Annotated in this window: 51 protein-coding genes (1 of these 51 running past the window's edge); 25 read left to right on the top strand and 26 right to left on the bottom strand. The window is 43.0% G+C overall.

The features are described from left to right. The 5 genes from AC1W6K_RS06275 to AC1W6K_RS06255 all read left to right on the top strand — a co-directional run. On the top strand, positions 1-836 hold the final stretch of the coding sequence (locus tag AC1W6K_RS06275; protein ID WP_481720125.1) for a ribonucleoside-diphosphate reductase subunit alpha. It extends 1,612 nt beyond the left edge of the window; only the last 836 of its 2,448 coding nucleotides appear in the window; its start codon lies off the left edge, out of view; its stop codon occupies positions 834-836. A gap of 81 nt (positions 837-917) precedes the next feature. Then, a complete protein-coding gene (locus AC1W6K_RS06270; RefSeq protein WP_481946839.1) occupies positions 918-2,507 on the top strand; it encodes a glycosyltransferase family 39 protein in 1,590 nt (529 codons plus the stop codon). A gap of 3 nt (positions 2,508-2,510) precedes the next feature. Further along, complete coding sequence (locus AC1W6K_RS06265; RefSeq protein WP_481946838.1) at positions 2,511-3,467, top strand: glycosyltransferase family 2 protein; 957 nt, start codon at positions 2,511-2,513, stop codon at positions 3,465-3,467. Then, positions 3,460-4,086, top strand: coding sequence for a lysoplasmalogenase (locus AC1W6K_RS06260; protein ID WP_481946837.1), 627 nt, complete (start codon positions 3,460-3,462; stop codon positions 4,084-4,086). Before AC1W6K_RS06265 ends, AC1W6K_RS06260 begins: the two co-directional genes overlap by 8 nt. 12 nt (positions 4,087-4,098) lie before the next feature. Continuing rightward, positions 4,099-7,020 (top strand): FAD-binding and (Fe-S)-binding domain-containing protein, encoded by a 2,922-nt coding sequence (locus AC1W6K_RS06255; RefSeq protein ID WP_481946836.1) that lies wholly within the window; start codon positions 4,099-4,101, stop codon positions 7,018-7,020. Here the strand turns inward: AC1W6K_RS06255 and nagB are convergent. Then, on the bottom strand, positions 7,017-8,918 hold the full coding sequence (gene nagB, locus AC1W6K_RS06250) for a glucosamine-6-phosphate deaminase (protein ID WP_481946835.1): 1,902 nt from the start codon (positions 8,916-8,918) through the stop codon (positions 7,017-7,019). The genes AC1W6K_RS06255 and nagB overlap by 4 nt on opposite strands. A 3-nt stretch (positions 8,919-8,921) precedes the next feature. Next, a complete protein-coding gene (locus tag AC1W6K_RS06245; protein WP_481720137.1) occupies positions 8,922-9,140 on the bottom strand; it encodes a helix-turn-helix domain-containing protein in 219 nt (72 codons plus the stop codon). Positions 9,141-9,288: 148 nt separating this feature from the next. On the opposite strand from AC1W6K_RS06245, the gene AC1W6K_RS06240 reads away from it, so the two are divergent. Beyond that, complete coding sequence (locus tag AC1W6K_RS06240) at positions 9,289-11,664, top strand: TonB-dependent receptor (protein WP_481946834.1); 2,376 nt, start codon at positions 9,289-9,291, stop codon at positions 11,662-11,664. Between the two features lies 1 nt (position 11,665). After that, positions 11,666-12,571, top strand: coding sequence for a DUF4249 domain-containing protein (locus AC1W6K_RS06235; protein ID WP_481946833.1), 906 nt, complete (start codon positions 11,666-11,668; stop codon positions 12,569-12,571). Here the strand turns inward: AC1W6K_RS06235 and porT are convergent, their stop codons facing one another. From porT to AC1W6K_RS06215, 4 genes are all read right to left on the bottom strand, one after another. Beyond that, complete coding sequence (gene porT / locus AC1W6K_RS06230) at positions 12,572-13,324, bottom strand: type IX secretion/gliding motility protein PorT/SprT (protein WP_481946832.1); 753 nt, start codon at positions 13,322-13,324, stop codon at positions 12,572-12,574. It lies immediately after the preceding gene. Next, a complete protein-coding gene (ubiE, locus tag AC1W6K_RS06225; protein ID WP_481946831.1) occupies positions 13,245-14,009 on the bottom strand; it encodes a bifunctional demethylmenaquinone methyltransferase/2-methoxy-6-polyprenyl-1,4-benzoquinol methylase UbiE in 765 nt (254 codons plus the stop codon). Before ubiE ends, porT begins: the two co-directional genes overlap by 80 nt. Positions 14,010-14,084: 75 nt before the next feature. Further along, a complete protein-coding gene (locus AC1W6K_RS06220; RefSeq protein WP_481946830.1) occupies positions 14,085-15,011 on the bottom strand; it encodes an AEC family transporter in 927 nt (308 codons plus the stop codon). After that, the gene (locus AC1W6K_RS06215; protein ID WP_481720149.1) at positions 15,008-16,216 is read right to left on the bottom strand and encodes a sensor histidine kinase; all 1,209 of its coding nucleotides are present in this window, start codon (positions 16,214-16,216) and stop codon (positions 15,008-15,010) included. The genes AC1W6K_RS06220 and AC1W6K_RS06215 overlap by 4 nt, the downstream gene beginning before the upstream one ends. Before the next feature lie 144 nt (positions 16,217-16,360). Here AC1W6K_RS06215 and AC1W6K_RS06210 point away from each other — a divergent pair, with 144 nt between their 5' ends. The 3 genes from AC1W6K_RS06210 to AC1W6K_RS06200 are packed head-to-tail and all read left to right on the top strand — an operon-like array spanning position 16,361 to position 19,911. Then, the gene (locus AC1W6K_RS06210) at positions 16,361-16,702 is read left to right on the top strand and encodes a PadR family transcriptional regulator (RefSeq protein WP_481720151.1); all 342 of its coding nucleotides are present in this window, start codon (positions 16,361-16,363) and stop codon (positions 16,700-16,702) included. 11 nt (positions 16,703-16,713) lie between these two features. Then, positions 16,714-19,143, top strand: a complete 2,430-nt coding sequence (locus AC1W6K_RS06205) for a PspC domain-containing protein (protein ID WP_481946829.1) — start codon at positions 16,714-16,716, stop codon at positions 19,141-19,143. A gap of 51 nt (positions 19,144-19,194) precedes the next feature. Further along, a complete protein-coding gene (locus AC1W6K_RS06200) occupies positions 19,195-19,911 on the top strand; it encodes a head GIN domain-containing protein (protein ID WP_481946828.1) in 717 nt (238 codons plus the stop codon). On the opposite strand, the gene AC1W6K_RS06195 is transcribed toward AC1W6K_RS06200, so the two are convergent. Next, positions 19,908-20,516 (bottom strand): DUF1684 domain-containing protein, encoded by a 609-nt coding sequence (locus AC1W6K_RS06195; protein WP_481720157.1) that lies wholly within the window; start codon positions 20,514-20,516, stop codon positions 19,908-19,910. The two genes, AC1W6K_RS06200 and AC1W6K_RS06195, sit on opposite strands and share 4 nt — an antisense overlap. Positions 20,517-20,562: 46 nt before the next feature. Between AC1W6K_RS06195 and AC1W6K_RS06190 the strand changes: the two genes are divergently transcribed. Next, complete coding sequence (locus tag AC1W6K_RS06190; protein WP_481946827.1) at positions 20,563-21,153, top strand: riboflavin synthase; 591 nt, start codon at positions 20,563-20,565, stop codon at positions 21,151-21,153. On the opposite strand, the gene argH is transcribed toward AC1W6K_RS06190, so the two are convergent. From argH to AC1W6K_RS06165, 5 genes are all read right to left on the bottom strand, one after another. Then, on the bottom strand, positions 21,142-22,482 hold the full coding sequence (gene argH / locus AC1W6K_RS06185; RefSeq protein ID WP_481946826.1) for an argininosuccinate lyase: 1,341 nt from the start codon (positions 22,480-22,482) through the stop codon (positions 21,142-21,144). The genes AC1W6K_RS06190 and argH overlap by 12 nt on opposite strands. 7 nt (positions 22,483-22,489) lie before the next feature. Further along, on the bottom strand, positions 22,490-23,554 hold the full coding sequence (locus tag AC1W6K_RS06180; RefSeq protein ID WP_481946825.1) for a M20/M25/M40 family metallo-hydrolase: 1,065 nt from the start codon (positions 23,552-23,554) through the stop codon (positions 22,490-22,492). After that, positions 23,555-24,334 carry an acetylglutamate kinase gene (argB, locus tag AC1W6K_RS06175; protein WP_481946824.1) on the bottom strand — a complete coding sequence of 260 codons (780 nt, stop codon included), beginning with the start codon at positions 24,332-24,334 and terminating at the stop codon, positions 23,555-23,557. Next, complete coding sequence (locus tag AC1W6K_RS06170; protein ID WP_481946823.1) at positions 24,334-25,308, bottom strand: N-acetylornithine carbamoyltransferase; 975 nt, start codon at positions 25,306-25,308, stop codon at positions 24,334-24,336. The genes argB and AC1W6K_RS06170 overlap by 1 nt, the downstream gene beginning before the upstream one ends. Before the next feature lie 73 nt (positions 25,309-25,381). Beyond that, positions 25,382-25,927 carry a GNAT family N-acetyltransferase gene (locus tag AC1W6K_RS06165; RefSeq protein WP_481946822.1) on the bottom strand — a complete coding sequence of 182 codons (546 nt, stop codon included), beginning with the start codon at positions 25,925-25,927 and terminating at the stop codon, positions 25,382-25,384. 127 nt (positions 25,928-26,054) lie between these two features. Between AC1W6K_RS06165 and AC1W6K_RS06160 the strand changes: the two genes are divergently transcribed. Beyond that, positions 26,055-28,661, top strand: a complete 2,607-nt coding sequence (locus tag AC1W6K_RS06160) for a TonB-dependent receptor (RefSeq protein ID WP_481946821.1) — start codon at positions 26,055-26,057, stop codon at positions 28,659-28,661. A 49-nt stretch (positions 28,662-28,710) separates the two neighbouring features. Here AC1W6K_RS06160 and AC1W6K_RS06155 read toward each other — a convergent pair whose 3' ends face one another. After that, complete coding sequence (locus AC1W6K_RS06155; protein ID WP_481721908.1) at positions 28,711-29,685, bottom strand: polyprenyl synthetase family protein; 975 nt, start codon at positions 29,683-29,685, stop codon at positions 28,711-28,713. 99 nt (positions 29,686-29,784) lie between these two features. Here AC1W6K_RS06155 and AC1W6K_RS06150 point away from each other — a divergent pair, with 99 nt between their 5' ends. After that, positions 29,785-30,711 carry a patatin-like phospholipase family protein gene (locus tag AC1W6K_RS06150; protein WP_481946820.1) on the top strand — a complete coding sequence of 309 codons (927 nt, stop codon included), beginning with the start codon at positions 29,785-29,787 and terminating at the stop codon, positions 30,709-30,711. Positions 30,712-30,747: 36 nt separating this feature from the next. Here AC1W6K_RS06150 and frr read toward each other — a convergent pair whose 3' ends face one another. The 6 genes from frr to dusB all read right to left on the bottom strand — a co-directional run bounded on the left by frr (position 30,748) and on the right by dusB (position 36,164). Further along, on the bottom strand, positions 30,748-31,308 hold the full coding sequence (gene frr / locus AC1W6K_RS06145; RefSeq protein ID WP_481946819.1) for a ribosome recycling factor: 561 nt from the start codon (positions 31,306-31,308) through the stop codon (positions 30,748-30,750). Between the two features lie 6 nt (positions 31,309-31,314). Beyond that, positions 31,315-32,025 (bottom strand): UMP kinase, encoded by a 711-nt coding sequence (gene pyrH / locus AC1W6K_RS06140; protein WP_481946818.1) that lies wholly within the window; start codon positions 32,023-32,025, stop codon positions 31,315-31,317. Between the two features lie 54 nt (positions 32,026-32,079). Further along, on the bottom strand, positions 32,080-32,784 hold the full coding sequence (locus AC1W6K_RS06135; protein ID WP_481946817.1) for a fatty acid desaturase: 705 nt from the start codon (positions 32,782-32,784) through the stop codon (positions 32,080-32,082). A 186-nt stretch (positions 32,785-32,970) separates the two neighbouring features. Next, a complete protein-coding gene (locus AC1W6K_RS06130) occupies positions 32,971-34,236 on the bottom strand; it encodes a DUF2851 family protein (RefSeq protein WP_481946816.1) in 1,266 nt (421 codons plus the stop codon). Between the two features lie 76 nt (positions 34,237-34,312). After that, positions 34,313-35,194: a DMT family transporter gene (locus tag AC1W6K_RS06125; protein WP_481946815.1), complete on the bottom strand. Its 882-nt coding sequence runs from the start codon at positions 35,192-35,194 to the stop codon at positions 34,313-34,315. Beyond that, positions 35,181-36,164 carry a tRNA dihydrouridine synthase DusB gene (dusB, locus tag AC1W6K_RS06120; RefSeq protein WP_481721895.1) on the bottom strand — a complete coding sequence of 328 codons (984 nt, stop codon included), beginning with the start codon at positions 36,162-36,164 and terminating at the stop codon, positions 35,181-35,183. Before dusB ends, AC1W6K_RS06125 begins: the two co-directional genes overlap by 14 nt. 33 nt (positions 36,165-36,197) lie before the next feature. Between dusB and AC1W6K_RS06115 the strand changes: the two genes are divergently transcribed. From AC1W6K_RS06115 to AC1W6K_RS06100, 4 genes are all read left to right on the top strand, one after another. Next, positions 36,198-37,151 (top strand): CPBP family intramembrane glutamic endopeptidase, encoded by a 954-nt coding sequence (locus tag AC1W6K_RS06115; protein ID WP_481946814.1) that lies wholly within the window; start codon positions 36,198-36,200, stop codon positions 37,149-37,151. Beyond that, on the top strand, positions 37,148-37,342 hold the full coding sequence (locus AC1W6K_RS06110; RefSeq protein WP_481721891.1) for a putative signal transducing protein: 195 nt from the start codon (positions 37,148-37,150) through the stop codon (positions 37,340-37,342). The genes AC1W6K_RS06115 and AC1W6K_RS06110 overlap by 4 nt, the downstream gene beginning before the upstream one ends. A 16-nt stretch (positions 37,343-37,358) precedes the next feature. Then, on the top strand, positions 37,359-38,177 hold the full coding sequence (locus AC1W6K_RS06105) for a phosphatidate cytidylyltransferase (RefSeq protein ID WP_481721889.1): 819 nt from the start codon (positions 37,359-37,361) through the stop codon (positions 38,175-38,177). 170 nt (positions 38,178-38,347) lie between these two features. Continuing rightward, positions 38,348-38,935: a carboxypeptidase-like regulatory domain-containing protein gene (locus tag AC1W6K_RS06100; protein ID WP_481721887.1), complete on the top strand. Its 588-nt coding sequence runs from the start codon at positions 38,348-38,350 to the stop codon at positions 38,933-38,935. 160 nt (positions 38,936-39,095) lie between these two features. Here AC1W6K_RS06100 and pgeF read toward each other — a convergent pair whose 3' ends face one another. From pgeF to AC1W6K_RS06085, 3 genes are read right to left on the bottom strand one after another with little or no spacing between them, the layout of a single operon-like run. Then, complete coding sequence (gene pgeF / locus AC1W6K_RS06095) at positions 39,096-39,833, bottom strand: peptidoglycan editing factor PgeF (protein WP_481946813.1); 738 nt, start codon at positions 39,831-39,833, stop codon at positions 39,096-39,098. Further along, a complete protein-coding gene (locus AC1W6K_RS06090; RefSeq protein ID WP_377981863.1) occupies positions 39,823-40,446 on the bottom strand; it encodes a gluconate 2-dehydrogenase subunit 3 family protein in 624 nt (207 codons plus the stop codon). The genes pgeF and AC1W6K_RS06090 overlap by 11 nt, the downstream gene beginning before the upstream one ends. Further along, positions 40,446-42,203, bottom strand: a complete 1,758-nt coding sequence (locus AC1W6K_RS06085; RefSeq protein WP_481720989.1) for a GMC family oxidoreductase — start codon at positions 42,201-42,203, stop codon at positions 40,446-40,448. Before AC1W6K_RS06085 ends, AC1W6K_RS06090 begins: the two co-directional genes overlap by 1 nt. A 76-nt stretch (positions 42,204-42,279) precedes the next feature. Between AC1W6K_RS06085 and mutS the strand changes: the two genes are divergently transcribed. Beyond that, the gene (gene mutS / locus AC1W6K_RS06080) at positions 42,280-44,910 is read left to right on the top strand and encodes a DNA mismatch repair protein MutS (RefSeq protein WP_481946841.1); all 2,631 of its coding nucleotides are present in this window, start codon (positions 42,280-42,282) and stop codon (positions 44,908-44,910) included. Between the two features lie 221 nt (positions 44,911-45,131). Here the strand turns inward: mutS and AC1W6K_RS06075 are convergent, their stop codons facing one another. From AC1W6K_RS06075 to AC1W6K_RS06065, 3 genes are read right to left on the bottom strand one after another with little or no spacing between them, the layout of a single operon-like run. After that, complete coding sequence (locus tag AC1W6K_RS06075) at positions 45,132-46,016, bottom strand: NAD kinase (RefSeq protein WP_481946812.1); 885 nt, start codon at positions 46,014-46,016, stop codon at positions 45,132-45,134. Between the two features lie 3 nt (positions 46,017-46,019). Then, positions 46,020-46,688 carry a CBS domain-containing protein gene (locus AC1W6K_RS06070; protein ID WP_481946811.1) on the bottom strand — a complete coding sequence of 223 codons (669 nt, stop codon included), beginning with the start codon at positions 46,686-46,688 and terminating at the stop codon, positions 46,020-46,022. Between the two features lies 1 nt (position 46,689). Next, positions 46,690-47,451, bottom strand: coding sequence for an alpha/beta fold hydrolase (locus AC1W6K_RS06065; protein WP_481720983.1), 762 nt, complete (start codon positions 47,449-47,451; stop codon positions 46,690-46,692). Positions 47,452-47,536: 85 nt separating this feature from the next. On the opposite strand from AC1W6K_RS06065, the gene AC1W6K_RS06060 reads away from it, so the two are divergent. From AC1W6K_RS06060 to AC1W6K_RS06050, 3 genes are read left to right on the top strand one after another with little or no spacing between them, the layout of a single operon-like run. Then, positions 47,537-48,736 (top strand): FAD-dependent oxidoreductase, encoded by a 1,200-nt coding sequence (locus tag AC1W6K_RS06060; protein ID WP_481946810.1) that lies wholly within the window; start codon positions 47,537-47,539, stop codon positions 48,734-48,736. Between the two features lie 60 nt (positions 48,737-48,796). Then, positions 48,797-50,116: a vanadium-dependent haloperoxidase gene (locus tag AC1W6K_RS06055; protein ID WP_481946809.1), complete on the top strand. Its 1,320-nt coding sequence runs from the start codon at positions 48,797-48,799 to the stop codon at positions 50,114-50,116. Continuing rightward, on the top strand, positions 50,116-50,496 hold the full coding sequence (locus tag AC1W6K_RS06050) for a group III truncated hemoglobin (protein WP_377981870.1): 381 nt from the start codon (positions 50,116-50,118) through the stop codon (positions 50,494-50,496). The genes AC1W6K_RS06055 and AC1W6K_RS06050 overlap by 1 nt, the downstream gene beginning before the upstream one ends. Positions 50,497-50,665: 169 nt before the next feature. Here the strand turns inward: AC1W6K_RS06050 and AC1W6K_RS06045 are convergent, their stop codons facing one another. After that, the gene (locus tag AC1W6K_RS06045; RefSeq protein WP_481946808.1) at positions 50,666-51,751 is read right to left on the bottom strand and encodes an acyltransferase family protein; all 1,086 of its coding nucleotides are present in this window, start codon (positions 51,749-51,751) and stop codon (positions 50,666-50,668) included. Between the two features lie 75 nt (positions 51,752-51,826). Between AC1W6K_RS06045 and AC1W6K_RS06040 the strand changes: the two genes are divergently transcribed. From AC1W6K_RS06040 to AC1W6K_RS06025, 4 genes are all read left to right on the top strand, one after another. Then, positions 51,827-52,903, top strand: coding sequence for a mevalonate kinase family protein (locus AC1W6K_RS06040; protein WP_481720977.1), 1,077 nt, complete (start codon positions 51,827-51,829; stop codon positions 52,901-52,903). Between the two features lie 3 nt (positions 52,904-52,906). Next, the gene (locus tag AC1W6K_RS06035) at positions 52,907-53,776 is read left to right on the top strand and encodes a sugar phosphate nucleotidyltransferase (RefSeq protein ID WP_481946807.1); all 870 of its coding nucleotides are present in this window, start codon (positions 52,907-52,909) and stop codon (positions 53,774-53,776) included. A gap of 307 nt (positions 53,777-54,083) precedes the next feature. Beyond that, the gene (locus AC1W6K_RS06030) at positions 54,084-55,397 is read left to right on the top strand and encodes a gluconate:H+ symporter (protein WP_481946806.1); all 1,314 of its coding nucleotides are present in this window, start codon (positions 54,084-54,086) and stop codon (positions 55,395-55,397) included. 218 nt (positions 55,398-55,615) lie between these two features. Then, a partial coding sequence (locus AC1W6K_RS06025; protein ID WP_481946805.1) for a SusC/RagA family TonB-linked outer membrane protein occupies positions 55,616-57,671 on the top strand: 2,056 nt, incomplete at its 3' end.

Below are 57,671 nucleotides of genomic sequence, written 5' to 3'. Positions count from 1 at the left end.
CAATCTATTACGCTGCGATGGAAACATCCATGGAATTGGCGAAAGTAGAAGGTCCATACTCAACTTGGGAGGGTTCTCCAATTTCAAAAGGTGTTTTCCAGTTTGATATGTGGAACGTAACACCAAGTTCAGGAAACTGGGATTGGGAAACATTGCGTCGTGATGTTGTGGAGCATGGGGTGCGTAACTCGTTGTTAGTAGCTCCGATGCCAACGGCCTCTACAAGTCAGATCCTGGGAAATAATGAGTGTTTCGAACCATATACATCTAACATCTATGCACGTCGTGTATTGTCTGGTGAATTTGCGATTGTTAATAAGCACTTGTTAAAAGATTTGATTAAGTTAAATCTTTGGAATGATTCAATGAAAAACAAATTGATTTCAGCAAACGGATCAGTTCAAAGTATCCCAGAAATTCCTCAAAATTTAAAAGAGCTTTATAAGACTGTTTGGGAGATTAAGCAAAAAACAATCTTGGAGATGGCTGCAGACCGCGGCGCTTATATCTGTCAATCGCAAAGTTTGAATATTCACATTCAGGATGTCAATTTTGGAAAATTAACTTCGATGCACTTCCACGCGTGGAAACTTGGCTTAAAGACTGGTATGTATTACTTACGTACCAAAGCAGCTGCGGATGCAATCAAGTTTACAATTGAAAAACAAGCTGAAGTTTCCATTGAGCAAACAAATGAAGTGAACGAAACCGAGTTGCAGTACGCGGCTCACGCGGCACAGGCTGCGGCTTCGTTCTCAACAGATGATGATCAAAATAAAGCTGATATGACCTGTTCATTAGATAATCCAGACGCTTGTGAAGCATGTGGATCATAAAAAAATCAAATGAATAAAATAGCAAAAATCACTTAGCGGCCTAGTTAAGTGATTTTTGTGTTTAACCACCTAACCATAATCATGGGGAATAAAACGATTCTTGTTTCAGCTTTTTTTGGCCTGATGATTCTCGGATTCGTTTTGAGGGTTTACCAAATTGGTTCCTACAGCCTTTTCGGCGACGAGAAACAAAGCATGATGATTGCCGTGGGGAATATAAATATCGGCGGGATGAGTGACTTGATGCAACCCGGAAAGACATTTACTCCAGCAGATTTTTGGGCACCTCGCGGGATAAAGGCATGGTTGGATGCAGATGCCCGTGGAGATGTCAGTGGAAATAGTCTCGTTCATGACCTGTTGCTTAAAATAGTGACATTTTTCTTCGGAAAAGGGGATGGAACCGTTCGAGGTATATCCGTCTTTTTTAACATGCTGACCGTCTGGCTCATGTTTTTTTGGTCAAGAAAAATCTATCCCAAAATCACTTGGCAGATTGCGCTGCTTGCTTTTGCGGTGATTGAGCCGTTTTTTGTGGTGTATAGCCAACAAGCCCGTAATTATGCAACTTCGATGTTTTTCGCGACGGCATCCAATTTCTTTTACTGGAAACTTATCCACCCGAAAAGTGAGCAAGGGATCAAATCTAAAGATTTAACGGGTTGGATATTGACGAGTATATTAGCACTCTTTTCTACCTATCTAACCGCGCTGGTTCTTGTTGGGCAAGGGATTTATGCGCTCCTGAATTTGCGTTCGAAGGAAATATGGACGCGCCTAAGTATAGGCGCAGTCGTAATTATCATTCCTTTTCTTGGCTGGATGACCTTAGGACCCGGGCGTTATTTTTTAGCTTATCAAGCGGATGCTGGAGCTCAGTATTTAGCTTACTTGAATGCCAACGGCCCGATTCCTGGTTGGATCGAAGCCGCTAATTTTAGTAATCTACTCAAGCGCACCGTAATGATATTGTCCGATCTGTTTTTTTGGACGAATGATTTATATGCCAAACAAGGTTACCGTTTCGGTGGAGTAGCTTTAGTTTTATTCGGTTATGGAATATATACCTGGCTAAAAGATTTCAATCCTGAGAAACGTCGCTTTTATATTTTTGGCTTGATTCAAATTTTGCTGCCTATTTGTGTATTGATTGCGACGGCCCTAAACGCGGGTACCACTACTGGGTACTTTATCCGGTATGCAGGGTTTGGTTTGCCCTTTGGTATTTTCATCTCGGTGGGTTTTATGGAATTTGTATTTCAAAAACCCATTTGGATTCGATTTATAGCAGGCTTGTTTGTTTTTATTCAAGCCTATTTTTTAATTTTTGCATTTCTACCACTTTATGAGGACAAACCTCAGAAATACACATCGTCCGTGGGGCGAATTGGGAATCCTTATATACGTATTGCTGATAAATTACATGCCCAATATGCGGAAGGAGATACGATACTTTATCCATCGAAAGTCACTAATTTTTTGAATTCGAAGCATTTGGCAGGAGGAGCTTACAATGTCGCAGATGCGCAATTAGTAAATTTGTATTTATCGCCTTCAGATAAATTTATCCAACGAATTGATACGCTGCGAAAAGATTCCGTAATTTTAAAGCGCAAAAATGGGACAGAAGTTCTGATTTTTGATTTTAAACAAGGTAAATACCGCTATTAATTTATGCCTAATTCGACACCCCAAGTTTCATTTGTTATTCCTGTCTACAACGAAGAAAGTAATCTTCCTATGTTGGCCGACCGGCTTGTGAAGATCATGGATCAATCAGCCATAAACTTGGAGGCGGTGTTAATCGATGATGGCAGTCGGGATAACTCCCGCACCATGTTACAGCAATTAGCCTTGAGTGATCCACGTTTCCATGTTGTTTTGTTGTCGCGTAATCATGGTCACCAACTGGCCCTTACGGCAGGTCTTTCGGTTGCACGGGGGTCTGAAGGTGTATTTGTATTGGATGGGGATTTGCAAGATCCACCTGAATTATTAGATACGTTTTATGCCAAATTTCAAGAGGGATATGATGTTGTTTATGCTGTGCGTGAGAAACGGAAAGAGGTGTTTTATAAGCGTTTTGCTTATTTTATTTTTTATCGAATTTTGAAGAAAATTGCCAACATAGATATTCCGTTGGACAGCGGTGATTTCTCATTTATGAGTCGGCGTGTGGTTAATGTGCTTAATAAAATGCCTGAGGAGAGCCGTTTCATCCGTGGGATGCGTACCTGGATTGGCTTTAAGCAAATTGGTATAGCTTACGACCGGCAAGAGCGGGCTTCTGGAGATTCCAAATATTCATTCAGTAAATTAGTACAGCTCGCTTTAAATGGCATCTATAATTTCAGTGAATTTCCAATCAAGTTTGTCACCTCTTTAGGAGGGTTCGCAATTGTTTCTTCGGTGATTTATTTGATTTTTGTTGTGGTGAAAAAAATGTTTTTTGATCAAGTTATTGAAGGTTTTACTGCTTTGCTTTTTGTAATTATCTTGTTTGGCGGAATTCAATTAATGGCAATTGGTGTACTTGGGGAGTATATTTTACGTATTTTCTTCCAGTCAAAGAGTCGGCCTAACTTCATTATCGAAAAAGAAATTTGTGCTGGAAAATACCTAGATGAATAAGATGGGGCTATCGGAATGGTGCTTACGCTTATTTTATGTGGATGCTGTCCTAGAGCTTTTGGCACCTTGGGTATTTCCTGAAGCTCGCTATGTGACCAAACCCTTATTGATGCTACTCTTAGCTGGGTTTGCGGGTTTAGAATCGAAAACTTTATTAGTTGTTCTATTGTTTGCTTGGTTGGGAGATGTTTTTTTACTTCTCCCGGGTGATAATCCCTTGTTTTTTCAGTTAGGTTTGGGAAGTTTTTTGATTATGCAATTTGCCTATATTCGCTTGTTTCATGTGCACACAAGTCAGTTTTGGCATTGGTCACTGGGTGCTATTATGGTCTACGTGGTAAGTTTGCTTTCTTTTTTATGGCCCCATTTGTCTGAGGCATTACGTTTTCCGGTACTAGTCTATGCGGTTGCACTTGGGGCGATGCTATATTTTGGAATTAAAATGGGGGATAAGGTAATCTTTTTTGGGGCCTTGTTTTTTGTAATTTCTGATAGTTTATTGGCTTTAGGCAAGTTTTATTATGCGATTCCGGGGAATTCATTCTGGGTGATGAGTACGTATATATTGGCGCAATTGTTACTTATTACTCGTTTACGTAAATTACAATCTGTTTTTTAATTTTAGATTTTTATGATCAAGGAGGAAGTAGCATCTGTATTAGCAGATTTATCTGAAAAATTACAAGGAAGCCTTTTTACGGATACCGTGATGCGGACCTTGTATGCTACGGATGCATCAGCCTATCGTGAAATGCCACTCGGTGTTGCGATACCTGAAACGCAGGCGGATCTTCAAACCTTGATTTCATTTGCTGATGCACATCAAATCTCCTTGATTCCCCGTACGGCCGGTACCTCATTAGCTGGCCAGGTTGTTGGTTCCGGTCTGGTAGTGGACGTTTCTAAATTTTTCAATCGCATTCTTGAAGTAAATAAGGAGGAATCCTATGTGTGGGTTGAGCCCGGTGTCGTACGTGATGTGTTGAATGTTGAGTTGAAAAAGCATGGTTTATTTTTCGGTCCAGAAACATCTACGGCTAATCGTGCGATGATCGGAGGGATGCTAGGAAATAATGCCTGTGGCTCAAATTCTGTGGTTTATGGGTCAACGCGCGACCATGTTTTGGCTGTTGAAGGTTATTTATCCGATGGAACTTTTGTGACATTTGAATCAGAAGATCCGTTTGAGACTTTAAAGCAGTTGCCAGCTGGGAGTCGCTTGCATACTATTTACACCCAAACATTAGCCGCTTTATCTGACCCAGAAAATCAAAAAAATATTCAGTCTGAATTCCCTAAGCCAAGTATTAAGCGTCGGAACACAGGATATGCAGTTGACATGTTGTTGAATTCCAATGCATTTATTGCTGGTAAACCAACGTTTAATTTTTGTAATTTATTAGCTGGCTCAGAGGGTACGCTCTGTTTTGCTACGCGTATTAAATTACACGTAGATCCGTTGCCTCCTGCACATTTGGGATTGGTTTGTGCGCATTTTAATACCATAGATGAAGCGCTTCGGGCAAATCTGATCGCATTGCAATTTAATCCATCAGCCTCTGAATTGATGGATCATTATATTTTAGAATGCACCAAAGCAAATGCTGCACAAAGTCAAAATCGCTTCTTTGTTGAAGGCGATCCAGGCGCGATTTTGGTGGTGGAGTTACGTGCAGAAGATGCGGAAAGTTTAGCCAAACAAGCGCAGGAAGTTGAGAAAGCGATGCGCGCAGCAGGCTTTGGGTATCATTTTCCTTATATAACGGGAGGTGATGTAAAGAAGGTTTGGGATTTGCGTAAGGCAGGTTTAGGCTTGCTTTCTAATCTTCCAGGTGACGAAAAAGCAGTTGCAGTGATTGAAGATACCGCGGTCGATGTAAATGATTTACCTGCATTTATCGCCGAATTTAATGAGATTTTAACGGCCAATAATTTATACTGTGTGCACTATGCACATGCAGGTTCAGGCGAATTACACTTGCGCCCGATTATTAATTTAAAGACAGAAGAAGGCCACAAACAGTTTCGCCATATTGCTGAAGAGATTGCGCGTTTGGTTAAAAAATATCAAGGTTCGCTTTCAGGTGAACATGGAGATGGCCGTTTACGTGGAGAATTTATTCCGTGGATGGTGGGTGAGGCCAACTACCAATTAATGCGGGATTTAAAATCTTGGTGGGATCCCAAGGGTATTTTCAATCCCAATAAGATCGTGGATACCCCGCCGATGGATACATTTTTGCGGTATGAGGCGGGCCAACAAACTCCCGAGTTTAACACTGCTTTCCGCTATGAAGGGCAAGATATCTTGCAGCACGCTGAACAATGTAATGGTTCGGGGGATTGCCGGAAAACGCCTATCTCAGGGGGAACCATGTGCCCTTCATTCATGGCTACCCGCAATGAAAAAGAAACGACGCGCGCACGTGCCAATATCTTGCGTGAGTTTTTGACTCGCTCTACGCAGCCAAATCGCTTTAATCATAAAGAGATTAAAGAAGTAATGGATTTATGTTTGGCTTGTAAGGGATGTAAGTCCGAATGTCCTTCCAATGTCGATGTGGCCAAGCTGAAAATGGAGTTTTTATATCAATACCAAAAAGAAAATGGTACGCCTTTGCGCAGCTGGCTAGTTGGCCATTTCGCAACCATTTCTTCCCTAGCTTCGTATGTTCCTGCACTATATAACGCGGTTATGGGTACGCCGTTTTTGCGTCGTATATCGAACCAACTAGTCGGCTTCCATCCTGACCGCACGATGCCTTGGCTTGCGAAGCAATCACTTCGCTCTTGGTTGAAAGGGCGAAAATCGATTGATTCTATGAAGGCCGTTTATTTGTTTGTGGATGAGTTCACCAACTATAACGATGCTGAGGTAGGGCGGAAAGCCGTTTTATTGCTAGAAGCTTTAGGATACGAAGTTCGCACGATGGCGCATCCGATTTCGGGTCGATCGTTCTTGTCGAAAGGCATGCTAGATGAGGCACGTAAATTAGCTCAGGCGAATGTGGAATTATGGGCAGAGCTTGTAACAGAAGACATTCCGTTAGTAGGAATTGAGCCATCAGCCATTTTAACCTTCCGAGATGAATATCCGGATTTAGTTTCCGATGCTTGGCTAACAAAAGCCCAAGATTTAAGTAAAAATGTACTTTTATTAGAGGAGTTTATTGCACGTGAAGCAGATGCAAAGCGGATTGATAAATCGTTATTTAAAGCAGATAAACGCTTGTTGAAGTTGCATGGACATTGCCAACAAAAATCCATGAGCTCCTTAGTGTCCGCTAAAAAAGCCTTGTCATTACCGGTAAATTTTGAGGTTCAATTAATCCCTTCGGGATGTTGTGGAATGGCAGGTTCGTTTGGATATGAGAAAGAGCATTATGATTTGTCGATGCAAATTGGGGAATTAGTATTGTTCCCAACGGTGCGTGCGCAAGGGCCAGAGGTTGAAATTGTGGCGTCTGGGACAAGTTGCCGTCATCAAATTCACGACGGTACGCAACGCCACGCGAAGCATACCGCCGAGATATTATTTGAGGCACTGGCTTAAAAACGCCAGCGAACAAAAGCCTCCATGGCCTCGTATTCGGCGAGGCCTAATTTATTATACAGTTCTGCGGTGCCCCGGTTACGTTCTTCGGCACGTTGCCAAAATTCGCGTGAATCTTCCCCTTGGAAAACCACTCCATCTTTTTGGGATTGATGTTTGAAAATGCCCATACGTTTTTTGAACACCTGATCTGGCGACATAGGTACGGCCATTTCAATTTGGTCGATATCCCATTCTGCCCAGGCTCCTTTGTATAACCAAACCCAACAATTTTTCATGTATTCCCTGTGTTTCAAGCGCGTAATCGCCTCGAAAATAGCGTCTAGGCACACTTTGTGCGTTCCATGTGGGTCTGCCAAATCGCCTGCGGCGTAGATTTGGTGTGGCTGAATCTCCTCGATGATGTCCATGATTAATTGAATATCCGGTTCTGTTAAAGGCTTTTTACGGATAGTCCCGGTTTCGTAGAATGGCATATTTAAGAAATGTGCATTCTCTCTTTTTATGCCTACGAAGCGACACGTATTTTTTGCTTCACCTTGACGAATGAGTCCTTTGATCTTGCGAACGGATTCAATGTCTACTTCGGAGTCACGTTTTCCTTTGAGAAACTTAACGGATTCCTTGTAGATCTTATTTGTCTTGGCATTTCTGCTTTCAAATTTTTCGTTGAAATCTATCACAAATTCAGCAAATCGGAGCGCTTCATCATCCGCCACCGCGATGTTTCCCGATGTCTGATAAACGACATGCACATCGTGGCCTTGGTCGTGTAAGCGCTGAAAAGTTCCCCCCATGGAGATGATGTCATCGTCCGGATGGGGGCTAAAAATAATGACTTTTTTACGCGCAGGAAAGGCTCGTTCCGGCCGATGGGTATCGTCGGCATTGGGTTTGCCACCGGGCCAACCAGTTATTGTATGCTGTAAGTAATTGAATACTTCAATATTGATTTCGTGTGACTGTCCGTAAAGGGATAGTAATTCTGACATTCCCTGCTCATTATAATCCTTTGTGGTTAGTTTAAGAACGGGTTTGTTCAACGTTAACGATAAGTGTGTTACGGCTTTTTTAATCATGTTGCGATCCCAAGTAACAGAATCAACGACCCATGGTGTTTTAATTCGTGTCAATAAAGAGGCAGCCGTTTCGTCTAAAATGAAGGTTGTATTTGGATGTTGTTGTAAATAGGAAGCGGGAATTTCGGAGGTAACAGGTCCTTCAACAGCCCGAGCAACGCTTTCCGCTTTATGCTCTCCCCATGCGAGCAAAACGATACGTTTGGCATGCATGATTTTGTCGATTCCAAGCGTGATAGCTTTTTTGGGTACTTTTTCTAATCCACCAAAGTCAATCGCGGCATCGATTTTCGTTAGGATGTCGAGCGTCATTAAACGTGTTTTAGAGGTAATAATGGAGCCTGGTTCATTGAAACCAATGTGTCCGTTGCGTCCAATACCTAATAAATAGAAATCAAACCCGCCTAGTTTCTCGATTTTCTCCTCGTAGTCTCTACAAAACTCTGGAATTTTATCGTAGGCAAGAGTCCCATCAGGAATATGGTAATTTGTTACCGGTATATCCACTTGATCAAATAATTGCTCTTTCATGAAGCGCGTATAACTTTGCACGGAATCCGGCTCCATCGGATAGTATTCATCCAAATTAAAGGTGTAAACGTTCTTGAAACTTAAACCTTCTTCTTTATGGAGACGAATTAATTCCTGATAGACTTTCTTAGGAGAAGATCCAGTGGCCAATCCCAGTACAGTAGGTTTTTTCTCCTGATTCTGCTGTCTAATCAGTGCGCCGATTTCATGTGCAACCGCCTTAGATGCTTTTTCTGAATCGTCGAAAATGTGGGTGGGTACCCGTTCGAAACTAATGGCTTGTTCCATAATTTATTGATTTACAATAGTTTTGGCCGAGACAACGATGAAATCGAGTTCGAGTATGTTAAATATGCGTAAAATAGTTTTGATGGCTGGATTCCCTTTTCCAAGTTCAATTGAATGAATCGTTTTGATTGCTACACCACTTTTTTCACTTAACTCCTCCTGGCGTAAGTTGAGGTTATTTCTTTTTTCACGTATAATTTTTCCAAAAATTTTCAAGTCCATGCGTTGGTCTAGTTGCTTATTGGAACAAATTACAAAAAAAACTTATTTAAAAAACATAATGGAATTATATTACCGATTATTCTATAAAAATCCTTAATACAACAATTTTGTATTTTTGGCGTTATCTTTGTTCCTTATATTTAATTTCATGAATTTTCGAATACTCTCCGTTTTTATTTTTTTACTCGTTGCTTTCTCCTCGTTTGCCCAAAAGGCAACGCTGAGTGGGTATATTAAAGATGCCTCGAGTGGCGAAGGTATCATCGGAGCGAGCATTTACATCAAGGAATTAAAGACTGGTAATGTGACTAACACATACGGTTTCTTTAGTTTGTCGGTGCAGCCGGGTGATTTTACCTTAGTTTTTTCTTCGTCTGGGTATGTGAAGGAAGAGCGAAAAGTTACTTTTTCCTCCAAGAATCAAACCTTAAATATCGAATTAGTTCCTGCTTCGAATGAATTGGCTGAGGTTAGGGTTTTAGCCAATTCTTTAGACGAGAATGTCAAGGGTATTGAAATGTCAGTAAACAAAATTGACATAAAGACCATTCGGAAGATTCCTGCTTTGTTGGGCGAGGTTGACTTAGTTCGTGCGATTCAATTATTGCCAGGCGTTTCAACTGTTGGCGAAGGCGCATCAGGTTTCAATGTCCGTGGTGGTGGGGTGGATCAAAACTTAGTTTTACTCGATGATGCTCCCGTATATAATTCATCTCATTTGTTTGGTTTTTTCTCCGTATTTAATCCAGATGCAGTTAAGGATGTGAAGTTATTCAAAGGCGGCATTCCATCTCAATACGGTGGTCGTGTATCATCTATTCTTGATGTTAAAATGAAGGAGGGTAATGCCAAAAAACTTGAGGTTAACGGTGGAATTGGGGTTATTTTTTCTCGAATTTCAATTGAGGCACCCTTGATTAAAGATAAGGCTTCATTTATTGTGGCTGCGAGACGTTCCTACATTGATGTTTTGGCTAAACCGTTTTTAACGGGGAACAATGCAGATGCGGCGTTTAATTTTTATGATTTAACCGCCAAAGTGAATTACAACATCAATTCAAAGAATACGGTATTCTTATCGGGTTATTTCGGAAGGGATGTTTTTGGAACGGGCTTTGGATTCAATTGGGGTAATAGCACAATTTCGGCGCGTTGGAACCACGTCTTCTCGAATAAGTTGTTCTTAAATGCAACTGCTTTTTACAGTAATTATGATTATTTATTGGATTCTGATTTAAAAAATAAGCGTCCAACGGATGCCTTTCGTTGGACATCGAATATTGAAAACTTAAGTTTCAAACCTGACTTCACGTATTACCTAACGCCAGATAATACCTTAACGTTTGGGGCACAGGTTTTGACATATCAATTTTCTCCAGGCAAAGCGGTTGCTTCATCGAATGGGGATAGACGTGAGTTTGGTCAGTCAAATAAAAGTGGTGTGGAATTATCTGCTTATGTTGGTGATGAATGGAGATTAAGTCCTCGCCTTTCCGTTCAATACGGCATTCGCTATTCAAATTATGATTACCGAAGCGATGATGGCGTATATTATGAGCGAATTTCAGTGCCTGCTAGTATTGAGAATCCGACTTCATTTACGTTGAAGCCTATTCAGATTGCGCCAACTGCCTCAGTGGCGAATTATGGAAATTGGGAGCCTCGTTTTGCGATGAACTTGAAAGTGGGGGAGAATTCTTCTTTCAAGGCCTCCTATAATCGCTTGGCGCAATATGTGCATTTAATGTCTAACACAGCTGCATCTACACCTTTGGATGTTTGGACTTCGTCTACAAATAACATCAAACCTCAAATTGCGGATCAGGTTGCGTTAGGCTTGTTCAAGAATTTAGGCGAAAGTGGCAATGATTATGAGACATCTGTTGAGGTATATTATAAGGAAATGCAGAATCAGATTGATTATGCAGATCGTGCGAATTTGTTTTTGAATCCCTTGTTTGAAAAGGATTTGCTTTTTGGCAAAGGTCGCGCCTATGGAGCCGAATTTTATGTGAAAAAGAATGTGGGTAAGCTAACGGGTTGGGTCAGTTATACGTTGGCCAGATCAGAGCGTTTAATTGAAGGATTGAACAACGATAAATGGTATGTAAATCGCTATGACCGTACGCATACATTGAATATTGTAGGACAATATACGTTGTCGGCCAAATGGTCATTTGGTGCCAATTTTGCCTATATAACGGGCGTTCCTTATTCAATTCCTTCTCAGAAATACATATTCGAGGGAATTGCTTATCCGCAAACGCTTCCGGGAACACGCGGAAATATTCGGGTTCCAGATTACCATCGATTGGATTTTTCAGCGACTAAGAAAAACAAGAAAGCCTTATTTGGTAAGGGTTCTTCTGAGTGGGTTTTTTCTGTGTATAATGTGTACAACAAACGAAATCCTTTTTCAATTTATACGCAGCCTAACGAAACGAATACCATGAAAACAGAGGCTGTTCAATTATCTATCATTGGTTCGTTTGTTCCGGCTGTCACCTATAATTTTACGTTTTAAGATGCGCTATCTCATTCTATTGCTATCCCTATTTTTATTCTCTTGCGAGGATATTGTGACTTTAGAAAGTCCTCAATCTGATCGTTTTTTGGTTGTGGAGTCGACCCTGACCAATCTTCCAGGCACGCAGAAAATTACATTAACACGCTCACAAGATTTTTTCGATAATGGACCTGCTCAAGCCATCAGAGCTGCTGAGGTCATTGTGAAAGATGATTCGGCGAATGAATACCGTTTTGTGGAAAGCACGCAAACTCCAGGTCTTTACGTTTGGGCCCCTGCTGATTCAACTAGACGATTAGGCCAAGTGGGTCGGACGTATCAGTTGACAGTCAAAACAGGAAGCGATACATTTATTGCGTCGGCTAAAATGAATCCCGTACCGCCCATTGATTCAATTGCGTACAAGAAAGCCACTGCAAATCCGGGTCAAACGGGCGAAGGAAAGCCTAAAGAGGGTTTTGAGGCTCGTTTTTTTGGAAATGATTTGAAAGGTGAGGGTAATTGTTACCGCTTGAAGTTCTATAAAAATGGTAAACTCTTTAATGCTACTTCTGATTTATTGGTTTTTTATGACTCAGCTTTGCAAAAAGTTAGTGGTACTGATGGTTTAATGTTTAATCTTCCGATTCGTCGGGCCATTAATCCGGAATTGTACGTGGCCAACGACAAACTTAAATTAGAGTTGTATTCTATTTCGTTAGATCAATTCAGTTTTTACTCCCAGGCACGTTTGGAATTAAATAATGCGGGGCTTTTTGCACGTCCTGCAGCGAATATACCCACGAATTTTGTGAACACGAATAAAAACTCAAATCTACAGGGTTCTGGTTGGTTTGGAGCTTCAGCTGTCTCTACGTTGGTAACGGTCATTGACCCAACTAAGGCGAGAAAAGATTTGCCTTAGTTATTCAAAGTTGATGATTAGACCTACCGAATGGGTCTTCAGGTTATTCACATTCATATACCATGGTGTTCCCGCTCTTCCTGGAGCAGAATACATATTGACCAACCCATGTGAAAAGCGTATCTCTGGCGTAAACTTAAAAAACTGAAAGAATTGCTCAAGACCAATTCCGTATTCAAGGGATAGGTCAGCTATGTTTGTTGTCAATGCAGAGCTTTTTTTCTTAACATTTGCCTCAATACCAAATTTTAGTCCTCCTGTCATGTAAACACGGTGATTTTTTCGTCGGATTGAGCGGTATTTGATGAGTGCGGGGATTTCCAACCATGTTGATTCACGAGTTAAAACTTCTGGAACGGTGCCGCCCGCATCTAAACTTAACTGCCGATCATACAAGGCAATATTGACCCCTGATTTTACCTCCCAATGTGGGCTTAATGCATAATTTGCAAGACCGCCAATTTGAAATCCGAAATTTCGAGGGGAATACAGGTAGGTTCCAGTGGGTAATTCTGCTCGGGTACTTAGATTAAAATTCGAAGAGGCAAAGCCAAATAAAAACCCAAAATGCAGTGGTTTTTCATCATAAAATTCATGAAAAACGCGCGTGTATTTTTTCTGTTGCGCTAAGCCAGCAAACATACTTAAACTAAAAATTAGGCTAAAAATAAGCTTATGCCGCTTCAATTTTTGGAGTTTTGATTGGTTTATCTTTGGGGGCTTTTCTGCCCAAATAAATGGAGCAAATACCACCGGTCATGGGAATCCAATTGGTCTTGATGAAGCCAACTTTTTCATAAATGGATATAAAATTTGGTCCATCTGGAAATGCTTCAACGGATTCAGGCAAATAGGTATACGCTGCTGGATCTTTTGAAATAAGCTTGCCTAAAAGCGGTAAACAGTAATTTGAATAGAACGAATATAATTGCTTCATCGGAAAGCTGCGTGGATTTGAAAATTCCAAAATCACACAATATCCATCCGATTTTAAAACGCGCAACATATCTGTCAGGCCCTTTTCTAAGTTTTCATAATTACGCACACCAAAACTAACGATGATGGCATCGAAACTATTGTCTGAAAAGGGTAGTTTTTCAGAGTCTCCCATCTGTAAGGTTATCTTATCTTCTAGGCCAAGTTTTTTGATTTTCTCTTTCCCGAATGCGAGCATACCGGCAGAGATGTCTACGCCCACAATCTTATCGGGGTTTATTTTGAGTGCTTCGATCGCGAAATCTCCAGTTCCGGTCGCGATGTCAAGTACACTTTTGATGCCTTTGTCTTTCAGTAATTTGATAGCCTTTTTGCGCCAAATAATATCAATTCCACCACTAAGTAAATGATTCAGAAAATCGTATTTAGGGGAAATTGAATTGAACATGTCGGCAACTTGCTCTTTTTTGCCCTTGTTCTGGTTTTTATAAGGTACGACCATAAAGTGTGTTGATTTACCAATTACTAACCGATTCGGGCCGTAATTGTTCAGGCAAAAATACCAATTTTATTTGGTTTAATGGGTGGTCATTTGGAAAATGCCCACGAGTAACCACATTAGCGCAAAGCTAATAAGCATAGAAAAGTTCACTAAAGCCGCTGCGATTCCCGTATCAAAATTTAATTCATCGGCATAAGTAATTAAGGTCATACCAGCGGGAAGGACTAAACAAATGAGGATCATATTACGATATTCAAATGCGAACGGCGTCGTGTAATAGAGTAGGAGACCGATACTTAAGCCGAATGCATATCGAAAGGACAATACCTGAAATACTTTTAAATAACTACGTTTAGGTAGTCGGACGCTAAAATAGATACCCATAAGTAATAAAACCATCGGTTTATTTCCTTTGGCAATTGTATCAATAATTTCCGAAGCCAAGACCGGAATCTGAATGTGTCCCATATTCATCGCCAAGCCCAAAAGCATCGCCAGGAGGGGAGGTAAAGAAAATATACGCTTGAGTATGTGTTTGTAGATATTTCCTTTGGGTTTTTCTGCCGACAAATAAGTTCCCATACCATAATTCACCATGAAGTTGATGACCGAATTCCCTAAGTCAAACATGATGGCGTAGGTTAAGCCTGCCCAACCCCAAATTCCTTCAATCAATGGATACGCAAATAGGCCTAAATTCCATCCAGCTGATCCCATAGTCAGAATTCCTCGATATTCACTCGGTTCTTTTTTGAACATCAAAAAACCGATATAAGAAGATACCATCCCGAAACTCATGGCGATTAGTGGGAGCCACATGAGGTCTGCCGACAAATCTATGTGCGTCATTGTTGTAAAAACCAACGCCGGGAAAGTCGTGTGCATGAGAAATTTAGAGACCGATTTGGCGTCATGCGCTTGAATAAATCCCGCACTTTTTAATAGGTAACCAATGGTAATAACGACCAAAGCTGAACCAAAAACGACGTTAGATGAACTCATGACACCGCAGGTTTAGGCAACGAAATACGGAAGGTCGTTCCCTTATTTAACTCGGAAGACTTAATGCTTAATTTTCCTTCATGGTAATTTTCAACGATCCGTTTCGCTAAGGTTAAGCCTAGGCCCCAACCACGTTTTTTGGTACTAAACCCGGGTGAGAATACCTTCGATAAATTGGACGTTGGAATTCCTTTTCCAGTATCGCTAATGTCTATGTAAAGTTGATTATTCTTTCCCTCATGCAAGTAAATCACCATGTCCCCCGTTCCACCCATGGCATCCACCGCATTTTTACAAATGTTTTCAATCACCCATTCAAATAGGTATTTGTTGACATTCGCCTCTTGATTTGGGATTAAGGCCGACTTAATCTCGATGTGGACTTTGGTTGAAATACGGATTTTCAGGTAGCTGATAAAGCTGGTTATAACTTCTTCTAGATCTTCTTTCTTCAAAATTGGCATGGAACCAATGTTTGAAAAACGGGTGGTAATGGTCTCAAGTCGCTGAATATCTTTCGATAACTCAATCACAATTTCCGGATTGATGGTGGGTTCATTCCGAAGAATTTCAACCCAAGCTGTCAGAGATGACAAGGGTGTACCGAGCTGGTGTGCTGTTTCTTTGGCAAGTCCTACCCAAACGCGATTTTGTTCCGCTCGGCGTGAATAGGAGAAAAAGATATAGCCCAAAAACCCAATGATTAAGACGACCAAGAGCTGGGAAAGTGGGTAGTAACGTAATAATTTTAGCAATTTTGAATTGCCGTAATAGATATATTCCTTTTGAAAACCCATGTCCATTTCGATGGGTTTATTATTTTCAGCGATGATCTCTTTGAGTTTGGATTGGAGCAATGTTTGCTTTTCCTCTATAGAAAGCGACTCAGACATCGCAATATTGATGGAATTCAAGTGGCCACTTCCATCTTTCCAAATCACAGGAATCGTATTGTTTTCGTTGATCTTCTTAATGCGCTCAAAGAAAAAATTAATGTCGGCATTCTCATCACTCGTCATCACATACCGAATAGTTTCCGCATATAATTCGATTTGTTGTTTTTCGCGCTCCTCGAGTTTGCTCACTAAACCATCCGTAAAATAAAGGGAGAAGCCGGCCATGAAAACACAAATACCAAAAAACGCGACTTTCAACCAGGTATCCCGATTGTAAAAGGCGAGTGGCAACGAGACTTCTTTAAACATGCGTTCGATTTCGAGTGCGGCTGATTAAGCCATTCGACACAAATTACTCACCGTTTATCCATAAATCAAAAATATTTTTTCTAAGGTACTTTGTATTACATAGTACCTTTTATACATTTGACCCATCAAAAAAATAAATAACCGATGGATATTGAAAATACCAAGGTGCAGATGCGGAAGGGAATATTGGAATTCTGTATTCTGCAAATTATTTCGAGGGGTGAAGTGTATGCGTCTACAATGCTGACTGAATTAACATCCGCTCAAATCATGGTCGTGGAGGGAACCTTATATCCTTTATTAACCCGACTAAAAAATGCGGGATTTCTCGATTACAAATGGGTGGAATCTGTATCAGGTCCGCCACGTAAGTATTACGTTTTGACTGAAAAGGGAACCACCTTTTTAGCTGAGTTACATGGAACTTGGGATGATTTACATACCTCTGTATCCCAAATCATTCATCCGCAAACACCCCAAGCTTAAACTTTTTGGACATGAAAAAGACTTTATCAATAAATATTGCTGGCATTGTTTTCCACATCGAGGAAGACGCTTTCGCAACATTGGATGCCTATTTAAAATCCATCCATGCCTATTTCAAAAATTTCGAAGGAGCCAAAGACATCGTAGACGACATCGAAGCGCGTATCGCAGAAAAATTCTGGAACATCCGGGAAACCGAGAAAACAGAAGCGATAACGCAAGCACATGTGGATGCTTTGATTGCTTCGCTGGGGACGGTTGCCGACTTTAAAGAAATTGAAGGAGAGGACGTGAAGCAGGAGCAGTCACAAAAATCGTCAGCGAATACTGCGGAAAAGAAGATTTTTCGGCGGGATTTAACAAATAAAAAAATAGGAGGTGTCGCTTCGGGGATTGCCAATTATTTTGAAATAGATCCGATTTGGGTTCGATTAATTATGATCGTTGGTTTCTTTGGTCTTTTCCCACTATTACACGCGGCTAATCTTGTTTTCTGGGTCTATGTGGCTTGTTGGATCGCTATTCCTGGTGTAATCACAGTTGAAACAGACAAGTCTTACCGCAAATTTTACCGAGATCCAGAGAACGAGGTCGTTGGCGGTGTGATGGCTGGAATCTCCGCATATACCGGTTGGGATGTAGGTTTATTACGTGTACTTGCGGTAATCTCTTTATTCTTTTTTGGTACGGGTGCTGTGGCTTACATTATCATTATGGCCATAACGCCGAAGGCAAAATCAGTTACCGACAAAATGGCGATGACAGGCGAACCTATTACCCTGGAGAACATTGAAAAAAATATCATAGATACTTTTCAGCCTGATTCCACAGAGGAAAAGCCACTAACTCGTTTATTATTATTCCCATTTCGCACGTTAGCGACGATTTTTACGGCACTGAAGCCCGTCTTATCTGGCGTTCGTTGGTTTGTTCAGTACCTAGTTGGCTTTATCCTATGTGTAATTTGCTTAGCGGCTGCTATAATCTTGGTTGTATCCATTTCAGCAGGTTTTTCTGGTTTTGACCATGGAGAAATAGGCTTGTCATTTGGTGAACTAGTACCTATTTATTTGCTCGCACAAGATTTACCTGCGTGGGCGGTTTATGCAGGATTTTTGGCATTTGTTCCCATGATTGTTGGGATTGGAATTAGTGGGGCTTCTTTATTGGCCAACCGGAAATTAACGAATAAAACGTATTCCTATATTTCCACCACTTTAATCATTGTGGGCTGGATCGGATTGTTTACTGCTTTTAGTTTTGTGGGTCGTAATTTTCAGCGAACGGCCTCAGTCAATTTAGTCAAAGATATTCCAACAGATTCCTCGTATGTGTTTAGTTTACACCGGGAATCCCAAGAAAGTGTTTGGGAAAAGATGCTCGGCAATACCCTGGAAATGGATGTATTTTTGGAGCAGTTTTTAGATGATGAAGATTTAAATGATTTTAATCGGGATGGATTTTCGCGTGCCCAAATAACGATGGCTGGTTACGATGGGAAAACAATTCAAGTGATTCAATTTGCCAAATCAAATGGTAGAACCCGTGCCGAAGCTGAAGTAAATGCCAAATCCATTGATTATCATTTCAACCAAAAAGGAGATCAAATCATTTTAGATTCACATTTTGGGTTGAAGCAATTTAAGTTTAGAAATCAGCGCTTACGTGTGAAGATTTTGGTTCCGTATGGCGTCAGCTTTGGCATGACGAAGGAGTTTGCGCTATACATCGAAAATGTGTTAGATAGTGGTTATTTTAATGAAAATGGCACCGACCTATTTGTGGGTTCTAAGTGGACTTTTTCGGCCGACAAAGGGTTAGTTTGTTTGAATCGCGAACCAAATCAATCCAATGAATCTTCCGATTCTAAAGACACGGAGACTGAGGAGGGGGCAACTTCGTCAAACTTCTCCATCTCCAAAACGGTAAATCCATTTACGCAGGTTGAAATTAGTCAAACAGATGGAGCCAAGATTGAGATCAAACAAGCTGCCGAGTATAAAATCTCCATGGAATCTTCGGACCCCGTAGATAATTGGAGCCAACTTGCATCCGTGGACGGTAGCTTATTGCGCTTTAAGTCCTTGCCCAGCAATGTGACTGTGACGATTGAAACGCCAGATTTACGTAAAGTAGATTTAGGGGGAAATGGTCGCACAGAAATTTCTGGTTTCGATGCGGCAAAAATGGAAGTGATTCTGCACGATTTTCATAGTTTGAAACTAGCAGGTCGTTCGGATGCGCTAGCCGCTTCTACTTACGATCGATCCGAATTAGATGCATCTGGTTTTAAAGTGAAAAATGCGACCGTTTGGATTGATAAAAAAGCCCGGATGGATCTGAATGTATCGGAATCTTTGCGTGGGAAAAAATATGCATCGGCTACTGCGAATAATGCGAATTCCCTCGGGAAGAAAGAAATTTGGACTATTTTAAAGTAACATGCAACCTTTGGGGAAGAAGAAACATCTTGCCAACCGTAAAAAAAACAAATGAAAAAATCGATCTACTTACTGATTGCGGCACTAGGAGTCTCCATCAACCTGTTGGCCTCTGCCGACCTAACCACTAAAAAATATAAAGTTGGCAATTTCAATTCCCTTGAAATCGGGAATGCCTTCGAGGTACACATTTTTAAAGGAAGCACCTATTCCATCTCGGCGACCGGTAGCGAAAATGATTTAGAGAACGTTGAAGTTCAGGTGAATGGCTCCAAGCTAGAAGTTACGCTAGATGAATCTTATTGGTCAAACTGGAGAAATTGGAGGAACACCAACAAAAAAATTGTGCTAAACATCACCATGCCGCGTTTGATTGATGCGGAATTTGGTGGAGCTGCAAAAGTTACGTTAGAAGGATTTGTAGACGAAGAAGAAATGACGCTTCATGGAAGCGGAGCCGTTAAATTGATGTCAACGAAGCTTGTTGCCGACAAGCTAACGCTTGATTTATCGGGCGCATCAAAAGTAGAAATGAAAGGCCAAGTGTTAAAGTTGTCCATCGATCTTTCTGGCGCAAGTCACCTTGTATTAACCGATATGATTGTGCGTGATGTAGATGTAGCTGCAAGCGGGGCCAGCCATGTGGAATTGAATGTTCAAAAGTCCTTGCGCGTTGAAGCTTCGGGAGCTTCTAAAATTACCTATCTCGGAAATCCTGCTGTTAGTAAGGATTTATCGGGTGCCTCGTTTGTGAGGCGAGTAAATTAAGGATTGCGTTCACCCGCTTCCACGCGAATATCGAGCATATTCTCTTTCGGGGGGATCGGACACGCAAAGGTGCTATTATAGGCACAAAAAGGAAAAAAAGCTTGATTGAAATCAACGCGTAGTTGGTTCTCTTTCAAATTTGTTAGGGGTAACTCCAAATACCGACCGCCTCCATAGGTTTCTGTGGGGGCGGTTTTGTCTTTAAATGGGATGAAAAAATCTCCAGAATCGTGCTGGTAGAGTACCAATGAAACCAATTTTCCCTGAATATTAGCTGAAATTTTGCCAAATAAAATCAAGGAATCTAGATTTCCATCCGTCATTTTTAAACCTATTTTTTCTACTTTTTCAGCGCGGACTACATCAAAAAGTATCGACCAGGCTGGATTGAATGAATAATAGTGTAATCCAGAAAACTCATCTTTATTGAGAATTGGGGAGTCTTCTGCCGTTCTCAAATTTTCATCTTTAGCTTTTCGGGATTCAACGCTCGCTAAGGAGTCTATTGTCGATTGTGCGGGAGCTGGTTTGCTCTCGGGAAGACTCACATAGGTGAGAATTACAAGAATTGGAATGAGAATCAAGAACCATCGATTGAATTTCATAGGAATGCGTGTAAATTTGGGTTCGTAAAAATATAAAATTAATCATATGTTTACAGGTATTGTGGAATCAATGGGCGTCTTGGAAAGTAAACAAGCGCATGGAACAAATGTTGATTTTTGGTTTTCTTCTCCCTTCACAGACGAATTGAAAGTTGACCAGTCGGTGGCTCACAACGGCATTTGTCTAACTGTTGTCGAAATTAAATCCCCGGAATACCGCGTAACCGCGATTCAAGAGACCTTACAAAAAACGAATTTGGGCGACTTGGCCGTTGGCCAAAAAGTAAATCTAGAACGTTGCATGCCCGCAAACGGTCGGTTTGATGGACATATCGTGCAGGGACATGTAGATTTGACTGGAATTTGTACGTCGATTAAAACGCTCGACGGATCGTGGGAATACCATTTTCAATATCCCGCCGGCCATGTGACGGTTGAAAAAGGCTCTATTTGTGTGAATGGAACGTCATTGACGGTTGTTGAATCTGGTGTAGATACGTTCTCTGTGGCGATTATTCCATATACGTATGAGCACACGATTTTTCACCAACTGAACGTAGGGGATCGCGTGAATTTAGAATTCGATATTCTCGGAAAGTACATGCAGAAGTTGTTGGCGCGCCAACTAGCTCAATAGACTCTCAATCGCGTCCTCCACTTTTTCAAATCCGAAGCGATTCCAAACCGCATCTTTTTGGGCTTGAATTTCATTAAGTCCTAAATTTCCGATGCTACCCAGGTGTGTGTGATTAAGTTCGCGTGAGCTGCCATTGAATTTTCCGGTCTCGATCATTTTGCCTACTTGCAAATAAGCTTCCCGAAAAGGCATGCCTGCAACGACTAATTTGTTTACCTCTTCGACGGAGAATAATAAGTCATATTTCGAATCTTTTAATAGATCAACTTTGACCTGCATGTTTGAAACCATGTAATGCGTGATTTCTAGGCAATCTTTGATTTCGTCGATGGCTGGCATCAGGATTTCTTTGGTCAATTGGAATTCCCGGTGATACCCAGACGGCAGGTTGCTCATCAGTAATTGCAATTGGTTCGGTGCGGCTTTTAATTTATTCGATTTGCCACGTAGTAATTCCGCGACATCCGGATTCTTTTTATGCGGCATGATCGAACTGCCAGTCGTTAGGGAGCTTGGTAATTCGATAAAGCCAAAGTTTTGGGAGTTGTATAAACAGACGTCCATGGCAAGCCGACTAAGCGTCGTTGCGATCTGGCTGATGGCGTTTAGTACATAAAATTCCGTTTTACCACGGGACATTTGGGCATTGACCACGTTCACATGTGGTGCCTCAAAACCTAATAAAACGGTCGTTAACTTCCGGTCTAAGGGAAAGGATGAACCATAACCGGCGCCTGAACCTAATGGATTTTTGTTGGCCAAACGAAAAGCCGCTTCTAACAATTCTGCGTCTTCCACTAAGCACTCCGCGTATGCGCCAAACCACAATCCAAAAGAAGATGGCATCGCGATTTGTAAATGCGTGTAGCCGGGCAATAAATCGTTTTTATGCGCCTCGCTTTTTGTTACTAAAAGATCAAATAAATCCTCCACCGCGTCAGCAATTTCCATGATTTCAGCCCGCATAAATAATTTCAGGTCAACTAAAACTTGGTCGTTCCGAGAGCGACCCGCGTGAATTTTTTTCCCTAAATCGCCTAGTTTTTGTGTCAGTAAAAATTCGATTTGGGAATGGACATCTTCCATGCCGTCTTCGATGACGAAGGTGCCAGCTTCAATCGTGTCTAAAATATTTTTCAACTCCACACAAAGTGGCTCTAATTCTGCCGAAGGCAATAGGCCCACATGCTCGAGCATGGTAATGTGCGCAAGCGAACCCATGACATCGTAGCGCGCTAGCTGCAAATCGTAAACTGGGTCATTCCCAATCGTGAATTGCTCAATGATTGCGTCCGTTTTTTGATTTTCTTTTTGCCAAAGTTTTGCCACGATCTTCTTAGATTAAGTGTAAAAGTAAATTTTGATAGGTTTGGATTCCTTGTTTCAGCTCCTCCAAATAAATAAATTCATCCGCCGTATGGCTTCTTCCGGAATGCCCTGGTCCGATTTTCACGGATGGAAAACTCATCAAAGCTTGATCCGAAAGGGTAGGAGACCCAAAAGTCGGCATCCCCAAAGCCGCCGCTGCCGCGAGAACCGGATGTCCATCAGGTATTTTACTCGATTGCAAACGAGTACTCCGAGGCGTTAATGTTGCGTGCGTAAAACCGTTTAATGTTTCGAGCACTTGGTCCAATGAATAACATTCATTGACCCGACAGTCTATCGTATAGTGACATACGTCTGGTACCACATTATGTTGTTTTCCTGCATTAATCACCGAAATGGTGCATTTTACGGGTCCGAGTACCTTGGAGACCTCTGGAAATTCAAATGCCTTAATCTTGCTGATATCTTCTAATGCCAAGTAAATCGCATTCACTCCTTCATTCCGCGCCGCATGCCCAGCCACCCCGCGAACTTCCGCGTCTATTACCATCAATCCTTTTTCAGCAATGGCCAGTTGGCAATCCGTCGGTTCCCCCACAATTGCCCACGAAATCTTCGGAAAATCGGCTGAATTTAAAACCGATTCAATTCCGCCACTCCCTGAAATCTCTTCCTCAGCTGTCGCCGCCAAAACGAGGTTAAATGGCAGCTCTCGGTCGAAAAAGGTGCAAAAAACACTAATTAAGCACACTAAACTAGCTCCTGCATCATTGCTCCCGAGCCCGAACATTTTGCCATCCTGGATAGTCGCCGCAAAGGGTTCGTAGGACCAAGAGGCATTTGGCTTTACGGTATCGTGATGGGAATTTAATAAAATGGTAGGCTTGGCTGCGTCGAATAACAAGTTCTTTGCCCACAAATTTTGGCCAACGGTATGAAACGGAATATTTCTGGCAGCCAAAAAATCCTGAATAATGGCCGCGGTTCCTTGTTCTTCCCGACTGAAAGACGGGCAGGCAAGTAGTTGGGCCAACAGGCCTTTTGCATCTAGAAATTGTTGTTCCGTATACATTTAGGCTTGAATTATCGTGCCTTTTTCGGGCTGTGAAACAAAATTAGCGTGGCAAAGACGAACGGTTTGAACGCCTTCGTCAATCGCTTTTAATGCATTTTCGAGCTTAGGAATCATACCCGCTGATACTATACCATCTGCTTTTAATTGTGTAAAAATTGCCTGATTAATCTTTGGAATTACTGAATCATCATCATTGGGATCCATTAAAACCCCTTGCTTTTCAAAGCAATACGTGAGCGTCACATCGAAATGTGCGCCCAAGGCAATCGCCAAAGCTTGCGCCATCGTATCTGCATTGGTATTTAATAATTGTCCCGAAACATCAGCTGTGATTGGTGCGAAAACAGGACTCAATCCAGCGGCTAATAATCCAGCTAAACCAGAGGCATTTACATGTTCAATATCCCCCACAAATCCATAATCAATAGGCACAGGATTTCTTTTTTTTGACACCACAAATCCACCATCTGGACCCGCTAAACCAATCGAATTGCAATGCAACGCTTGCAAAGATGCTACGATGGATTTGTTGATCCAGCCCGCGTAAACCATGGTTACAATGCGTAGACTAGCTGCATCCGTCACACGCCGACCATCGATCATCTGACTTTGAATCCCCAAATCAGAGGCCATAGACGTAGCGATTTTTCCACCCCCATGAACCAGTAATTTTGGCTCTTGCATCGAAGCAAAATTCGCTAAAAATGAAGCTAAGGCCTCGGGTGCATCGATGATGTTCCCGCCAATTTTGACAATATGTAAGGCCTGCTTTTTCATTAAAATAAATAGGGGCTTTCGACCCGCATTTGGGACAATAAGATTTCTTTAATGACCGCTTGCGCCGCCCAAAGCCGATTTCCGGCTTGTTGGATTACAATCGAATTCTCCGAATCAATCACCGCATCATCCACGACAACGTTCCGACGAACCGGAAGGCAATGCATGAATTTGGCATTATTTGTTAAATCCATCTTCGCTTTTGTGACCGTCCATGCGGGGTCCGAAGAAAGAATTTTTCCGTAGTCTGAATAGGAAGACCAGTTTTTTGCGTAGATGTAATCAGCGCCCACAAACGCTTCCTGCGGATCGTAGCAGATTTTCGCATTTCCAGCAAATTCAGGAGCTAATTCGTAGCCTTTGGGATGCGCGATTGTGAAGTCGACATTCGCAATATTCATCCATTCCGCAAACGAATTGGGAACACATTGAGGTAATGCTTTCACATGTGGCGCCCAAGTTAAAACTACCTTAGGGCGGTCCACTTGCTTCGTTTCTGTTATGGTAAGTAAGTCGGTGAGCGACTGCAACGGATGCCTCGTGGCTGATTCCAAACTAATAACAGGTTTCCCTGTATATTTAACGAATTGATTAATCACCAAATCGGAATAATCTAATTCACGATCAACTAATCCTGGAAAGCTTCGAACGCCTACGATATCACAGTATTGGCCGATAACGGCAGCGGCTTCCTTCACGTGTTCGGCCTTATCTCCGTTCATGATGACGCCTTCGTTCATCTCTAATTGCCAGCCGTCGGTACCCACATTCATCACCATGACGTCCATCCCCAAATTTTGCGCCGCTTTTTGCGTAGACAAACGTGTCCTTAAACTAGAATTGAAAAACAACAAACCCATGGTTTTATTCTTCCCCAGGTGCTTGTCGGCATAAGGAGATTTTTTCATCAACAAAGCTTCGTTGACAAGTTTATCGATATTGTACGCGTCTTTAACGGAAGTAAAATGCTGCATAGAATGTGTGGTCTCAGGACCTTATAGTATTGGCAATTTGGTAAAATTACCATTTTTGATAACTAAATGAAATTTATCGATGGCGTTCCCATGTGAAAACTTCGATTGGTTCTGGGCAATCAATGGATTTTTGCCCCGTCTGTATAAAATTATTTACCCGTAGAACGCGTTGAGAAGCTACATTTTCGCAAGGTGTTTCTGCCCGTAAAATTTGCAAGTCGGCATCCTGAAATGCCCACTTACTCAATGTATCCACCGCCTCAGCTGCATACCCATTTCCTCTAAATTTTTCATCAAGCGCATAGCCAATTTCCGTCGTTCCTGCATTATCAGGCAATCCAGCTAGACCAATTCCCCCGATAGAGCAGGATGAAGCCGTTAGGATTATTTCCCAATTTGTGTACCACATAAAATCCAACGGGAATTTATGGGTCATGGGAAGCCAATAATTGACCATTGCATCATTCATTTCGTTTGCATAAAACTTTTCCAAGGCTATGTTGTTAGGTCTTAAGTTCAATTCCTTTTCAACGGCCTCGCGCCCAAATTGTCGCCACAAACTCAACAGGCTATTGTCTAGTGGGATCAATTGAAGTCGGGAAGATGTTAAAACGAACATAAAGGATACGAATATTGACCTACAAATTTGCTGTTTTGGTCGCAAAATCAAATGTGTTATTAAATGTATGCAGATTTTTGTGACCGAAATTAAATGAAACCGAATTATTGCCAAACAAATAATATTTATGAAATACATTTTAATTCTGATTACCTGTTTAAGTACCGTGTTCACGATGCGTGCACAAATTCCTGGGGGCTTTGGAATGGCACCAGCGAAAAAAGAAGTTGTTATTCCAGGAACAGCGCAAGCCGTTCCGAAAGGATCCGCCAAAATTGTCGGATATTTATTAGACTCCACAGATAAAAAACCTGTTGAATTTGCTTCGGTGGCTTTGATTAATAAAGCTACAGGCCGACCAGTCGATGGAGCGGTAGCAGATCAAGTAGGTAAATTTACAATCAGCAAAGTAGCGGTAGGTGAATACAAATTAGTCGTATCATTCATTGGTTATGACAGTAAAACACTTGCTATTTCAGTAACAGGCAAAAATGACGACCAAGACTTGGGTGTGATTTCCATGGCCTCAAGCACAAAGATGTTAGCCGAAGTTACAGTCGAAGGACAGCGCGCTTTAATCGAGGAGCGTGTCGATCGTACCGTTTATAACGCGGAGAAAGATGTGACAAATCGTGGTGGTGATGCAACGGATGTTTTGAAAAAAGTTCCGATGTTATCCGTGGATTTAGATGGTAACCCATCCTTGCGCGGGTCGACCAATGTGAAGGTTTTGATTAACAACAAGCCTTCGACCATTATGGCATCAAGTCTTTCGGATGCCTTGAGACAAATTCCTGCCGATATGATTAAGACGGTGGAAGTTATTACCTCACCATCCGCACGCTATGATGCGGAAGGTTCTGCAGGTATTATTAACATTGTAACAAAGAAAAACACCTTACAAGGTTTAACCTTGAGCTTAGACACGAGCGCAGGTTTACGAGGTTCAAATTTATCGTTGAACGGAAACTTTAGAAATAAAAACTGGGGTCTTTCATTGGGTGGATTTGGACGTTCGGAATATAATGTGAACGGAAAGTTTGAAAGTACGCAAATCACGGGGCTTAGCGGTGGAATTCAAAACACAAATATTCAGACCGCTGAAACGCGTCGGCAAGGTATATTTGGTAATTACCAACTAGGCGCTGATTGGGATATTAACAAATACAATTCGGTGACTTCGAGTGTTAGGTTTGGTTTACGTAATGGGACTAACTGGCAAGATGGGTTATCTCAGATTCGGAATGCCAAATTATTTAGTTTACGTAACACAAGTTCCTTAGATGAATCAGCTAATGTGGATATCAATGTTGATTATACAAAGACTTTTGCCAAAGCACAAAAAGAATTTTCTGTGTTAACGATGTTTAGTCGGAACAATCGGACAAACGATTTTTATAATCTTATTTTGAATCCAAATTCAACGATGAATGAAATCCTCAATTCCATTAAAAATGAGAATGATTCATACAATCAGGAAGCCACAATTCAATTGGATTACCAAACGCCAATTAACAAAATGTCCATGATTGAATTTGGAGCTAAGGCAATTTCACGTGATGTGACTTCTGATTATGCCTCGTTTGTTGGAGATAGAAACGGAACATATACGCCAGTTAATAATTTAATCTTACCTAGTAACGTATTTGATTACAACCAAAACATTTGGTCAGCATATAGTTCATATACGTTGACAACGAAAAACAAGTGGAGCATAAAAGCGGGAGCTCGTTTTGAGCAAACAAATATTACGGCCAGCTTCTTAAAAAATGAGGGTCAAAATACGGTGATTCCTCCATATGGTGTTTTGGTACCTAGTTTCAATATGTCCAAGACATTCAAGTCGGGTACATGGAGATTTAGTTATAACCGCCGACTTCAACGCCCCGGTATTCAAAACTTGAATCCAAATATCAATGCAACCAACCCATTGAATATTTCACAAGGAAATCCAAACTTGGAGCCTGAGTTTACGAATAACTACGAAGTTTCGTACAGTAAATTCATCAAGCAGACCTACATTTCTACTTCCTTCTTCATGCGTAACACCACAGGCGCGATTAGTAACATTCGCCAGGTTTATGGAGATACAGTGAAGACCACCGCCATGAACATTGGAAATGAAGATGCTTATGGAATGAATGTCAACATGAACATCAACTTGTCTAATAAATTTATGTTAGGCGGTGGTGGTGATTTGTCATACATGGTTTTGGCTAATAACGTAGCAGATAAAATGTTGTCAGCTCGTAATGAAGGTTTGCAAACAAATTTCCGTGTGTTTGGAAATTACAATATCGGTAACGGATGGGGCGCGCAATTGTTCTCGTTCTATCGTGTGAATCAAATTCAGTTGCAAGGATCTCAAGGGGGCTTTGGAATTTACAGCTTAGGCTTTAGAAAAGACTTTAAAAATAAGAAAGGAAGTCTTGGATTCGGTGCGGAGAATTTCTTTACACCAAATGGTTTTGTGATTCGTAGCGAGACAAAAACGGCGACTATTAACCAAGAGTCCAAGAATACATTACGTAACATGAACTTTAAAATCAATTTCACATACCGTATCGGAAAGATGACTTTCGGGCCTACAAAAAAGAAGAAGTCGGTGAATAACGATGATACCAAAGGCGAAGGTGGCGGCGATTCAGCTCCAGCATCACCGGCACCAATGGGTATGCCAGGTATGCGTGGCGGTGGCGGAGGCGGTGGCTTCGGTGGAGGTGGGCCACGTTAATTCCACTCAAATGATACAAAAAAAGGAGGCTAGTGATAGCTTCCTTTTTTTATTTCTGTCTTTCGATTGTGTAGGATAATAAATCACCGAGCGAATCTCGGTAGTTTGAAGCGGGAAACTGCGCTAGTAATTCTCTAGCCTCTTGTGCAAATTCAAGCATTTTAGCGGTCGCATACGCCAGCCCGCCTGTTGATTTAACAAATGCAATTACCTCACGTACTTTCTTTGGATTTTCAGAATCATTTTTAATGGTATTGATAATGAATTTTCGCGTTGATCTATCCGTGTTTTGTAATGCATAAATCAGTGGCAAGGTCATTTTCTTTTCTTTGATATCTATGCCTAAAGGTTTCCCTATCTCCGCATCCCCATAATCAAACAAGTCATCTTTGATTTGAAATGCAATGCCTACTTTCTCACCAAAATTAGACGCCAAAGCCACATATTTTTCATCCGCATCCGTCGATTGTACACCTACTGCACAACACGCTGAAATAAGCGTCGCTGTCTTTTTTCGGATGATGTCAAAGTAAACGTCTTCTGTGATGTCCAGCTTTCGCGCTTTCTCAATTTGCAATAATTCACCCTCTGCCATTTCACGCACTGCGGTCGAAACGGAGGTCAATAAATCAAAATCTTTGTGATCTACAGAAAGTAAAAGCCCTTTTGAAAGTAGGTAGTCACCCACCAAAACCGCTATTTTATTTTTCCAAATCGCATTGATGGAGAAAAAGCCCCGTCGGTAATCCGATTCATCCACGACATCGTCGTGCACTAAAGTTGCTGTATGTAATAATTCGATTAGCGCTGCTCCGCGATGGGTTTTTTCATTGATTTTGCCTACGGTCCCTGCCATCAAAAACACGAACATTGGGCGCATCTGCTTGCCCTTACGTTGCACGATGTAATTCATGATCGTATCGAGCAACATGACTTTGGTCTTCATGAACTGCCGAAACTTACCTTCAAATGCCTTCATGGGTTCCGCAATGGGCGCCTGAATGGAGGAGATGGAATAGGGCATATTTTCGGGGAAGAGCCTAGTAGGCAGCGTTATAATTTGTGTAAATTTAACCACTTATTGGAATAAATTGTTTCCGCTCCGCTAAATAAACTAAAATATATGAGCAAGATATTAGTCCTCGCTGGAGGGTCCCTTAAAGGTGCTTTTCAGGCCGGTGCAATCAAAGCTTTGGCCGAGCAAGGTTTTCAACCGGATGCGATTTATGGGATTTCGGCGGGGAGTTTAAATGCAGCATATTTGGTGAATCGGATAGGCCAACAAGCCTTAGCAACGGGACATGTTTCTTTCGCCCAAGCGGCAGGTGATTTATGGGATTTTTGGGAGACGCGCATAACGAGCCCGGACAGTTTATCCAAACCCTTGTCTATTTTCGAATTAGGTTGGTCCGCACTTCAGAAAAAGTTCAAAGGTTTAGTATCAACGCAGCCTTTACGAACGTTATTGGAAGAAGAGTTGAGCCCACGTAATTTGAATGCCAGTCCCGTCGCATTGAAAATTGGCGCCGTGAATGTCATCGATGGCGGCATGCATTATGTAGATCCAAGTGAGGAGGCATTTTTTGATTATTTAATGGCCTCATCTGCCATACCCATTTTGATGCCAGTCGTCCAAATCAACGGCGAAGCCCGACGAAGTTTTTTAGATGGTGGCTTACGCGATGTGACACCTATTCGGAAAGCGCTCGAAGATGGCGCTAAGGAGATTGTCTGCGTAAGTTGTCACCCCGAAACCATCGAAGGTGGCATGTTTGATACCGGTGATTTACTGGCCCTCGTTGACCGTGTCATGGACATCGCCGTCAATGAGATTCTTAACGCTGATTTACGCGAAACTTTATTAATCAATAGTACGCTGCCGTTGGATGGATCACCTGCTTTGGCCGGTACGTTTGCCGGTTTCAAGCGCGTAAAAATTCAGAACATTCGGCCCATACAGCCGTTGACTGTTGACATGCAGCATTTCACCCAACGAGACATTCGGCGGATGCTGGAGGTAGGTTACGCCGTGGTGAAAAGTCAGGCATAAAAAAAGCCCGATCTACGACCGGGCTATTATGGTGAATTATACCACCATAATATCTTTTTCTTTGTCCGAAAATATGTGGTCAATTTTTGAGATAAACCCGTCGGTGATTTTTTGAATCTTATCTTCACCCGCCTTAATCGCATCTTCCGATACGCCATCAGCTTTTAATTTTTTGATACTATTATTGCCATCTTGGCGTGCATTTCGAATGTTGATTTTCGCAACCTCGATTTCCTGCTTGACACGTTTCACTAAATCACGGCGACGATCTTCTGTTAAGGGAGGAATCGATAAGCGAATCGTTTCGCCATCATTCATTGGGTTTAAACCCAAGTTTGAGTTACGAATGGCCTTTTCAATTTCACCAAAAATTCCCTTTTCAAATGGTTTGATAGCGATTGTTCGCGCATCAGGCGTTGTGATGGATGCCGCACCTGTAATAGGTGTCGCCATGCCATAATAGTCGATCATCAATCCGTCTAGCATCGAGGTGCTCGCTTTTCCCGCTCTAATTTTAGATAACTCAATGTTCAAGTGCTTGATCGCACCCTCCATTGTCTCTTGGGTAGCTTCGATAAAAAATTCTAATTCTTCCATGTCGTATTAACTAATTAACGTTCCTACATCCGCTCCAGACACTAAGTCGGCCAAATTACCCGATTTATTCATGTCAAAAACAATGATCGGTAAATTATTTTCTTGGCATAATGTAAATGCCGTCGTATCCATAATTTTTAAGCCTTTTTGGATTGCATCCGAAAAGCTTAATTGCGTAAACCGAGTTGCAGTAGGATCTTTTTCAGGATCAGCTGTGTACACACCATCCACGCGCGTTCCTTTTAATACGACATCCGCCTCAATCTCAATTGCCCGCAATGATGCTGTCGAATCTGTCGTGAAATATGGGTTTCCTGTTCCTGCTCCAAAGATCACAATACGACCCTTTTCGAGGTGACGGATGGCGCGCCGACGAATAAATGGCTCGCATACCGCTTCCACTTTTAGGGCCGTCATCATCCGCGTATATAATCCTTGTTTTTCTAGGGAGGCTTGTACGGCCATGCCGTTAATGACGGTTGCCAACATCCCCATGTAATCTCCTTGCACGCGATCAATGCCTGCTTTCGCAGCACTGGCGCCACGGAAAATATTTCCACCACCAATTACAATCGCTACTTCGACTCCTAAATCATGTACTTTTTTGATTTCTGCAGCGTATTGACCTAAAATAACGGGGTCAATCACCTCATCTTTCGTCGATAATGACTCGCCTGAAAGTTTCAAGAGAATACGTTTGTATTTAGGTTCTTTCATGAAAAAAGGTTGTTTGGTGTGATTTACGCGGTGCAAATTTAGAAAAATTATCGGCTATTTGATAAAATTTTCCGTCTGATCTTTTGCTGCTGCTAATTTCCACCACGGTAAATACGGTTGGTCATGATGTTCGTAATGATAACCAAAGAAATAACACGATATAAACGCCCACACATGGTTCCGCGACTGACTGCGCGACTGCGTCTTATTCCCCGGTGTATGCTCCCCACGATGTGGTAAATACGTACCAAATATAAACAGCTGTAGCGTACTCAAGATCGCAGGTAACTCCCAAAATAAAATCAAATTCCACATCGGAATCCATAGTTTTAAAATATTATACGTCACAGCCATCGCGAGGACTTGTTGCCACGTCACATACTGCCACATAAACTTAAACCACCACACAAAAAAATTACCCTGATGCACATCCGGGTCACCCACAGTATTCACATGGGCATGATGCTCGTGGTGTTTCTTGCGCAAAACCGTGTAATTATTGAAGGCAAATAAAATCGTGCAGAACCGACCAATCGCATTATTTAGGTATGGATATTCCACGCTAACTACCCCGTGAATTGAGTCGTGGGAGGTGATAAATAAACCAGTATATAAATGCGTTTGAATTAGGATGCCCATGTAGGTCCATGGGCTGGCGAGGTCGAAAGGCCGACTTAGCATAAATATGAGGTGCGCGAACCACAAGGTCACCAACAAAATGCCCCAACATATTCCCTTGAATTTATTTAAATTGCCCATGTTAAATCAATGACTACAAAATTAATACAATTAAAGATGAAAATTGTTTCCATTTTTATATTCATTCTTTCACTTTCCTCTGCCACTTACGCTCAAAAGACTTTTTGTATTCCCATGAATTTGGATTACGGGTTTACGCCTATTCCTAATTTTTCAGAGCAAGGACGCCATCGTGCGGGCCGGTAATTAAGTCGGAGTAAGAATTTCTACCCCAACTGAACACGCCAAACAGCGTTTTTTTGCGCAGTAATTTTTATGCCATTGTAGCGCGGCTTGCGAGTCGCCGGCATGGCGTAAGTGACAACCTAGATCCGTGAATTTCCGTGTAATCACATTGTTTTCAGCCTTGAGTTCACTGAGCCAGCGCCGCGCTTTTTCTGCGTACGTGGGGGTACTCTTACTCGTAGAATAGGCAAAAAGCAATGGAATGAGGGTATTCATGCAAATTGATTCGAAGGCTCCTTGGCCTAGACGTGTTTGATGGGTGCTACTTTTTTTACCGAAATGTGTGTGGGTCGACCAGTAGTCAATCGTGGGAATTTCGAAGAGCTGGCGCACCGTTTTCAAATCCTGTATTTCGAGTAGGAGGGAAATTAATGAACAGTTGGATCGTACCACCTCCGCAAATTGCGCGAGTCTGATACTCGGAAAATTCGATGGTCGAAGGCGTAATAATTTCCAGTCGGTGATGTGCAAGTAGTTCGCTTGCCACCCATGCTTCTTTTTCAAATGAATGTATTCCCTTCGCAATTCCCATTGGTAGGCATCGTGGACTGGCTCTTCCAACAAACCTGCTAAACCAAACAGCGCTGCCTCGACGGCATATGGTCGATCGCGGTAACGCAAGATGAGTTTGAGTGGACAATTTTGCGCGAGGCGCAGCATCGGTTCCGCATTGAGGGAAAAGCCAAAGGACTTTGCGAGTGACTGGTAACATGTTTCCTCCCAATCGCAGCCGGTGGCTTGCAACAAAGTCGTGATATGTGCCTGTTTTTCGAGGAGGCGCTCCTCGAGGCAACGGTCGAGCATTTCTTGTTTGATTGTGTGCGCGATGCTCGGGAAAAATGAGGCGCATGCTAGTTCATCTGATGTCGTTATTTGGATTGGGGCTTGGGGAACCCAGGCCGACAAGCAGAAGGTTGGGATTTGCTGTTCGTTCACATAGCTGATGTCTCGGTCATGTTCCCAGACGACGTGCAAAATGACATTTTCATAACTCTGGTCGGTGTGGTGCCCATGCGCATTCCAGTCGGACGCGCGCACATGCAACTCTACTGCACCTACCCACAACAGGTCGTTAATCCTAATTTTGGCTTGTTGGAAATCCGCCCCCGCATGCCTATTCTCGATCCCGGGATGCAAAATATGGACCTTCTCCCCGTTCGTAAGGGACAGGGATTTTCTAGAAAATTTCTGATTTTTCCAGAGGTAGGCCATGGTGAGCTCGTTCATCGTTTGTGTTTGGATGAACGAATGTACGGGCTCTTTTAATCAGGGTTTTGGTAAACGTATAAACGCAAAAAGTTTATCAGTTTTTTGATTTATTGACCAAATAAATTCCGGCTAATAAGACGAACATGGAAAAGACTTGCAGTAGGTAAATCGCTTCGCCATCCACGAAACCCCAACCCAAAGCGACGATGGGAATCATGTAGGTGACGGAGCTAGCGATGATGGCGCTGGTCCATTTGATGATTTGGTTGAAGGCCAACATCCCTATGGCGGATCCGAAGAGACCTAATGCTATGGCCGAAATGAACGACCACAGATGTTCTTCGTCAAGTGGTAGGCTGAAGAAACCCGTATAGATTAAAACAATTAGTGCCAGGGGACCGATCACCATAAAAATTCCAGCGGTGGAAGTCAAGGGGTGCATATCGCTCAATCGAGTTTTGACGAGGTGCATGTTGATGCCGTACAATAAAGTCGCCAAAACGACCCAAAGGCCATGAATATTAAAATCAACATTAAAACCTTGGCCGGCAAAAAGCAGTCCGAGGCAACCCGCCAGACCCACCAAAATCCCAGTCATTTGCTTCCAAATAAAGGGTTGGGCGAAAAATGCGATGCCGATAAAAAGTGTAAAAAGAGGAGTGAATGCATTGAGCATACCCGATAATGCACTGGAAAGGTGTTGGCCTGCAATCGCAAATAACATGGCGGGAATGAGGTTGCCTGTTAGTCCTGTCAGTAAAAATGAGCTTATATGTTTTTTCTCCATGTATTTGAAACGCTTCAAAAAAATGGGAATAAAGAAGAGGCTGGCGGCGCAGATGCGCAGTGCGCCAACTTGCAGCGCCGAATAATGAATGAGTGATTTTTTTACCAGGATAAATGAACTTCCCCAAATCAATGCCAAACCCAATATAGCTAGGAAAATAACGAGTGTTGATTTTTTATTCTCCGGCATAATGCATGGCAATTTCGTGTAGTGTTTCTTTAATTTCTTCGAGTGAGTAACTGGTAACGAGTTTGGTTCGGAAAGGTTTGAAATGGTCCATGCCGCGGAAGTAATTGGAATAGTGGCGGCGCATTTCGACGATGCCGCCATGGTTGCCTTTCCAACGGATCGAAAAATCGAGGTGGGATTCGCAAACGGAGATGCGTTCTTCTAAACTAGGTGGAGCTAAAAACTCACCTGTGGCCAAGTAATGTTTGATTTCGTTGAAAATCCAAGGATATCCGATGGATGCCCGACCGATCATGATGCCGTCCACGCCGTATTTGTCCCGGTATTCAAGGGCTTTTTGGGGTGAATCGATATCGCCATTGCCGAAAATCGGAATTTTGATCCGAGGATTCTCTTTGACTTTAGAGATTAAAGTCCAGTCGGCCTCACCCTTATACATCTGTACGCGGGTCCGACCGTGAATGGTTAATGCTTGAATGCCGATGTCCTGTAAACGTTCCGCAATTTCTTCAATGTTTTTGGTGGAGTCGTCCCAACCGAGGCGCGTTTTCACGGTCACGGGTAGGTGGGTGGCTTTTACGACAGCCTGGGTCATCGCGACCATTTTTGGAATATCTTGTAGGAGTGCGGCTCCGGCACCGCGGCAGGCGACTTGCTTGACGGGGCAACCGTAATTAATGTCGATTAAATCGGGGCTAGCTTTGGTGGCAATTTCGGTACAGGAGGCCATCGTCTCGATGGAACTGCCAAATAACTGGATGCCGATCGGTCTTTCGTATTCGAAAATATCTAATTTTTGGACGCTTTTTGCGGCGTCGCGAATGAGGCCTTCCGAAGAAATAAATTCGGTATACATCAAATCTGCCCCATTTGCTTTACATACCGCACGGAATGGAGGATCTGAGACGTCCTCCATGGGAGCAAGAAGTAAAGGAAATGAGCCAAGCTCGATGTTGCCGATTTTTACCATGCTGTTTAAAAATTGTTTAAATTTACGACCATTATGCAAGAAAACCAGTATACAGGGCCAACTCGTTGGTTGGGCCTCGCTTCGAACCTCTTAAGTCTCTTCGGTTTTTTCCTCTTGGGAAGCTTTTTGGGACAGTTTTTTGGATTACTTGCGGTGGTCGCAATTTTAGAATTGCCTACGACCGATGTGAACCAATTTCAGAAATTATTGATTGACTTTGTGGCGCATCCGCAGAAGTATGCGAATGCCTTTCATGGTATGATGGCCTTGCAATGGTTTTCGGCCTTATTTACATTTGTTTTGGGTCCATGGGCTTACATGTCGTTTGTGGAGAAGCGTTCGATTTTGGATTTGAATCAGGGTGAAATACCGCGATTCCAAATATTCATTTGGGCGATTTTGACGGTATTGGTATCGATGCCTTTTATGGAATACGTCATTCAGTGGAATGAAAATATAGTCTTGCCTGCGGGATTTGAGGGGGTAGAGCAGTGGATGAAATCCTCAGAAGGAAATTTAGCGGAACTCACAAAATTTTTATTGAATTTCCAGTCGGATATGGACTTCGCCATGGCTATTGCGGTGATTGCGGGTATCGCGGCATTGGGGGAGGAAATCTTTTTTAGAGGGGTGTTGCAGTCGATTTTTGTTCGGTATTTGGGCAATAAACACGTTGCGATCTGGTTGGCCGCTGCGATCTTCAGCTTCATTCATTTCCAGTTTTATGGATTTTTCCCACGTATGTTTTTAGGTGCGTTTTTTGGGTATTTATATGTGTGGTATGGTAGTATTTGGGTGCCTATTTTGGCACACTTCTTTAATAATGCGTGGACTCTGACGATGCATTATATGTACCAACAAAAAAGTATTTCGATCAACCCGGAGCAATTAGTTTCGGAAATTCCGTGGTGGTCGGCTGCATTTTCAGTTCTATTAATGGGTTTTTATTTGCGTAGATTGTATTTGTTACGAACGGACGCATCATGAAAGATTGGGTAAAAATTGCGGAATCGCGCACGGGGATTGATTTGGAGATGGATAAGGCGCTCTTATGGGAGCAGGCGGAGATTCGCGCCGTGGTATTGAACCAGAAAGTGAGTGCCTATGATTTAGGGAATTGGGAATTATATGTACACGTGGACGATGCGTCGGAAGCGCGAACTTTAGTCTTGAAATAATATGGGAATACGTCAAATGTCAAATTTAAAACAACGGATTATCGCCGCGCTGATTGGCGTCCCGATTTTGTTGTTTTGCATTCTTTATTCTGACTATACTTTTTTGGGTCTCTTTTTGATTGTTGGGGCACTAGCTCAATTAGAATTTTATAAGTTGGTGGGCAGCATGGGCGATAATCTACCCCTAACATTTTACGGAACTTTTTGCGGGGTTGTGTTGCATTTATTGACCTTCTTTATTGAAAAGGGGGATGTGGCGTATCAAAATTACTACATACTTTCACCCTTATTGACGCTGATTTTTTTCATCAAATTATATAAGTCCAAAGATGAGAAACCCTTCAAAAACATTGCATATACGTTTTTAGGCATTATTTACGTCGCACTACCCTTTGCATTACTGACCGTTTTAGCTTTTATCCAATCTGAAATATATGATCCCAATATAGTCTTGGGCTGTTTGTTTTTGTTGTGGGCGAGTGACTCGGGTGCTTATTTTGCGGGGACGAAGTTTGGTAAGACGAAATTATTTGAGCGTGTTTCGCCGAAGAAATCCTGGGAGGGAAGTATTGGTGGTTTGTTGACGGCGATGGTGGTGGCTACGATTTTAGGCAATTATTTTACGAATTACACAACTTTTCAGTGGTATGCGATTGGGATTATCATTGTGGTGGCGGGAACGTATGGGGATTTGGTGGAGTCGTTGTTTAAGCGGAGTATTAATATCAAGGACTCGGCGGATACGATTCCGGGTCATGGTGGATTTCTGGATCGTTTTGATGGATTGTTACTTTCTATCCCTTTTATCATAACATTTCTAAAATTAGTTCGTTAATAATTTTAATGTTTCGTCAATCGTAATTTGACTTATCTTGCAGGATGTTTAGTCGGTGTATACTTTGTCTTCTTATCTTCGTCTCTTTCTCGAGTCGTTTGTTTGCCCAGGGGCAGGACAAAACCGTATTATTTAATGCGCGCATAATTTCATCTAACAATTCTGAATATTTGCCTCTAGCTTACGTGTATAACCCAGCGGCTGGTCGGGGCGCATTAAGTGACAATTTCGGGCAAGTGGACCTATTAGTTTTTCCGGGGGATAGCTTGGTGTTTACTTATATTGGCTATAAACCACAGTATTATGTGATTCCGCGGAAGACGGATGTGGTGCATCAGGCGATCATTGAGATGCAGGAGGACAATAAGATGTTATCGGAAGTGAAGGTTTTTTTACATGCCAATGAAGAGGATTTTAAGAAGGCTTTCTTAAACATGAAAGTGCGTGATGAGCGCCAAAAGCGGATATTGGCCGATAATTTAGAGCAGTCGAAGTTGAATGTTTTTGCGTTGCAGGCGGGGATGGGGGCGAGTGCCAACTTCCGGAATTTCTCGGATATGATGGTTTCTTCACAGGCGAATCGAACATTTTTTGCGAGTCCGATGCTCGCCTTAACGAATCCATTTGCGTGGATGAGTTTTATTCAGTCGGTGAAAAAGGGAGATCTCAAGCGGAAGGATTGGAAGCCGGCATTTGAGATTCAACCGAAGCAGGTAGTGTCCCCGACGCAGTTCATGCGGGATTTGAATCGGAAGTAATAGGGGCAGGCAGTTTATCAGTTTTCTGCGGTTTTATTTGTGCAAAAGCCTGTTTTTGGGCTAATTTCTTTGTTTTTTATCAGTTTTTCAGACCAATCTCAACTGTATTGTAAATACCTTTGTGCGGTAACGCTGCCGGGGTCGCAGACCCCGGCAGCGTTTACCCCCTTCGCTTAAATCCAATTACCGCCAGCATCCTGCCCGTAATTCCCTTCTCTTTCCGGTGTGAATAGAACACATCATTATTCGCCACCGTGCAATAGTCGGAAATTTCAATTTGGGTAATGCCTAAATCGTGTAACTGCGCTGCATTCGTGGCCTTCAAATCCACATGCCAGCGCGCGCCGCGCTTTTCCTTGTGATTGAATTGCTCAGCCACTTCATCGCCCACTTCGAAGTTTTCCAAGCTAATACAAGGGCCGATGTACGCTAAAATATCTGTTGGATTTGATCCGCCGACAATCATGGCGGAGGCAGTTTTGTGAACGATTTGGGCGACGGTGCCTTTCCAACCGGCATGAATCGCCGCGACAGAAAACCGCACCGGATCTGCCAATAATATCGGACAACAATCCGCTATCCCCACACCCGCAAAAATACCCTGCTCAGACGTCAAAACCGCATCAAAACCTGTCTGATACCCGGCCTCAGACGTCGTCCAGATTTCAGACCCATGTACCTGATACGAACGCGCTAAAGCGTCTGGTGAAATACCTAAATCCGCGCAAAAAAGTCCCAGATTGGACGAAATCGCCACTGGATCATCGTCGGTATGTACCCCTAAATTTAACGATTGATACGCTTGTGAACTCACTCCGCCGTGGCGAGTCGAAATACCCGCCACGAGCTGAGGAATGTGTTTGAAAATTTCAGGTCGAATGACCCGACTATGCGTCATAACTTAATCCGTACTGCTTCAATACCTCATCCGGAACGCCGTTCCATTGATTCGGGGTATTGCCCTTGTAATCTAAATCCGCGATGCCCATCTTCGACGTGTAAAATCCCGTCGCCGTTAAATTACGCATCAAGGTAAAGAAACTCACGCCCTGCGATAAATGCTTCGGTGCCGTTTCCGGATAAGCAATATCATCGACGATGTTGATACGTTGCGCCGCAGTGATCTCCGTAAATTTCTTGCCAAAACGCTTGTTGGACTCCGAGTCCAGCCAACGCAATCCACCGCGCATCGGTGTCTTGAACTCCGGCTTATCTTTCACAATGAATTCGATGAATGCCGTTACGCCAGACTGTGACGCACTGCCCGATTTCTTGTCGGCCGGAATGATGATGTCCGACAAGATTGTAATCGTATCCAATTCATGTTTGTTCAAAAATACTTCCGCCTGTAAGCGGGCTTCCATTTCAGCCTCTTCCTGCGTCCGACCGTTTGGTCTTTTCACTGCAGTTTTGCCTAATTCTAAATTTTCAATCGCCTTTTCATCGGGATTGAATACGGCTAAGCCCAACGAACTCAAGCCCATATTTTTTAAATAGTCTCTTCTTTTCATTATAGGTTGCCTTTTTTACGTTGATCAATAATGTACTCCGATGTCCGTAGCGATAATGCCAAAATCGTCCACGTCGCATTTTTATCTCCCTGAGAAACAAATGGCGCCGCATCCGCGACAAATAAATTCTTCACATCATGTGCTTGGCAATTTGAATTCAATACCGAGGTATTCTTATCATTACCCATACGCGCCGTGCCCACTTCGTGGATGATACGTCCTGGATCCGCCAAACCATAATTATTTTCTGCACCCGGCTTTTTGCCCATCGGCTCACCACCCATCGCATGGATGATTTCCTCAAAGGTATCCTGCATGTGCTTCGCTTGCTTCACTTCGTAATCCGCCCATTTGTAATGAAAGCGTAACACGGGAATACCGTACTTATCCACCACATTCGGGTCGATTTCACAGTAATTATCCTCGCGAACAACCGGTTCCCCACGTCCTGCAAAATTCACATACGCTCCGTAGAACCGGCGATAATCTTCTTTCAAAGTTGCGCCATAGCCACCCGCTGCTTTTTTCAAACCATCACGCGTGAAGTTCTCGCGGCCGTTTAAGCCTTCAATACCCCAGCCGAATCCGTAGTTTGGCATACCCATACCTCCACCATATTCGATGTGGTAACCGCGTGGGAAATCTAGTTTGGAGTTGTCTAACCACCACGGCGTGTAAATGTGCATACCACCCACACCATCTTCATTGTAGCGTTTTCTGTCAAACAACTTCGGAATGATCGCCGAACGAGAAGCTCCCGTCGAATCATTCAAATATTTACCTACCACACCACTCGAATTAGCTAAACCATTCGGGAAGCGAGAACTTTTGGAATTCAATAATAAACGAGCTGTTTCACCCGCACTAGCAGCCAAAACAACAATCTTACCGCGTACGGTATATTCTTGCATCGTACCTGTGTGGATATACGAAACGCCAGTCGCTAAACCCGTTGCCGGATCTGTCGTTACCTCCCGCGCCATCGCGAATGGCAGCATCGTTAAATTGCCCGTTGCTGCTGATGGTTTAATCAATACCGAAGAAGAAGAGAAATCCGCGTAGGCCGAACACCCACGGTTACATTGGCCGCAATAAAAACATTGGCCACGCTCATTGTTGATGGGTTTTGTCAACATCGACATCCGTGACGGATAGGTCGGAATACCCAAGGCTTTATTCGCCTTTTTGATCATTAACTCGTGCAAACGAGGTTGCGGAGGAGGCAAGAAATACCCATCCGGGTTATTACGCAAGCCTTCGTTCGTACCGAAAACCCCAATTAATTTATCTACTTTATCGTAATATGGTTTGACATCGTCATAGCCAATCGGCCAGTCATCTCCCAATCCATCAATACTTTTTCTTTTGAAATCATCCGGTCCAAAACGCAAGGAAATACGTCCCCAGTGGTTCGTACGGCCACCCACCATCCGCGAACGGAACCAATCGAATTTGGTACCATCTTTTCGTGTGTAGGGTTCTCCTTCGATATCCCAACCGCCATAAGCAGCATCAAAATCACCAAAATTACGGAGTGAAGAACTTGAACCGCGGCGCAATGACTCGTAAGGCCATTTCATTTGGGTCATGTCTTTCGGGTCAGCTGGGTCGAACGGTTGGCCAGCTTCCAACACACAAACTTTAGCTCCTGCCTTCGTTAATGTATGTGCTGCCATTCCTCCTCCGGCTCCAGAACCCACAATCACCACGTCGAAAACTTCTTGTTGGGATTGAATGTAAATAGACGAATTAATCATAGTTATGGATAAGGTTTTAAAGAATGGTAAATGTATAAAATTTGACTTATTTTTGTTTCCATTAGTAATAAAAATTTTGGCCAAAAATACACCCGATGGGCAAGAACCTTTGAAAAAAGGGGAGACCCCACTTTCCCGACAGTTTAATCAAATCAAAGCCAAATATCCGGGTGCCATTTTGCTATTCCGGGTAGGTGATTTTTATGAGACGTTTGGTGAGGATGCGGTGAAGGCATCCAAAATTTTAGGGATCACGTTGACACGCCGGAATAATGGCAATGCAGATGATCATTTAGCGGGATTCCCCTACCATTCCTTAGATACGTATTTGCCCAAATTAGTGCGTGCCGGCCAGCGTGTAGCCATCTGTGACCAGTTGGAGAACCCAGCCGAAGCCAAAGGTATCGTGAAACGCGGCGTAACCGAATTAGTGACACCCGGTGTTTCGTTCAACGATCAAGTGCTCGATCATAAACGCAATAATTACGTTGCCGCGATTAGCTACCAAGAAAAAGACGCGCAATACGGCGTGGCATTTTTAGATATATCCACCGGGGAATTCATGTGCTCGCAAGGGCCTTTGGCCTATGTCCAAAAGCTGATTCAGAGTTTCATGCCCGCAGAGATTTTATACCCGAAAAAATACCGGTCGGTGTACCAAGAAAATTTCGGGGACCAAACCCATTCCTTCTCCTTAGAAGAATGGATTTTTTCCCATGAATTTACCTATCCCTTATTAACCGAACATTTCAAGACCAAAAATCTGAAAGGTTTTGGGATAGAAAATATGCCGCTGGGCATCATCGCCGCCGGGGTTATTTTACATTATTTGGCGGAGACGGAACACAAGCAAGTGGGTCATATTGCCACGATCCAACGGATCGAAGAGGACAAATTTGTGTGGCTGGATCGCTTTACTATTCGTAATCTGGAGCTCGTTTATTCTGTTCAGGAAGGCGGCGTTCCATTGATTTCCTTACTGGACCAAACGCTCACGCCCATGGGTGCACGACTGTTGCGGAAGTGGATGGTGTTGCCACTGAAGGAATTGGGGGCGATTCAGGAGCGCCAACAAGGCGTGGCGGGATTATTGGAACTCCCCGATGTCCTCGAGGCCCTAATCAATTTACTCAAGCCCATCGGTGATTTGGAGCGCTTGATTTCCAAAGTGGCCGCTGGGCGAATTAACCCGAGGGAACTGGTGCAGTTGAAACGAGCCTTGCAGCAAATTCCGGCGATCAAGGAAACCTTGGCATCGCATCCCGCTGAAATTTTACAGAAGTGGGCGGATCAATTGAATCCATGTTTGCATTTGGTGCAGAAGATTGAGTCCGCGTTGCGCGACGATGCCCCGATGCTCGTGCATCAGGGTGGCATTATCAAAACGGGGTATTTGGCGGAGCTGGACGAGCTACATTTGTTATCGACCAACGGCAAAGATTACCTGGCCGCGATGCAGAAACGTGAGATCGAACGCACCGGGATTACGTCGTTAAAAGTGGCCTATAATAAGGTTTTTGGCTATTATTTGGAGGTGACCAATGCGCATAAAGACCGCGTGCCGCCGGAGTGGATTCGCAAGCAGACGCTCGTGAATGCGGAGCGGTACATCACGGAGGAATTGAAGGGATATGAGGAGAAGATTTTAAGTGCGGAGGATAAAATATCGACGATTGAATTTGGGATTTTTCAGGAGCTGGTGCGTGAATCACTCGAATATTTGGAGTTGATTCAGTTGAATGCGCACGGCATCGCGACCTTGGATGTGTTGACCAGTTTTGCCGTCGTAGCCAAACGCAACGGTTATGTGCAGCCCACGTTACATACCGGAGATTCGATACAAATTGAGGCTGGCCGACATCCCGTCATTGAGCAGCAATTGCCATTGGGGGAAGAATACGTGCCAAATGACGTGTATTTAGATAACGAGACCCAACAAATCATTATGATTACCGGGCCTAATATGGCGGGTAAATCGGCCCTTTTACGTCAGACAGCCCTCATTGTTTTGATGGCGCAAATGGGTTCTTTCGTGCCGGCGACTTCTGCGTCGATCGGATTGGTAGACAAAGTTTTCACGCGGGTAGGGGCGTCGGATAATCTCTCCAAAGGGGAGTCGACCTTCATGGTGGAGATGACCGAAACCGCCGCGATCCTTAATAATTTGTCAAATAATTCCTTGGTCTTATTGGATGAAATCGGTCGGGGTACATCTACGTACGATGGCGTTTCCATGGCTTGGGCAATTGCGGAGCACGTCCATAATCATCCGAAATGTCGGGCCAAAACGTTGTTCGCTACCCACTACCACGAGTTGAACGAATTGGCGGAGGACTTTCCGCGCATCAAGAATTTCCACGTTTCTGTGAAGGAAGTGGGCAATAAGATCATTTTCTTACGGAAATTAGTTCCAGGTGGATCGGCACATAGTTTTGGTATTCACGTGGCTCAGATGGCCGGAATGCCGACCTCCCTCGTGCTACGTGCACATGAGATTTTGCAAAATTTGGAGAAGGATCATGTGTTGGAGGATAATGTAGACAAGCTCAAAGACATGCCAAAAAACAACTATCAACTAAGTTTATTCGGTGCTGAAATCCCGGAAGGGCTGAAGAAAATCGAGGAGCAATTAGGTGAATTGGATGTGAATACGCTGTCGCCGATTGAGGCGCTGTTGAAGTTGAATGAGCTGAAAAGGTTGTTGTAAGTCAGGATGGAGTCCGGAGGGAAAAAGTCCAAAGTCCGGAGGAGGATTAAGGAAATTGATATGCTAGTAAATCCTTTTAATATTTTGACTCTGTGCTTATTTCCTTCGAACTTCGGACTAAATCCCTACGGACTATTTTCCTCCGGACTCTTTTCCATCGGACTACGGACTATTTTCCTCCGGACTTTTCCCCTCCGGACTCGAAATTAATTCCGCAGGAATTAATTTCGAACATCCAATCCCCAATTCAACTTACTTCTCAACGTAGTTAAGAAATCATCCCCAGGAATCTTGACGATTTTGGCGGCGAAAGGAGCTTTTTGGACCTCGATGGCGAATTTGGAATCGATGACACGAGAGCGGGAATCGATGGAAATTAGGAAATTTTGACTGCGGCTTGTGACTTCGAAGCGCAATTTTGATTCACTTGAAACGACCAATGGACGCACGTTTAAGTTGTGTGGGCTCACGGGTGCGATGATTAAAATATCGGAACTTGGCATCACCAAAGGACCACCTACGGAAAGCGAATAGCCTGTTGCCCCGGTGGCGGTTGACACAATTAAACCATCCGCCCAATAGGTATTCAGGTAGTTGCCATCCACAAAAGCTTTGATCACAATCATGGAAGACGAATCCGTTTTCATAATGCCGACCTCATTTAAGCCAAATTGTTTGTCTTCAAATAATTCGATGTCGGACTGCACACTCACCAGCGTACGATCTTCAATCCGGTAATTTCCTTGGATTAATTGGTCCAATGCCGGACTAACATCTTGGGGCGATAACGTCGCCAAGAAGCCTAATCGTCCCGTATTTAAACCCAGAATAGGTAATTCCTTTGCCCCAATGTGCGTTAGCGTTTCCAATAAGGTACCATCGCCACCAATACTCCAGGCCATGTGTGCGTCTTTCGGCGTTCCTATTTTTTCATTGTAGGATGGGATATCGCTAACTGGAAATTGGTGTTCAGCTAAATGCTGTTTAAAGTATTCAGATAGAATGGGCACGCAGTTTTTGGACGTAATTTCTTGCCAAATAGCCTCCATCAACGCTTTGGTTTCCGCATTAAAAGACTTCCCGTGAATGGCTAAACGTAGTGACACCGGTTAGGGATTTAAAAATTTCATGAATAAGTCAAAGCGCTCATTATCAGCCGCTTCGCGCTTGCCAAACATATAGGCTTTGTTGATAATCACTCCATGGCGCTCCAGTCCTTGAACAACGCTTGACAATTGTTCGGTTTGAATTTGAACCATTAATTCCGGTAATCCTAATGCATCCTTACTATTTCGAAGCATACATGAACGCGTAATTAATCCGCGATTTTCTTCGATAATCCGGGCAATTAAGCTAAAGGAATCGTGTTGAATATGAAATGGAATGTAAATAACTCCACCATCTTCGCCATTAAATCCATTCAAGGCGATGGCTTCTCCTACCGTGTTTAGGCTAATATAGCCTTGCCATTCATGGGTGTCATTGACAACCGGAATTAACTTGAATTGACTCTTTTCAAAGAGGGGCAGACTGGCGAATAAATCCTCGTCGGCCTCCAACGAATAATCCTTAAAAAACGATGTTAACTCACTCAATTTTCCACCAGGTTGATTGCTGTTGGCAAGCAGTTCTTCGGTAACATTTCCCACAAATTTTTTGCCATCTAATACCGCTAGGTTGGTTAGTTCATGGTCATGAAAAACCTTCATCGCTTTTTGGATTGAATCTGTCAGTTTCAATACCGGGAAATCATACGATAAGTAAGCGAGCGTGAGCATGCTATGCGGGATTTTGGTCTAGCCATTTGGCTAAAATCTGGTTGAATTCTTGCGGTCTTTCCATCATGGGTGCGTGGCAACATTTATCTATGAAATGCAACTCAGAACCGGGAATTAATTCATTGAATTCGTGACCCACTTGCGGTGGGGTTATCGTATCATTTAAGCCCCAAATCAACAGGGTAGGGGTTTTGATCCGAACAATATCCTTGGCCATATTGTTCCGCTGCGCGGATTTGGCAATGGCGATAATGCGCATCACTTTAGGAATGCTATTGGTAATTTCAAATACTTCGTCGACTAATTCCTTGCTCGCCGTTTTCGGGTCGTAGAATGTGTATTCCACGCGCTCTTTGATGTACTCGTAATTACCTCGTTTTGGATAGGATCCACCCATGGAATTTTCGAATAATCCGGACGATCCCGTTAGGATTAATCGTTGAACCTTCTCTGGGTATTTTAGTGTATAAATTAAGGCAACATGGCCGCCTAATGAATTGCCGATTAAGCTGAATTTGTCCATCTTTTTGTAGGCGACAAATCCTTCAATGAATGTGGTTAAACCTTCGCAACCTGCCTCTTTGATGGGCATGTCGTGAATTGGCATGAGTGGAATGATGACTTTGTATTTTTGGATGAAGTGGGTGATAACACCTTCCCAGTTATTTAGTGCGCCAAATAAACCGTGAAGGAGCAGTAAGGTATCGCCAGATCCCTCTTCGATATACTGGTAGTCGTGTTCCTTCTTAACTATATAATCCATTCCAAATACCCATTTAATCTGCAAAGTAATAAAAAAGACTTTAAACTTTTGTAAGTTTATGCACTTTGTTCATTTTAATTAGTTCATGAAACCAGTTGTTATCATTGGAGCCGGAATGGCGGGCTTGTTGGCGGCGGCGCAATTGCACTTAAATCAGATTCCGTTTTTGTTGGTGGACGCCCAAAATCAGGTGGGCGGACGTCTCTATTCCGAGCATGTCAAAGGCTTCACACTCGATGTAGGATTTCAAGTTTTACAAACAAATTACCCTGAAGTACAACGGAGTTTGGATTTACATTCGTTGGACTTAGCTGCTTTTGAATCGGGCGCCTATTTGTGGAATAACGATAGCTGGTTGGCCTTCGTAAATCCCCTCAAACAACCGGGGTCCCTTTTCAGTGCCTTAGCCTCTGGGATCATGACTGTGAAAGATGCTTATTTATTGGCGCGTTTGTGGTTTATCACGCAGGCTGATGTCCAACCGCTAGGGTCTCAAGAATCCACCCAAGATTTTCTAAACCGTTGGGGTTTCTCACCCAAATTTCAATCACATTTTCTTCGGCCGTTTTTTGGCGGGATATTTTTATCTGCTGGTTTGAATCCGCCGGCGTCCTTGTTTCGCTATTACATGAAGCAGTTTTTAGAGGGGACTGCGGCGATACCCGCTACGGGCATAGGCGCGATTTCTTTACAAATGGCAGCTTCGCTGCCTGCGGATTCGCTTCGTTTGGGGACGCAGGTGACTCAGGTTTCAGCGAATCAAGTTACTTTATCGGATGGGGCTACGGTGGATGCGGAACATGTAATCCTCGCCACGGACGCTTCGGCTGCCGCGAAACTGTTGGGGGTGTCACTCGAAAAAGGGGCCTTTTGGAGCACCAAGACACTTTATTTTCAAGCGCCTGCTGCTGCTGATGTGAAGCCAATGTTGCATTTGGTTCCGAATAGTCGGGTGTTGCATTATGCCTATCTTTCTCATGTCCAACCAGCCTATGCGCCGAAAGGCATGGATTTAATATCTGTTACCACGTTGGATGTCTCGATGCAGTCGGCAGATGTGCTTACTGAACTCGCTCCATTCGTAGGCCCCAGCATCCAAAATTGGGCATTTTTAAAGGAGTACCTCCTGCCGGAAGCATTGCCGGCGGTGGGTGCTTTTGATGAACTGAAGCAAAAAGCTGCGGATGCGGGCATTGTTTTATCCGGTGATTTCACGGGTTTCGCATCCTTGCAGTCGGCCATGTCTTCCGGCCGTTTCGCCGCGGAAAGCTGTTTGACGGCCTGATAATTATCAGGAAATTTTACGGATTAATTTGTATATTTGTTGCTCATTTTGTTTAAACTTATGAAAAGAGTAGTACTCATATTTGCCTTGTTGGCCACATTTACTTCTTGTAAAAAAACCAACCCAAACTATCAGCAGGAAGCTGCAAACCCCAAGTTTTTAGAGCGTGCACAAAATATGTTGACCGAAAGTATCATCCATGATATCTTCGCGCCACCGGTTTCTTCACGTATTTATATGTATGCCAGTGTGGCGGGATATGAAGGGGCGATTCATGCGGATAAGCGTTTTCGTACGTTTGTGGGTCAATTAAACGGTTTCGAAAAAGTGGCACAACCTGAGGCAGGATTGGAATATTGTTATCCGTTGGTTTCCACACGTGCGTTTCTTTCCGCGGGTAAAAAGTTAACTTTTGCGCAAGAATTATACGTTGAATTTGACAAACAAATCGAGGCAGATTTCCGCAAGACGGGCATGCCAGATGAGGTATATGAGCGTTCAGTTGCCCTAGGCGATTCCATTGCGGCTTCCGTGATGCGCTGGGCTGCCAAAGATAATTACAAGCAAACGCGTGGTTTTCGCTTTACGGTGACGAATTTACCGGGAACGTGGACACCTACGCCTCCAGCGTATATGGATGCGGTAGAGCCTTATTGGACGAAAGTTCGTCCAGTTATTTTGGATTCATCATCGCAGTTTAGAGCACCTGCTCCTGCAAAATTTGATTTAACAAAGGGCAGTCCTTATTACAAAGAGGTGATGGATTCGTATGAGACGGTGAAGAATTTGACGGATGAGCAGCGGGATATTGCCAACTTCTGGGATTGCAATCCCTTTAAAATGAATATTACCGGACATGCGATGTTTGCTACCAAGAAAATGTCGCCAGGTGGACACTGGTTGGGCATTGTGGCGCAAATTTCGCGTCAATACAACAAGCCCTATGTGGAAACAGCGGAGGCTTTAGCCTTGACTTCGTTGGCAATTTTTGACGGTTTTATTTCGTGCTGGGATGAGAAATACCGTTCGATTCGCATTCGTCCAGAGACGGTGATCAATGCGTCGATTGATAAGACTTGGATCCCTGTGTTGCAAACACCTCCATTCCCCGAATATACGTCGGGCCACAGTACGATTTCGCGTGCGGCGGCTGAGGTATTAACGAAGGTTTATGGCGATAATGTAGCATTCAATGATTCCACGGAGGTTCCCTATGGCTTGCCACCTCGTAAGTTTACGTCATTTATTCAGGCTTCGGATGAGGCGTCGGTTAGTAGGCTGTACGGTGGAATTCACTTCCGCCCAGCCTTAGATGAGGGAGCTATTCAAGGTTCGAAGGTGGGTCAGTGGTTATTGGCCAACGTCAAAACACGTAAGTAATGAACGACATAGCCTCTCGAGATGATATTAAGGTTTTTGTGGATGCCTTTTATGGCGGTATGAAATCGGATGACTTGGTGGGGCATGTGTTTATCGATGTGATGCAGGTAGATTGGACGCATCATTTGCCTAAGATGTACGATTTTTGGGAGATGTTGTTGCTCGATGGATCTAATTACAAAGGCGCGCCTATGCGTCCACATCTCGAAATAAACCAAAAAGTCCCGTTGACCATGGCCCATTTTGACCGTTGGTTCGAGATGTTCTCCGCCACCCTAGACGCCCATTTTGCAGGTCCTAAAACCGAAGAGGCAAAGACGAAGGCGTGGAATATTGCGCAGACATGGGCATATAAGCTACAGCTCATCAATGAGCAGTAGCTTATATGCCAGACTCTAGACGTCAGACGTTAGTCCGGAGTCTTTAGTCCGGAGTACAATTATTTTCTAACGTCTGACGTCTATTCTAGCGTCTGACGTCTAGGGTCTGACGTCTATTCTAGCGTCTGACGTCTATTCTAGCGTCTAACGTCTAGCGTCTGAAGTCTAATTATAATTTGAAATAAATCTTCCTAGCATCAAGCCACGTAGCTAATTTGACTATAATCATCAGCACCACGATGGAATTAAGTACATCGCCCCAGGCTTCCGGCATGGAAACCAAATCTGCAAATCCTCCCACGAATATGTGCATCTTTTTGTTTAACCATTGAGGAACGATTGTTTCGAAGAAAAGGTAGATCAATAAGGAGTTATTGCCAATCGAATTCAGGTACTTGGGTAGGGGAATAATTGGTTTTTCAGTTGACCAGTTTTTGTAGAATAAGGCCATTAACAGAGTAACCCAACCGGCCGAAGCGAGCGTGAAGGATAAAGTTGCTGTTCGTTTGATGATCGGAATTCCAGCCATATCAAGTCCGTATCCAGCTATAATCCCCAAGACCCCTAGTCCTAAAAACGTGCGAAAAACTAATTGCGGAGGACTAGTCCGATGAATAATTCGGCCTATCAAAGCGCCCCAAATGGTATGTGCCGCCGTAGGTAAAAAGTTCATCGCGATCCAATGGCCATTGCTTAATTTGCCCATCACCAACAGGTCAATGTATGAACCAAAATTATGATCCGGTGTGTATGGTTGGTCAAATCCAGGAATCGAACTAAATACATAAAGTGAATGTGAAATCAACAAAAATAAAACGGAAGCTGCAATTTGCAAGGGAATCGAAAAGCGTAGTAGGAAGAACGTAATCAATGTTGTGAAGGATAGCTGGGTCAACACATTCCACAATTCCAGCACCATTTCACCCCGATACATGCAATGTAAACCCGTACCAGCCAGGAATAGAAAAATAGACCTTTTGATTACATGCGGCCACAAAGTTGCATAGGTCGCGCCTTGATCTAATCTTTTATAGGTTGAAAAATAAAGGGCAGATCCAGCGATTAACATAAATCCCGGTTGGATCAAATCCCAAAAATGCAATCCTTGCCATTCAGCATGGAAAAATTGTTTTAAGATAAATGAATGTGGGAAGAGCGTTTCTAAGTGCTCGTATAGGCCGGTAGTTTCGGCTGCCAATAAAAATAGGATAAATCCCCGAAAATAATCAACAGCAGGAAAGCGGTTTGAGATCATTGGTTTAAATTGGTCAGCCCAAATGTAACTATTTTTTTAAAATCAATTTTGTACTTTTGTTCATTATCAAATTATATGATTGTATCTACTCCGGGGAGGATTTGTTTGTTTGGTGAACATCAAGACTATTTAGGTCTTCCCGTTATTGCAGCAGCAATTTCAAAGCGAATTCAAATAAAAGGTGCTTTTCGCCCCGATCAAATTGTCCATTTCGAAATGCCGGACATAAATAAAAGCGATGAATTTGTCCTAGATTACCCTTTGGCATATACGCAAGGGCGTGATTATTTCAAAAGTGTTTGTAATGTATTGCAGCGCCGCGGTCATGTCATCGACAAAGGATTAGAACTAGAGGTTCGTGGTAATATTCCAATTAATTCGGGTACTTCGAGCTCCTCAGCGCTGCTTGTTTCTTGGGTACAGTTACTTAATGAAATGTATAAGCTAGGCTATTCCCAAAAGGAAGTGGGCGAAATCACCTACGAAGCGGAGGTCCTGGAATTTACGGAACCTGGTGGCATGATGGATCAATACGCTACGGCGGTTGGCAATGTTATTTACTTAGCAAGCCAACCTGAAATCTCCATCAAAACTTACGCTCGTGATCTAGGTACGTTTGTTTTAGGAGATTCCGGTGAGGCCAAAGATACGCTCGGTATTTTAGCCCATGTCAAATTTGGGACTTTGGGTGGCATTGAAAAAATCAAACAAGTGGATCCTACATTTGATTTGGCAACCACAGATTTAAATGCCTGTATGGCATACAAAAAATTACTCACAGAAGACGAATGGGTTTTATTATCCGCAAACATTTCGGATCGCGATATTTTATTAGCTGCCAAAGCCATGTTTGATGGCGAGACTCCTTGGGAGGATGCGCGTTTGGGGGATTTGTTAAACCAACATCAAGTCAATTTGCGTGAACATAAGCGCATTTCGACGCCAAAAATCGATCGGATGATCGAGGCAGCGTTGGGTGCAGGAGCTTTGGGAGCCAAGATTAATGGTTCAGGTGGTGGCGGTTGCATGTTTGCCTATGCGCCGCAAAATCCGGAAGCGGTGGTGCAAGCAATCAATGAGGCAGGGGGAAAAGGGTACATTATTCGCGTCGATGTAGGTACGCAAGAAGAGAAAGCAAGTTTATTTTATTAAGATATGAAAAAGAGATTATTGATTTTGGCGGGCGGTATGGCTTCGCGCATGAAGAAGGCGATGGCTGAAGGAGCAAGTGATTTGGATCCCAACTTAGTTGCGCAGGCAAACTCGGTGACGAAGGGTATGATTCAAGTGGGTAAAAATGGGAAGACCTTAATTGACTATCAATTATACAATGCGCATTTGGCAGGGATTGAGGAAGTTATGTTATTGTTGCACCCAACGGATACGGTTTCGCAGGAATATTGTGAAGGGTTGATGGCCAAAGATGCTTGTTGGGGCATGCAAATCGTTTTCGCACGCCAACAAATCCCTGCGGATCGCAAGAAGCCAGCCGGAACAGCGGATGCGGTTTATCAAGCATTGATGCAACATGTGGATTGGCAAACAGGACGCGTGATTGTATGTAATTCCGACAACCTATATAGTGTTAACGCGTTGAAAACGCTTTGGGCATCTCCGGAACCGAATGCATTGATCTCGTATCACCGCGATAGTTTGTTATATCCTGCTGAGCGTATTTCTGCGTTTGCGTTGATTCGCACGGATGCGGATGGGTATTTATTGGAGATTATTGAAAAGCCTACGGCCGAGCAGGCAGCGGAGTTAATGGCGAAGATTGGTCGTTTAGGCGTGAGTATGAACGTATTTGTTTTCGAAGCATCCACGTTCCTACCGTATTTGGCGAAGACTCCGTTCCATGCAGTTCGTAATGAAAAGGAATTGCCTACCTCGGTGGTCATGTTTGGAGAGGGAGAAGGTCGTGGTTTTTACACCATTCCATTGGCTGAAAATGTGCCCGATTTAACTTCGAAGGAAGATATTTTGGTCATGAAGCAGTATTTGGAAGAGACGTACGGGGAGTTTTAAATCTAGACGCGAAATCTAGACGTTAGACATTGATTCTTGTTTTTTTCTTTGGCAAACCTTTCAGGATTGCCAAAGTTTGAGGCGCTTTGCGCGCCGATTACTGTAGAGACGCGATACCTCGCGTCTATTGTTTTGTAAGATGCGAGGTATCGCGTCTCTACAATTTATTCCAACGTCTAACGTCTAGCTTTTGCGTCTAACGTCTAACGTCTACCTTTTGCGTCTGACGTCTAACGTCTAACGTCTGACGTCTTTTTTTGTTATAAAGGAATATTTTGTACTTTGGTGCAAAACCTATTTAAAAACTATGTCCATTGCAATCGTTATTCTCTGCATAGGCCTGTTGGTCTTCCTCATTACTTATCTAAAAGTTAATTCATTCATCGCATTTTTGCTGGTGAGTCTCTGCGCGGGCGTACTGCTCGGATTGCCTTTGGTCGACTTAGCCAAATCCATGCAAAAAGGTTTAGGTGATACGCTGGGGTCCTTGGTGACTATTATTGTATTGGGGGCGATGTTAGGGAAGTTGGTGGCGAGTAGTGGTGCGGCCCAACAAATCGCCGCGACGCTGATTCAGTTGTTTGGTGAAAAGAATATATCCTGGGGTTTGATGTTTACGGGCTTTATCATTGGGATACCATTGTTTTATAATGTGGGTTTTGTGCTGATGATTCCATTGATTTTTGCTTTGGTTCAGCGGTTCAACTTAAATCCTCTACTAGCGGGCGTGCCTATGATGGCTTCGCTGTCCGTGGCGCACGGATATTTACCGCCGCATCCATCTCCAGCGGCTTTGGTCGCGCAGTTTCATGCGAATATGGGGACGACGTTGATTTATGGTATCATTGTTTCCATTCCGGCGATTATCTTGGCTGGACCTATTTTTGCCAAAACGCTTGGTCATATAAAACCAAAACCCTTGAAGACCTTTGCTGTCCAGGAAGTTGCCGCGGATGAATTACCAAGCAAAGCATCAAGCTTTTTAACGGCTTTGCTTCCCGTATTTTTATTGGTAGTTACAACCGCCTTGGATGTGCAGTTGGGCCAAGACTCAGCTTTCAGCCCTTTTTTACATTTAATTGCTGATCCAGCGATGGTGATGTTGGTGGCCATTTGCTTCGCCACGTGGACTTTAGGCTTACGTTTGGGAAAATCGATGGAACATGTGATGGGGATTTACACGGAAGCCGTGAAGGATGTGGGCATGATCTTATTGATTATTGCGGGTGCGGGAACTTTTAAAGAGGTTTTGTTGGTGTCCGGAGTCAGCAAAGAAATTGCAGGCTATTTGGGTAGTTTACCGATTCCTCCTTTAGTATTAGGCTGGTTGATGGCTGCGATCATACGTGTATGTATTGGTTCGGCGACCATCGCAGGCTTGACGGCGGCGGGGATGATATTGCCTTTGGTCGCTTCGGGAGATGTCAATCCGAATTTGATGGTCTTAAGTATAGGTGCCGGAAGTTTGATGTTTTCGCATGTAAATGATACGGGCTTCTGGATGTTTAAGGAGTATTTTAATTTATCTGTCAAAGAAACGATACGTTCGTGGTCTTTGATGGAAACGATTGTTTCGATTGCGGGGCTTTTGGGCGTACTCGTGTTAAATCAAATCGTCTGATCTACCTAAATAGTTGAATCTTAACTAGTTTTTTGGTTTTTGTACAGGCCAATTAAACAATTCTATTTTTCCCGTGTTACACTAGAATATTTTGTTAAACGACATTTATGCCATCAATAATTTGGCCGTAATTTGTCGGTTTATTAATAATTCCCTAATTTTCGGAATTAATATATTAAGTTATCAACAAATTTTCACCCCTAACAAAAAAAAAGTACATGAAAAAAAATTTACTCATGACTTTCCTGTTGGCTTTCTTTACCCTAACCAGCTTAATTGCTCAGGAAAGAAAGATAACGGGAAAGGTAACTTCGGCCGAAGATGGCTCAGGTTTACCAGGTGTTTCAGTTTCGATTAAAGGAACAGCCAAAGGAACGCAAACGAATGCTGAAGGAGTTTACTCCGTTTCAGTGCCCAATTCTACTACATTGGTTTTCTCTTTTGTAGGATTTAATTCCCAATCAATCAATGTGGGTAACCAATCGGTTATTAACGTCGTGTTAGCAACGGATTCACGTCAGCTATCTGAGGTGGTTGTAACGGGTTACAGTTCTGTACAGAAGAGATCTTTTGCAGGTGCTACTGCAAATATTTCATCAAAGGAAGTAGCCAAGCAGACATTTGGTTCATTTGACCAAGCTTTACAGGGTGCCGCTACAGGTGTTTCTGTTATGGCGAATGGTGGTCAGCCGGGCCAACAAGCTGTTGTGCGTATTCGTGGAAACGGTTCCATCAATGGTATTAACACGCCATTGTTTATTTTAGATGGAGTTGAAATTTCAGCGGCAGATTTTCAAACAATGAACCAAGGTGATTTTGACGGTATCGAAGTTTTAAAGGATGCGGTTTCTACTGGTATTTATGGTTCTAGAGGAGCTAATGGCGTATTTGTCATTACTTCTAAACGAGGTAAAGCTGGTCAAGTTCAAATGAATTACGACTATCAAATAGGACAAAGTACCATGCCTGAAGATCGTCTAATTGTTATGAACAGCGAAGAGAAGATTAAATATGAGCTTCAACGAGGTAATCCATATGGATGGACAAAAGCGGAGAGTGATTCATTGAGAAAAATTAATGTTAGTTGGCGCGACGAATTATTCCGTACTGCTAGAACAGAACAACATCAAATTTCTGCAAACGGTGGAACGGAAGCAAGTAAGTTTTATGCGTCTTTAGCATATCTTGATCAGCAAGGTATCGTTAATACAACTGGTCTGAAGCGCTACACAGCCAGAGCGAACGTTGACAATACGGTTAAGAATTTTAAATTTGGTTTAGGACTTCAAGGTGGTTTTTCAAACAGAAACAATACGTCGGAAGCTAACACCTTCTTAAGTTCACCTTTGAATGCGATTCGTTGGACTAATCCGTACGAAGTAGCAAAGATTGCTGATGGAAGTTTTAATGAATCAGGTGGTCCAAATACGGGTCAATTTTACTCAGGTCAGCCGAACGGTGCGATGGAGTTATTTTTAAATTATAACTACAACAAACAGATTAAAGGTGTGGCTACTTCTTACTTAGAGTATCACATTCCTGCTGTTAAAGGTTTGTTCCTACGTACAAATTGGGGTGTAGATTATACGCAAAATGAAAATGCCGACTTCGTAGATCCGAAGGTTTCTGGTGGTATTGCGCGTCAGGGTATCTTGACAAGATCAATGAACAGAAATTTCCGTTACACAGGAACGACCTCATTAAACTACAATGCAACTTTTGGAAAGCATGAAGTAAGTGCTGGAGTATTTGGTGAATTGATTAAGAATGACTTCAGATCATTTGGTTTTACAGGTTATGGATTTACGAATGGCTTTACCAATGAAGCTGGTATCACGCCAGGATCAGCAACTACACCAAATTACATACCAGCCGTAGCAGGTAATGGAAGTCAATATGGATTGATGTCCTTATTCGCAACAGCTAATTATGGATATGACGGTAAGTATTACGTAAACGTTGTTGCTAGACGTGATGGATCTTCACGTTTCGGTTTGAACAATAAATGGGCAAACTTTGGATCTGTGGGTCTTGTTTGGTTAGCGAGTGAAGAAGCATTTATTCGCAACATTACATTTATCGACAACCTTAAGTTTAGAGCAAGTTATGGTACGACGGGTAATAATGGTGCTGATTTATATCCAATTCCACAATTTGGAAGAACTTCATACGCAGGTATTGGAGCATGGTCACCAACGGTTGCGGGTAATCCTCGTTTAACTTGGGAGATTAACTCTACGGCCAACATTGGTGTTGATTTCTCCGTGATGAGAA

Source organism: Aquirufa sp. (genome assembly GCF_964796385.1).
Note: the sequence above shows the minus strand (reverse complement) of the source record. Positions and strands in the feature narration are given on the sequence as shown.

Coding starts and splice junctions, on each gene's coding strand:
- AC1W6K_RS06155 (WP_481721908.1), bottom strand. CDS start 29,685: ATGCCCTATTCCATCTCCTCCATTCAGGCGCCCATTGCGGAACCCATG.
- AC1W6K_RS06045 (WP_481946808.1), bottom strand. CDS start 51,751: ATGATCTCAAACCGCTTTCCTGCTGTTGATTATTTTCGGGGATTTATC.
- AC1W6K_RS06050 (WP_377981870.1), top strand. CDS start 50,116: ATGAACGACATAGCCTCTCGAGATGATATTAAGGTTTTTGTGGATGCC.
- AC1W6K_RS06270 (WP_481946839.1), top strand. CDS start 918: ATGGGGAATAAAACGATTCTTGTTTCAGCTTTTTTTGGCCTGATGATT.
- AC1W6K_RS06195 (WP_481720157.1), bottom strand. CDS start 20,516: ATGAAATTCAATCGATGGTTCTTGATTCTCATTCCAATTCTTGTAATT.
- AC1W6K_RS06060 (WP_481946810.1), top strand. CDS start 47,537: ATGAAACCAGTTGTTATCATTGGAGCCGGAATGGCGGGCTTGTTGGCG.
- AC1W6K_RS06085 (WP_481720989.1), bottom strand. CDS start 42,203: ATGATTAATTCGTCTATTTACATTCAATCCCAACAAGAAGTTTTCGAC.
- AC1W6K_RS06125 (WP_481946815.1), bottom strand. CDS start 35,194: ATGCCGGAGAATAAAAAATCAACACTCGTTATTTTCCTAGCTATATTG.
- AC1W6K_RS06105 (WP_481721889.1), top strand. CDS start 37,359: ATGTCAAATTTAAAACAACGGATTATCGCCGCGCTGATTGGCGTCCCG.
- AC1W6K_RS06055 (WP_481946809.1), top strand. CDS start 48,797: ATGAAAAGAGTAGTACTCATATTTGCCTTGTTGGCCACATTTACTTCT.
- AC1W6K_RS06260 (WP_481946837.1), top strand. CDS start 3,460: ATGAATAAGATGGGGCTATCGGAATGGTGCTTACGCTTATTTTATGTG.
- nagB (WP_481946835.1), bottom strand. CDS start 8,918: ATGGAACAAGCCATTAGTTTCGAACGGGTACCCACCCACATTTTCGAC.
- AC1W6K_RS06110 (WP_481721891.1), top strand. CDS start 37,148: ATGAAAGATTGGGTAAAAATTGCGGAATCGCGCACGGGGATTGATTTG.
- AC1W6K_RS06040 (WP_481720977.1), top strand. CDS start 51,827: ATGATTGTATCTACTCCGGGGAGGATTTGTTTGTTTGGTGAACATCAA.
- AC1W6K_RS06205 (WP_481946829.1), top strand. CDS start 16,714: ATGAAAAAGACTTTATCAATAAATATTGCTGGCATTGTTTTCCACATC.
- AC1W6K_RS06135 (WP_481946817.1), bottom strand. CDS start 32,784: ATGGGCAATTTAAATAAATTCAAGGGAATATGTTGGGGCATTTTGTTG.
- ubiE (WP_481946831.1), bottom strand. CDS start 14,009: ATGGTCGTACCTTATAAAAACCAGAACAAGGGCAAAAAAGAGCAAGTT.
- dusB (WP_481721895.1), bottom strand. CDS start 36,164: ATGGTAAAAATCGGCAACATCGAGCTTGGCTCATTTCCTTTACTTCTT.
- AC1W6K_RS06030 (WP_481946806.1), top strand. CDS start 54,084: ATGTCCATTGCAATCGTTATTCTCTGCATAGGCCTGTTGGTCTTCCTC.
- argB (WP_481946824.1), bottom strand. CDS start 24,334: ATGAAAAAGCAGGCCTTACATATTGTCAAAATTGGCGGGAACATCATC.
- AC1W6K_RS06190 (WP_481946827.1), top strand. CDS start 20,563: ATGTTTACAGGTATTGTGGAATCAATGGGCGTCTTGGAAAGTAAACAA.
- frr (WP_481946819.1), bottom strand. CDS start 31,308: ATGGAAGAATTAGAATTTTTTATCGAAGCTACCCAAGAGACAATGGAG.
- AC1W6K_RS06240 (WP_481946834.1), top strand. CDS start 9,289: ATGAATTTTCGAATACTCTCCGTTTTTATTTTTTTACTCGTTGCTTTC.
- AC1W6K_RS06090 (WP_377981863.1), bottom strand. CDS start 40,446: ATGAAAAGAAGAGACTATTTAAAAAATATGGGCTTGAGTTCGTTGGGC.
- AC1W6K_RS06165 (WP_481946822.1), bottom strand. CDS start 25,927: ATGTTCGTTTTAACATCTTCCCGACTTCAATTGATCCCACTAGACAAT.
- AC1W6K_RS06220 (WP_481946830.1), bottom strand. CDS start 15,011: ATGAGTTCATCTAACGTCGTTTTTGGTTCAGCTTTGGTCGTTATTACC.
- AC1W6K_RS06180 (WP_481946825.1), bottom strand. CDS start 23,554: ATGTATACGGAACAACAATTTCTAGATGCAAAAGGCCTGTTGGCCCAA.
- AC1W6K_RS06245 (WP_481720137.1), bottom strand. CDS start 9,140: ATGGACTTGAAAATTTTTGGAAAAATTATACGTGAAAAAAGAAATAAC.
- AC1W6K_RS06200 (WP_481946828.1), top strand. CDS start 19,195: ATGAAAAAATCGATCTACTTACTGATTGCGGCACTAGGAGTCTCCATC.
- AC1W6K_RS06255 (WP_481946836.1), top strand. CDS start 4,099: ATGATCAAGGAGGAAGTAGCATCTGTATTAGCAGATTTATCTGAAAAA.
- pyrH (WP_481946818.1), bottom strand. CDS start 32,025: ATGAAAGAACCTAAATACAAACGTATTCTCTTGAAACTTTCAGGCGAG.
- AC1W6K_RS06115 (WP_481946814.1), top strand. CDS start 36,198: ATGCAAGAAAACCAGTATACAGGGCCAACTCGTTGGTTGGGCCTCGCT.
- AC1W6K_RS06065 (WP_481720983.1), bottom strand. CDS start 47,451: ATGGATTATATAGTTAAGAAGGAACACGACTACCAGTATATCGAAGAG.
- AC1W6K_RS06130 (WP_481946816.1), bottom strand. CDS start 34,236: ATGAACGAGCTCACCATGGCCTACCTCTGGAAAAATCAGAAATTTTCT.
- AC1W6K_RS06150 (WP_481946820.1), top strand. CDS start 29,785: ATGAGCAAGATATTAGTCCTCGCTGGAGGGTCCCTTAAAGGTGCTTTT.
- AC1W6K_RS06210 (WP_481720151.1), top strand. CDS start 16,361: ATGGATATTGAAAATACCAAGGTGCAGATGCGGAAGGGAATATTGGAA.
- AC1W6K_RS06070 (WP_481946811.1), bottom strand. CDS start 46,688: ATGCTCACGCTCGCTTACTTATCGTATGATTTCCCGGTATTGAAACTG.
- AC1W6K_RS06235 (WP_481946833.1), top strand. CDS start 11,666: ATGCGCTATCTCATTCTATTGCTATCCCTATTTTTATTCTCTTGCGAG.
- pgeF (WP_481946813.1), bottom strand. CDS start 39,833: ATGACGCATAGTCGGGTCATTCGACCTGAAATTTTCAAACACATTCCT.
- AC1W6K_RS06265 (WP_481946838.1), top strand. CDS start 2,511: ATGCCTAATTCGACACCCCAAGTTTCATTTGTTATTCCTGTCTACAAC.
- AC1W6K_RS06215 (WP_481720149.1), bottom strand. CDS start 16,216: ATGTTTAAAGAAGTCTCGTTGCCACTCGCCTTTTACAATCGGGATACC.
- AC1W6K_RS06035 (WP_481946807.1), top strand. CDS start 52,907: ATGAAAAAGAGATTATTGATTTTGGCGGGCGGTATGGCTTCGCGCATG.
- AC1W6K_RS06160 (WP_481946821.1), top strand. CDS start 26,055: ATGAAATACATTTTAATTCTGATTACCTGTTTAAGTACCGTGTTCACG.
- AC1W6K_RS06170 (WP_481946823.1), bottom strand. CDS start 25,308: ATGCAGCATTTTACTTCCGTTAAAGACGCGTACAATATCGATAAACTT.